Origin of the sequence: Streptomyces sp. NPDC018031, from assembly GCF_044327625.1 — a bacterium.
GTDB lineage: Bacteria > Actinomycetota > Actinomycetes > Streptomycetales > Streptomycetaceae > Streptomyces.
This window is the reverse complement of the sequence record NZ_JBIRFT010000017.1, coordinates 55,195-104,877: the sequence shown is the minus strand read 5'-3', so window position 1 is coordinate 104,877 and position 49,683 is coordinate 55,195. Positions and strand designations below refer to the sequence as shown.

Here is a 49,683-nt window from a genome sequence, read left to right as displayed (position 1 = left end):
TGGCCCGGGGTGGGGCCCGGTACTGTATTGGGGTGGGGCCCCGTTTTGGGGGGGGGTTGGGGCCGGTCATTGCCCGGGGGGGGGCCCCCCCCGGGCGGGGGGGGGGGCCCACACCCCTGTCCATGACCCTTTCGGTTCCGGTGCCGGTACGGGCCCGGAACCGGTCCCCGCGCCGGCCGTCCCGGGGCACCGCCCGGGTGTCCCGGCGCTCGCGCACCGCCGGACCGGGGCCCGGCGGTGGGCCGGGCCGCGGGTGCCCGGCGGGCGCCGGGCACCGTGTCACCGGCCGGCGAGCGCCCGGTCCTGGGCCCCGGCCGCGGCGCTCGCCGCAGCGGACGCCTCCGGGACCTCCGCGGCGGGTCCGCCGGGCTCGTCGGGGGCGGCGGCGGCCGGCTCCCGGCCCCGCTCGCGCTGCGCCAGGAAGACCCGCAGGACCGCGATCCACACCAGGCACGAGCCGAACATGTGGGCGCCGACGACCACCTCGGGCAGGTGCGTGAAGTACTGCACGTAGCCGATCACGCCCTGGCCGAGCAGCACCACGAACAGCTCCACCACGGTGCGGCGGGTGGCCGCGGGGGCGCCGACCGCCCGCAGGGTGAACCACAGCGCGACGGTGAGCCCCACCACGATGTAGACGAAGTCCACGTGCAGCTGGGTGATCTCCTGCCAGTCCAGCGGGATGCGGTGCACCTTCTCCGCGTCACCGGCGTGCGGTCCGGAGCCGGTCACCACGGTGCCGATCACGATCAGCGCCGCGGTGGCCGCCAGCAGCACCCAGGTCAGCTGCCGGACCGGCCGGGCCACCAGGTCGCGCGGCGGCGCGTCGCCCTCCCGCACCCGCTGCCAGGTCAGCACGGCCACCGTGAGCAGCGCGGTGGAGAGCAGGAAGTGCGAGCTGACGATGTACGGGTTGAGGCCGGTGAGCACCGTGATGCCGCCGACCACCGCGTTGCCCATGACGATCCAGAACTGGATCCAGCCCAGCCTGGTGAGCGAGTGGCGCCAGGGCCGGTGGCACCGGGCGGCGAGGATCACCACGCCGACGACCGCGGACAGCACGTAGGTCAGCAGGCGGTTGCCGAACTCGATGACGCCGTTGATGCCCATCGCATGTGTCGGGGCCAGGCTCTCCTCGGTGCACGTCGGCCAGGTCGGGCAGCCGAGCCCGGACTGGGTGAGCCGGACGGCACCACCGGTCACGACGATGACCACGGCCATCACCACGGCGGTCATGGCCGCCCGGCGCACGAAGCGTTCGGAGGGCTGCCAGCGGCGGGCGAGCAACTCGAAGGGGTTCAGCGAATTCGGCACGGACCCATCGTAGGCGGGAGCTTGTGCAGCTTTTCACGAGGGGTGGGCCGACGCGGTCCGCGCGCTCCGGGAAGGGGCACGGGCGGGGTGCCGGGAGGCGCCGGCGGGGGGCGCGGCGGCCGGGCCCGCGGCGGTGCCGCGGGCCCGGCGGAGGGTACCGCGCCCGGCGGCGGGCGGCCTCACTCCCAGCGGAAGAAGCGGGCCGCCGCCGCCAGGCCCAGCACCGCCCACCCGGCGAGCACGCCCAGCTCGGCCCACGGCATCCCGGCGCCGTCGCGGAGCACGTCCCGCAGCCCGTCCGACAGGGCCGCGATCGGCAGCAGCCGGAGCACCGGCTCCACCGCGTCCGGGAACTTCTCCAGCGGCACCATCACCCCGCCGCCGACCAGCAGCAGCAGGAAGACCAGGTTGGCCGCGGCCAGCGTCGCCTCGGCCTTCAGGGTGCCGGCCATCAGCAGGCCCAGCCCGGAGAAGGCCGCGGTGCCCAGCAGCAGCAGCGCGAGGACCGCGAGCGGACTGCCGTGCGGCGACCAGCCGAGCGAGTACGCGATGGCCACCAGCAGCGCCACCTGCAGCGCCTCGGTGACCAGGACCGAGCAGGTCTTGGCGGTCATCAGCGCCCAGCGCGGCAGCGGTGAGGCGCCCAGCCGCTTCAGTACCCCGTACCGCCGCTCGAAGCCGGTCGCGATGGCCTGGCCGGTGAAGGCGGTGGACAGCACGGCCAGCGCCAGCACGCCGGGGGTGAGGAAGTCGACGGCCTCGCCCTCGCCGGTGTCCACGATGTCGACGGTGCCGAACAGCAGCAGCACCAGGGCCGGGATGATCACGGTGAGCAGCAGCTGCTCGCCGTTGCGCAGCAGCATCCGGGTCTCCAGCGCGGCCTGCGCGCGGATCATCCGCGGCAGCGGGGCGGCGCCGGGCCGGGGGGTGAAGGTGCCGGTGGTGGTCATCCGCGCAGCTCCTTGCCGGTCAGTTCGAGGAAGACGTCCTCCAGGGTGTGCCGCTCGACGGAGATCCGGTCGGGCAGTACGCCGTGCTGTGCGCACCAGGAGGTGACGGTGGCCAGCAGCTGCGGGTCGACCTTCCCGGTGATCCGGTAGCTGCCGGGGGCGGACTCGGCGGCGGCGGTGTCCGCGGGCAGCGCCTTGAGGAGGGAGGCCAGGTCCAGGGCGGGCCGGCCGGTGAAGCGCAGGGTGTTCTCCGCGCCGCCCCGGCACAGCTGCTCCGGGCTGCCCTGGGCGATCACCTTGCCGGCGTCGATGATCGCGACGTCGTCGGCGAGCTGCTCGGCCTCGTCCATGTGGTGGGTGGTGAGCACGACGGTGACGCCGTCCCGCCGCAGGTCGCGGACGAGGTCCCAGGTGGCGCGGCGGGCCTGCGGGTCGAGGCCGGCGGTGGGTTCGTCGAGGAAGACCAGCTCCGGGCGGCCGACGACGGCCATCGCGAGGGCGAGGCGCTGCTGCTGGCCGCCGGAGAGCCGCCGGTAGGTGGTGCGGCCGCAGGAGCCCAGCCCCAGCCGGTCGATCAGCATGTCCACGTCCAGGGGGTGGGCGTGCAGCCGGGCGGTGTGCCGCAGCATCTCCTCCGCGCGGGCCCCCGAGTACACGCCGCCGGACTGGAGCATCACCCCGATCCGGGGCCGCAGCGCGGCGGCGTCGGCGACCGGGTCGAGCCCGAGCACGCGGACGGTGCCCGAGTCGGGTCCGCGGTAGCCCTCGCAGATCTCCACGGTGGTGGTCTTGCCCGCCCCGTTGGGGCCGAGTACGGCGGTGACGGCGGAACGGGCGACGGACAGGTCCAGCCCGTTCACCGCGGTCTTGGTTCCGTACCGTTTGACCAGGCCGACGACCTCGACGGCGGGCACCTCCCGGTCGCGGCCGGGGGAGGGCTCTTCTCGCATGCCGGGCAGTCTACGAAGCGGGCGCGCCGGGCGGGGCGGCAGGTCGAGGAGGCGTCCGCGGAGTGATCGTTTCCGCAGGTCAGGTTAGGTGTACCTAAGTGATGCACCCCACCGTGGTCCTCCCATCGGCGGCTTGTGTCCCTCCGGAGAATTACGCAACAATGGCGTTGTGAAATACGCGAGCGAGGACCGGAAGGGACGCGCGGCCAAGCCGGTCGCGGGCCCCCGCGCGTCCACGCCGGGCGGCACCGCCGCCGCCGCGTCCGCGGACGAGCAGCAGGGCACCCGCAACCGGGTGGCCCGCTCCATCCTCGACCACGGCCCCTCCACCGCCGCCGAGCTCGCGCTCCGGCTGGAGCTCACCCAGGCGGCCGTCCGCCGTCACCTGGACGCACTGGTGGCCGAGGGCGTGGTGGAGCCGCGGGAGAAGCGGGTCTACGGAGCCCGCAGCCGGGGCAGGCCCGCCAAGAGCTTCGCGCTCACCGACTGCGGCCGGGACGCCTTCGAGCAGGCCTACGACCAGCTGGCGGTGGACGCGCTGGGCTGGATCGCGCAGAGCGCGGGCGGCGGGGCGCGGGGCGAGGCCGCGGTGGCCGCGTTCGCCCGGGCCCGGCTCGCCGCCCAGGCGGAGGGGTACCGGCAGGCGGTCGAAGCGGCGGACCCCGCCCGACGGGCCGAGGCTCTCGCCGGCGCCCTCACCGCGGACGGGTACGCTGCCACGGCGCGCAGCGCGCCCAACTCGTCCCAGGGTGAGCAGCTCTGCCAGCACCACTGCCCGGTCGCCCACGTCGCCGAGCAGTACCCGCAGCTGTGCGAGGCGGAGACCGAGGTCTTCTCCCGCCTGCTGGGGACCCATGTGCAGCGTCTCGCCACCATCGCCCACGGCGACGGTGTGTGCACGACGTTCATTCCGCGCGGCGGAGCACAGTCCGCGAACACCAGTCAGACCACCACAGCACCATCTACCAGCACGGCCGGGAGGAACCCCGAATGACTCTCCCCACGGAGACTGCTCACCCCGAGCTCGAGGGTCTGGGCAACTACGAGTACGGCTGGGCCGACTCCGACATCGCTGGCGCAGCGGCGAAGCGGGGCCTGTCGGAGGAGGTCGTCCGCGACATCTCGGCGAAGAAGTCCGAGCCGGAGTGGATGCTGAAGCTGCGGCTGAAGGGTCTGAAGCTCTTCGGTAAGAAGCCCATGCCGACCTGGGGCTCCGACCTCACCGGTATCGACTTCGACAACATCAAGTACTTCGTCCGCTCCACCGAGCAGCAGGCGGCCTCCTGGGAGGACCTGCCCGAGGACATCAAGAACACCTACGACAAGCTGGGCATCCCGGAGGCGGAGAAGCAGCGCCTGGTCGCCGGTGTCGCCGCGCAGTACGAGTCGGAGGTCGTCTACCACCAGATCCGCGAGGACCTGGAGGAGCAGGGCGTCATCTTCCTGGACACCGACACCGCGCTCAAGGAGCACCCGGAGCTCTTCAAGGAGTACTTCGGCACCGTGATCCCGGCGGGCGACAACAAGTTCGCCTCGCTGAACACGGCCGTGTGGTCCGGCGGCTCCTTCATCTACGTGCCGAAGGGCGTGCACGTGGAGATCCCGCTCCAGGCCTACTTCCGGATCAACACCGAGAACATGGGCCAGTTCGAGCGGACGCTGATCATCGTCGACGAGGACGCCTACGTCCACTACGTCGAGGGTTGTACCGCGCCGATCTACAAGTCGGACTCGCTGCACTCCGCGGTCGTCGAGATCATCGTGAAGAAGGGCGGCCGCTGCCGCTACACGACCATCCAGAACTGGTCGAACAACGTCTACAACCTGGTCACCAAGCGCGCCGTTGCGTACGAGGGCGCGACCATGGAGTGGGTCGACGGCAACATCGGCTCCAAGGTCACCATGAAGTACCCGGCCGTCTACCTGATGGGCGAGCACGCCAAGGGCGAGACCCTGTCCATCGCCTTCGCGGGCGAGGGCCAGCACCAGGACGCGGGCGCCAAGATGGTCCACATGGCCCCGAACACCTCCTCCAACATCGTCTCCAAGTCGGTGGCGCGAGGCGGCGGCCGCACCTCCTACCGCGGTCTGATCGAGATCGGCGAGGGCGCCGAGGGCTCCAAGTCCAACGTGCTCTGCGACGCGCTGCTGGTGGACACCATCTCCCGCTCCGACACCTACCCCTACGTGGACGTCCGTGAGGACGACGTGTCGATGGGCCACGAGGCGACGGTGTCCAAGGTCAGCGACGACCAGCTCTTCTACCTGATGAGCCGCGGACTCTCCGAGGACGAGGCCATGGCGATGATCGTGCGGGGCTTCGTGGAGCCGATCGCGCGTGAGCTGCCCATGGAGTACGCGCTGGAGCTCAACCGGCTGATCGAGCTGCAGATGGAAGGCGCGGTCGGCTGACGCCGACGGTCCCTTCCCTGCCCCGCAGTCCGGGGCGACAGACGCGAACGCAACACGAGGCAGAGAGAGAGCAGTACGACAGCCATGGCTGAAATCATTCCGGCCGGCAGCACCACCGACGGTGCGATCCAGGTGGGCGGCCAGCCCGCCGACGCGCGGGTCAGCGCCCCCGCCTCGTACGACGTGGCGGACTTCCCGGTGCCGCACGGCCGTGAGGAGGAATGGCGCTTCACTCCGCTGGAGCGCCTGCGGGGCCTGCACGACGGCTCCGCCGTCGCCGACGGCGGCGTCAAGGTCGAGGTGACCGCGCCCGAGGGCGTCACCGTGGAGACCGTCGGCCGCGACGACGCGCGCCTGGGCAAGGCCGGGAAGCCGGTGGACCGGGTCGCCGCGCAGGCGTACAGCTCCTTCGAGAAGGCCTCCGTGGTCACCGTCGCCAAGGACGCCGTGCTGACCGAGCCGGTCCGCATCGCCGTGCACGGTGAGGGCGGCACCGCCTACGGCCACCAGCTGGTCGAGGTCGGCGCCTTCGCCGAGGCCGTGGTCGTCATCGACCACACCGGTGACGCCACCCTCGCCGCGAACGTCGAGTTCGTGGTGGGGGACGGGGCCAAGCTCACCGTGGTCTCGGTCCAGGACTGGGCGGACACCGCCGTGCACGCCGCCCAGCACACCGCGCTGGTCGGCCGCGACGCGTCCTTCAAGTCGGTGGTGGTGACCTTCGGCGGCGACCTGGTCCGGCTGCACCCGCGGGTCGTCTACGGCGCCCCCGGCGGTGAGGCCGAGCTGTACGGCCTGTACTTCACCGACAACGGGCAGCACCAGGAGCACCGCCTCTTCATCGACCACGACACCCCGCACTGCCGCAGCAACGTCGCCTACAAGGGCGCGCTGCAGGGGCAGGACGCGCACGCGGTGTGGATCGGCGACGTGCTCATCCGGGCGGCCGCCGAGGGCACCGAGACCTACGAGCTCAACCGCAACCTGGTCCTCACCGACGGCGCGCGGGTGGACTCGGTCCCGAACCTGGAGATCGAGACCGGCGAGATCGTCGGCGCCGGCCACGCCTCGGCCACCGGCCGGTTCGAGGACGAGCAGCTGTTCTACCTGATGGCGCGCGGCATCCCGGCCGAGGAGGCCCGACGCCTGGTGGTCCGCGGCTTCTTCGCCGAACTCGTCCAGCAGATCGGTCTGCCGGACGTGGAGGAGCGGCTGATCGCCAAGATCGAGGCAGAGCTGGAGGCGTCCGTAGCATGACCGCCGCCTTCGTTCGCGCCTGTGCGCTGAGCGAGCTCGAGGAGGACACCCCGAAACGGGTCGAGCTCGACGGCACCCCGGTGTCCCTCGTCCTGACCGAGGGCGAGGTGTTCGCGATCAACGACATCTGCTCGCACGCGAACGTCTCCCTCTCCGAGGGTGAGGTGGAGGACTGCTCCATCGAGTGCTGGCTGCACGGCTCCAGCTTCGACCTCCGCACCGGCAAGCCCTCCGGCCTGCCCGCGACGCGCCCTGTCCCCGTATACCCCGTAAAGATCGAAGGAGACGGCCCAGACGCTTCTGTGCTCGTCTCCGTCACCCAGGAGTCCTGAGGCACCCATGGCAACGCTTGAGATCCACGACCTGCACGTCTCCGTCGAGGCCGAGAGCGGCCCCCGCGAGATCCTGCGCGGCGTCGACCTGACCGTGAAGCAGGGTGAGACCCACGCCATCATGGGCCCCAACGGCTCCGGCAAGTCCACCCTGGCGTACTCCCTGGCCGGGCACCCGAAGTACACCATCACCGGCGGCACCGTGACCCTCGACGGCGAGGACGTCCTGGAGATGTCCGTCGACGAGCGCGCCCGGGCCGGCGTCTTCCTCGCCATGCAGTACCCGGTCGAGGTCCCCGGTGTCTCCGTCTCCAACTTCCTGCGCACCTCCGCCACCGCGATCCGCGGCGAGGCGCCGAAGCTGCGCACCTGGGTGAAGGAGGTCAAGGAGGCCATGGAGCGTCTCCAGATGGACCCCGCCTTCGCCGAGCGGAACGTCAACGAGGGCTTCTCCGGCGGTGAGAAGAAGCGCCACGAGATCCTCCAGCTGGAGCTCCTCAAGCCGAAGATCGCGATCCTCGACGAGACCGACTCCGGCCTGGACGTCGACGCGCTGCGGGTGGTCTCCGAGGGCGTCAACCGGGTCCGCGAGTCCGGCGAGGTCGGCACCCTGCTGATCACCCACTACACGCGCATCCTGCGCTACATCAAGCCCGACCAGGTCCACGTCTTCGCCGCGGGCCGGATCGCCGAGTCCGGTGGCCCGGAGCTCGCCGACAAGCTGGAGGCCGAGGGCTACGAGGCATATGTGAAGGGTGGCGCCACCGCATGACACAGCTGCCGGGCCTCCTCGACACCGAGGCGATTCGCAAGGACTTCCCGATCCTGGACCGCGTGGTCCACGACGGGAAGAAGCTCGTGTACCTGGACAACGCGGCGACCTCGCAGAAGCCGCGCCAGGTGCTCGACGTGCTGAACGAGCATTACGAGCGGCACAACGCCAACGTTCACCGCGGCGTGCACGTGCTCGCCGAGGAGGCCACGGCGCTGTACGAGGGCGCCCGCGACAAGATCGCCGCCTTCGTCAACGCTCCGAGCCGCGACGAGGTGATCTTCACCAAGAACGCGTCGGAGTCGCTGAACCTCGTGGCCAACATGCTCGGCTGGGCCGACGAGCCCTATCGGGTGGACAGCGAGACCGAGATCGTCATCACCGAGATGGAGCACCACTCCAACATCGTGCCGTGGCAGCTGCTGGCGCAGCGCACCGGCGCGAAGCTGAAGTGGTTCGGTCTCACCGACGACGGCCGGCTCGACCTGTCGAACATCGACCAGATCATCACGGAGCGGACCAAGGTCGTCTCCTTCGTGCTGGTCTCCAACATCCTCGGCACGTTCAACCCGGTCGAGGCGATCGTGCGCCGCGCCCAGGAGGTCGGCGCCCTCGTGGTGATCGACGCCTCCCAGGCCGCCCCGCACATGCCGCTGGACGTCCAGTCCCTCCAGGCCGACTTCGTGGCGTTCACCGGCCACAAGATGTGCGGCCCGGACGGCATCGGCGTCCTGTGGGGCCGCCAGGAGCTGCTGGAGGACCTGCCGCCGTTCCTCGGCGGCGGCGAGATGATCGAGACCGTCTCGATGCACTCCTCCACCTACGCTCCCGCGCCGCACAAGTTCGAGGCCGGTACGCCCCCGATCGCGCAGGCCGTGGGCCTGGGCGCGGCGGTCGACTACCTCACCTCGATCGGTATGGACCGGATCGCCCAGCACGAGCACGCGATAACGGGGTACGCCCTGGAGCGCCTGCGCGAGGTCCCGGACCTGCGGATCATCGGCCCCACCACGGCCGAGGACCGCGGCGCGGCGGTCTCCTTCACGCTCGGCGACATCCACCCGCACGACGTGGGCCAGGTCCTCGACGAGCTGGGCATCGCGGTCCGGGTCGGTCACCACTGTGCCCGCCCGGTCTGCCTCCGCTACGGAATTCCGGCGACCACGCGAGCGTCGTTCTATCTGTACTCCACGCCGGCCGAGGTGGACGCCCTGGTCGACGGCCTGGAGCACGTTCGCAACTTCTTCCGGTAGGGGCTGCCTCGTGAAGCTGGATTCGATGTACCAGGACGTCATCCTGGACCACTACAAGCACCCGCACGGCCGCGGGCTGCGGGACGGTGACGCCGAGGTCCACCATGTCAACCCGACCTGCGGTGACGAGATCACGCTGCGGGTGCGGTACGACGGTGAGAGGATCGAGGACGTCTCCTACGAGGGCCAGGGGTGCTCGATCAGCCAGGCCAGTGCCTCGGTACTCAACGAGCTGCTGGTCGGCAAGGACCTGACCGAGGCGCGCACCATCCAGGAGACCTTCCTGGAGCTGATGCAGTCCAAGGGCCGCATCGAGCCCGACGAGGCGATGGAGGAGGTGCTGGAGGACGCGGTCGCGTTCGCCGGCGTCTCCAAGTACCCGGCGCGGGTGAAGTGCGCGCTGCTGAGCTGGATGGCCTGGAAGGACGCCACCGCCCAGGCACTGGGCGAGAACGCTGCGAGGAAGACCGCATGAGCGACAGCACCGACACCACCGCCGAGACCCCCGCGGCCACCGCCGCCCCGGGCCTCACGCCCGCGACGGAGGAGGAGATCCGCGAGGCGCTGTACGACGTCGTCGACCCCGAGCTGGGCATCGACGTGGTCAACCTCGGTCTGATCTACGGCGTCCACATCGACGACGCCAACATCGCCACCATCGACATGACGCTGACCTCGGCGGCCTGCCCGCTGACCGACGTCATCGAGGACCAGGCGAAGTCGGCCACCGAGGGCCTCGTCAACGAGCTGCGGATCAACTGGGTCTGGATGCCCCCGTGGGGCCCGGACAAGATCACCGACGAGGGGCGCGAGCAACTCCGCGCACTCGGGTTCAACGTCTGAGAGACGGACGGCGGACCCGGCCCCCGGCAGCCCGGGGCCACCGGACGCGCCGCCTCCCCGGGCCCGGCGGAACGATTCGCCGGGGGTCGGGAGACCTCCAGCGTGACGACGGCCCCGCCACCCCATCGGGGGTGGTGGGGCCGCCGTTCGGGCTGTGCTGGGCACCTCACCGCCGGTGATCCGTAACCACCGCCGGTGAACGGCGTTGGGTCCGGCGTGGGAGACAGTGGCCGCCCGCCGCAGGGCAAGACCTTTCTGGAGAAGGCCGCGATCGTGGTCGCGCCCGGCTCGGTCATCTTCGCGATGCTGTACTACCTGGGCCGCACCCGGGTGAACGCCTACTACTCGGTGTTCGGGATCTCCGTGACCGAGCTGGGACTGTCCACCGAGGAGTTCCTGCTCGCCAGCCCCAACGCCACCTTCTTCCCGCTGTGGATCCTGCTGCTGGCCGGACTGCTCGGGCTGATGGGCTTCGCCGTGCTCGACCGGCGGCTGGCCCGCACCGAGGCGTCCCGGTCCCGGCGGCGGATCTACCGGGCGGCCGCGGTGACGGGCGCGGTGCTCCTGCTGTTCTCCTTCGTCGCCGTCTACGTCCGGCCCGGCTGGTACGTGGCACCGCTGCTCGGGGGGCTGGGGGCGGCGGCGGCCATCTTCGGGCTGGCGCTCCGGCGGGGCGGCTCGCGGGCCGCCGCCGAGGGGCCGGCCCCCGGCGGGCCGGGCGCCGGCCGGGAGCGGCTGCGCACCCTCGTCGGCGCGGTGCTGGTGGCCATGCTGACCCTGTGCGTGTTCTCCGGGGTGGCCTGGTACGTGCACCGGGAGGGCCGGGCGGTGGCGCTGCGCGAGCTCAGGGAAGGGCTGGACGACCGGCCCAGCGTGCGGGTGTACGCCGCCAGGCCGGTGTTCGGCATCCCCGAGCGGCTGCTGGAGAAGTACCAGCCCTACCGCTACGTGTACGACCGGTTCGCCGTGCTGACCACCTCGAGCACCCGCTACTACCTGGTGCCCCGGACCCCGCCGGTGCGGCGGCTGGTGACCGTCCGGCGGGACGACCCGGCGCTGCGGGTGGAGGTCGAACAGGCGGTCATGAAGCGGGGCCGGTGACCTCCGGTTCCGGCGCGGACGGCTCCGGCGGCGACGGCGGGGTGTCCGGTTGCGGTTCGACGGGGGGCTCGGTGGTGGGACCGGTGGGCCCGTCGGTGACGCCGCCGGTGGGGCCGGTCGGCCCGGTGGGCCCGGTGGGCCCGGTGGGCCCGGTGGGCCCAGGCGGTGTGGTGCCCCCCGGGGACCGGGTGGTGGTGTCGCCGTTCCCGGGCAGCGCCACCGCGGTGACCGCGGCCCGGATGTCCGGGGCCGTCCCGTCGAACTCCACCACCAGCTCCGCGGTACTGCTGCCCGCGGTGGCCGGGACGAAGCGGAACAGCACCTGGCAGGACTTGCCGGGCTCCAGCGTCTTCCCCGAGCACCCGTCGTACGGTTTGCTGATCTCCCCCTGCCTGACCGCCCTGGCCGGCGCGCCGGCCGAGGACCGCTCGCGCATGGCGGTGTCCTCCACCTTCTGCGACCGTTCCGTCTCGTTGCGGATCTCGGCCGCCAGCTCCGCCTTGTCGCCCGCCTTCACCTCGGGGAACTCGGGTTCGCCCTTCGTCGGCTCCCGGCTGTCGGTGGAGAACTCCACCTCGGACCGCTTGGCACCGCTCTCCACCTCGGGCAGCGCCGAGCCACCGGAGGGGGAGCAGCCGGGCAGCGCCAGCACCACCCCGGCCAGCAGCGGCACCGCGAACCGGCGGCCGGCGGTCCGGTGGCGCCCAGGCCGGCCGCCGGCGCGGGAGTGTGCCCTGGCACCGGACATGAGATTCCTCCGCTTCCGTCTCTCGCGCACCGCGGTGGCCCGGTCGTCGGTCCCGATGTGCCGATCGAGCCTCGCACGCCGGTACGCACCGGACGGGCAGCCGCCACGCCGGGCAGCCGCCGATCACCCGGCCAGGCGCACCCGTACCGGGCACCGGAACCGCTCCCCGGCCGGGGGCGCCGGGCGAGCCGGGCACCTCGGTGCCCGCTCAACGAGACCGGTTCGCCTCGGGCGGCCCGGTCCGGTTAGCGTTCGGACATGACCGACGCAGCAACCACCACCCCGAACCCCCGCACCACCGGTGCCGTCGCCGCCGGCCTGGCCACCGTGGCCGCCGACGGCACCGTCCTGGACACCTGGTACCCCGCCCCCGAGCTGGTCGCCGAGCCCGGCCCGTCGGGGACCGAGCGGCTGTCCGCCGAGCGCGCCGCCGAACTCCTGGGCGAGGCCGCCCCGCGTGCCCTGGGCACCGACCCGCGCCGCGGGGTCGAGGTCGTGGCCGTGCGTACCGTCATCGCCGCCCTGGACGACAAGCCGCTCGACGCGCACGACGCCTACCTGCGCCTGCACCTGCTCTCGCACCGGCTGGTGCGCCCGCACGGCCAGAGCCTCGACGGCATCTTCGGCCTGCTGGCCAACGTCGCCTGGACCAGCCTCGGGCCGGTCGCCGTGGACCAGGTGGAGCGGGTCCGGCTCGCCGCCCGTGCCGAGGGGCTGCAGCTCAATGTGACCAGCATCGACAAGTTCCCGCGGATGACCGACTACGTCACCCCGACCGGGGTGCGGATCGGCGACGCGGACCGGGTGCGGCTCGGTGCCCACCTGGCGGCCGGCACCACGGTGATGCACGAGGGCTTCGTCAACTTCAACGCCGGGACGCTGGGCACCTCCATGGTGGAGGGACGGATCAGCGCCGGGGTCGTGGTCGGTGACGGCTCCGACATCGGTGGCGGGGCGTCGATCATGGGCACCCTCTCCGGCGGCGGCAAGCAGACCATCTCCATCGGCGAGCGCTGCCTGCTCGGCGCCGAGGCCGGTATCGGCATCTCGCTCGGCGACGAGTGCATCGTGGAGGCCGGCCTGTACGTCACCGCCGGCACCCGGGTGTCGCTGCCGGACGGTGAGGTCGTCAAGGCGGTGGAGCTCTCCGGGGCGAACAACCTCCTCTTCCGCCGGAACTCCACCAGCGGTGCGGTCGAGGCGCTGCCGCGCACCGGCTCCTGGGGCGGCCTCAACGCGGTGCTGCACAGCAACGACTGAGCCCCGCCCGCCGGCTGCCCCGACGGCCCGCGCCGGATCACCGGCGCGGGCCGTCGGGGAATGCGCGCGGTCCGGCGAGCCGGGCCGGGCCGGAGGGATGCCGCCGGCTTCCCGTGCCGTGTCCCGGCCGGGCCGGCCGGGGCGGGGATCGGGCGGGGCCGGCCGGGGACGGGCGTCAGTCGCCGTCGGCCAGCTCCCGGTAGGCGCGGAGCAGCCGGTCGGTCTCCGCGCTGTCGGCGCACCTCAGCGGCGCCCGGACCGGCCCGGAGGGGAGGCCGAGGGCGCCCAGCAGCGCCTTGGCGGTGACCGTGCCCGGCAGGCCGGAGCACATCATCAGCTCGCAGAGCGGCAGGGCGCGCCCCTGGAGCCGGGCCGCCTCCGCGGTGCCGCCCGCGTCGTAGGCGTCCCACACCGCGCGCAGCCGGGCACCGGCCACGTTGGCGACCGTGCTGACGTATCCCACCCCGCCCACCGCGCGCAGCGGCAGGTGCAGCTCCTCGGCGCCCGCGTAGAAGGCGAGCGGGGTGCGGGAGATCACCTTGGCGCTGTGCAGCAGGTCGTACCCGCAGTCCTTCACCCCGGCGATCCGCGGGTGCTCGGCCAGGGCCAGCATGGTCTCGGTCTCGATGCGGGTGCCGGTGCGGGCCGGGATGTCGTAGAGCATGACGGGGATGCCGACGGCGTCGGCGACGGTCCGGAAGTGGTCCGCCACGGCGTCCTGCGGCGGGCGGCTGTAGTAGGGGGTGACCACCAGCAGGCCGTGCGCGCCCGCCCGTTCGGCGGCCCGGGACAGCTCGACCGTGTGCCGGGTGTCGCTGGTGCCGACCCCCGCGGTGATCCGCGCCCGGTCGCCGACCGCCTCCACCACGGCCCGGACCAGCGCCTCCTTCTCGGCGTCGGTGGTGGTGGGCGACTCGCCGGTGGTGCCGTTGAGCACCAGGCCGTCGCACCCGCCGTGGTCCACCAGACGCACCGCGAGCTCCTGGGCCGCGGCCGGGTCGAGCCGGCCGTCGGCGGTGAAGGGGGTGACCATGGCGGCGTTGGTACGGCCGAACGGGCCCAGGGACATGGTTGTCACACTCCGTGCGTCGAGGGGTTCTCCGCCGGATTCTGGGCCCGTACCGCCGTGCAGGTCTATTTAAATGTGCTGGTCGGACAGTTGAGACTTGCTACGGCTTGATCCGCACCACCTGCGGGTCGTGGTCGCTGGCCTGGTCGGCGAACTCCGCGTTGACGTGCACGATGTCGTAGTCGACCTTGCGCAGGTGACGGCTGGTCAGCATGTGGTCGAGCACCTGCGAGTTGCCGTTGTAGACATAGCCGTAGCGCTCGTCGCGCGGCAGCCGGTTCACCAGGTCGGTGAGCACCCCGCCGTCGGTCAGTGTCCTCAGGGCGGGGGAGAACTGGTAGTCGTTGAGGTCACCGGCGACCACCACGTCGGCCCGCGGGTCGATCGCCAGCAGCTCCTTGACGAAGGTGTTGACCGCCTTCGCCTGCTCCCCGCGCTGCTTCTCCGAGCCGCGGGCGGGCGGCTGGAAGCGGCTGTCCAGACCCTGGTCGCCGCCCTTGGAGTTGAAGTGGTTGGCGATCACGAACACCGGGCGGCCGCGGAAGGAGAACTCGCCGACCAGCGGCTTGCGGCTGTCGGTCCAGGCGCTGTCGGCCGGGGCGATCCGGCCGGGCGAGACGGACAGGCCGGCCGTGCCGCCGTTGTCGACCGCCCGCACCGCGGTGGTCGCGTCGCCGCCCGGGACGTCGGTGAAGGACACCCGCTCGGGGTTGTACAGGAAGGCCACCCGGATGTTGCCGCCGGGCTGGCCGCCGTCCTGGTCGTCGACCGGGTCGATCTGCCGCCACCGGTAGGCGGGGCCGCCGGCCGCGGCGATGGCGTCGGTCAGCTTCTTCAGCGTGGCGTCGGCGCCGGTGACCGCGTCGTTGGTGGCGCCGTTGTCGTCCTGGACCTCCTCCAGCGCGACGATGTCGGGGGAGGCCAGGTTGGTCACCAGGGCCTGGGCGAGCCGGTCGAACTTGGCCTGCGCGGTCCGGGCCGAGAGGTTCTCGACGTTGTAGGTGGCCACCGCCAGTTCGTCCGCGGACTGCCGGCGGGTGGTCTCCCGCTCCCGGCCGCCGTCGGTCACCTCGCCCAGCCGGGTCGCCTGGATCTCGTAGCCGCCGAAGTTGTCGTAGTCCAGCGGCCCCTCGGTGGCGCCGGTCAGCTCGTCGCCGACGTCCGCCACCGGGAACGGGGTCTGCGCGTAGGGGATGAGGGAGGCGACCTTCACCCGGCCCGGGTTGGGGTCGCGGTAGGAGTCGTACAGCACGCCGCCGCCGGCGGTGCGGTGGTGCCGCGGTTCGGCGGTGACCCACAGCTCCTTGTGCTCGCTCGTGGCGCCGGTCACCGGGACGTCGCGGACGGCGACCGCCATGCCCTCCAGGGACTCGTAGCGGTCCAGGGCGTAGGAGCGCGGGCGCAGTTCCAGCCCCTCGATGCTGCCGCCGTCCGCCTCCGGGGCGTACCGGTCGGGCACCGTCGACGGCCTGAGCACGAAGGCGGCCGGCAGCGCGTTGCCCGAGGAGGTCACCGTCCAGCTCGCCTTGGTGAGCTCGGTGACCGACTGCAGCCCGGCGTCCGCACCGCCGGGGTAGTACTCGGTGACCGTGCCGGAGACCTCCACCGCGTCGCCGACCGCGACCGAGGGCGTGCCGGAGCCGGTGAAGACGAAGATGCCCTCGCTGGTCGCGGCGGACCGGTCGGGGCGCGTGTCCTGGATCCAGAAGCCACGCGCGGAGCCGAAGGCGCGCACGGCGGTGACCGTGCCGGGCACCCCGGTGACCTGCCGGCCGACGAGCGGGGATATCCGGGTGTCGCCCTGGATGTCGTGGATGCGGATCTCGTCGGCGGAGGCGGGCTGCGGGGCGGCCAGCAGGCCGGCCGCGAGGGCCGAGGCGACGACGGCGGTGAGGGCGGCGGGTCTGCGCAGGGCGCGAGCGGACATGGGTGGAAGCCTCCGAGGGGGGTGGGAAAGGGGGGAATTGACCTCTACGCGCGTCAATCTCTTGCGTGAGCATGGCAATTGTCAAGGCTCGGCGGGCATACGGCGGACGGCCGCCCGGTGAACCCCGGCCTCGCGCACGGGCGGGCACCGGCCGGCCGCGCCCCCGGCGTGAGCGCCGAGCGGTCCGCGCCCCCGTGGCCGAATACGTCCGTTGCCCTGGGGGGCCGCCCCCGCCGGACGCGAACACGGTGGCACTCCGTCTACGCTTGGGTGCTGTCCGTTCCCGTCCGCGAGGAGACCTCCGCACCCATGTCCGCAGACCGCCCCACCATGCCGCCGGTGCGGCTGCACACCGACGCGGAACTCGCGCGGGACGCGCTGGCCGCCCCGCTTCTCGCCCGAGCGGCCCGGCTGGCCCGCTGGGCCGGAGCCGGCCGGAGCGTCGACGCGGACGGTCAGCTGCCGGCGGACGGCCTCACCGAGGCCACCGCGCACCTGGGGCTCGCCGACGACGAGGAAGGCCCGCTGCACACCGCGGACGCCTGGCAGCTCGCCCTGGACACCGGACTGGTCGAGTTCACCGAGTTCACCGAGGACACCGACGCGGCGGCGGACGCCCGGGAGACCGGCGCGCCCGGCGGCACCGCCGCGGCCGGCGACGCGCTGGCGACGCTCACCCAGGGCAGCCCGCGCGAGGTGCTCGACCTCTGGCTCGCCGGACTGGAGACCGTGCTGGCCGACGCCGCCTTCCCCGACCTCGCCGACCTCGCCGACGCCTCCGCCGCGGACAGCGCGGACGGCGAACCGGACCTGGACGCCCTGGACTGGAACCCGGAGGAGGAGGCCGACTTCCTCGACGGCGTGCTGGGCAACCTCTACCTGATCACCGCGCTCGACGAGGAGGCCGCCCGGCGGCCGGTACCGCTCCCCGCGCTGGCCGCCTCCATGATCGTCCCCGACGACATGGACGAGCCGACCGACGACGTCCTCGAAGAGGTCTCCGACGCGATGATGCGCCTGGACGACCAGTTCCGGCTGCTGGAGCCGACCGGCATCGTGGCCTACCGCCCGGTGGACGAGGAACTGCTGACGGAGGACGACGGCGAGGGACGCATCCCGGAGACCGACCCGGGGGCGGGAGAACTCGACGCCGAGGACGTGGCCCGCTACGGCATGGTCCGGCTCACCCCGCTCGGCGTCTTCGCGGTGCGCGCCCGGATGCTCGACGCCGGGATCGACGCCCCGGTCGTGGGCGACCTGGCCGGCAAGGGCCCGGAGGTGCTGCTCGACGCGCTGCCCGGCCACCCCGAGACGGCCGCCCGCGCGGAGGCCGAGGCATGGCTCGCCCACCGCGCCCCCGAGACGGCCGCCCGCGAACTGCTCGCGGCCGCCCGGGGCGACGACGGCACGGCCCCGCTGCGCAGGCTCGCCTGCCAGCAGACCCTCGCCCTGGTCGGGGCCGAGGCCGAGCCCGCGCTGCGCGAGGTGCTCGACGACCCCCAGCTGGGCGGACTGGCCCGGGTCTGGCTCGCCGAGCGCGGCGTCCCGGACGTACCGGAACCCCCGCAGGACATGGTGTTCTGGCTGACCGTCGACACCATCGCCGCGCAACTGGCCGCCGACGGCGACACCCAGGAACTGCGCGACCTGGTCGCCGGGCTCGCGGGCACCTCGGAGGGGTTCTTCGACACCGTCTGGCGGGTCGACCACCCGGCGACCGAAGCGGTCCTGGAGGCGATGGGACGGCTGCACCCGGACAAGAAGGCGGCCAAGGCCGCCCGCAAGGCGGCGTTCAAGGCACGATCCCGCCGCGCCTGAACACCCGTCGGCACGACCGGCACCGCCGATGTCGTGCCGAGTTCAACTCCTGTTCGGCCGGGGGCGGGACCGTATGGCCGCAGCCGTCAGTACGGATCCGGCCATCCAGGAGATGACAATGCCGCTCAGCCGCAGAGACTTCGCCAAGCGTTCCGCGTACACCGGAGCGGGGGTCGCCCTCGTCGGCAGTGCCGGGGTGCTCGCCACCGCCCCCGGCGCGATCGCCGCCGAGGTCGACGACGACGGGGCGCACGGCCAGGACGCGGCGCGCGGCGGCCACCGCTTCGGCTACGGCGAGCTGATCCCGGACCCGGACGGCATCCTCGCTCTGCCCGCCGGGTTCAGCTACCGGATCCTCACCCACGCCGGTGTCACCACGCTGGAATCCGGCGAGCCCACCCCCTCCAACCACGACGGCACCGCCGCCTTCGCGGGCCCCCGCGGCACCACCCTGCTGGTCAACAACCACGAGCTCAAGGGCGCGCGGGCGAAGTGGCCGCACCCGGTGCCGCTCACCGAGGGCCTGGTCTACGACCCCGCGGCGGCCGGCGGCTGCACCGTCGTGGAGATCTCCAAGCACGGCGACCACGTCACCGAGTGGGTCGGCATCGCCGGCACCTCCACCAACTGCGCCGGCGGCGCGACCCCCTGGGGCACCTGGCTGACCTGCGAGGAGAACAGCGACCGGGCCGGCCAGAACGGCATGACCAAGGACCACGGCTACGTCTTCGAGGTCGACCCGCGCGACCGCCGCGCCAACCTCGACCCGCGGCCCGTCAAGGCGCTCGGCCGCTACGACCACGAAGCCGTCGTCGTCGACCCCCGCCGCGGTCACCTGTATCTGACCGAGGACGCCGCCGGCCCGAACGGGCTGCTCTACCGCTGGACCCCGCCGCGCGGCTTCGAGCACGGCCGCGGCAAGCTGCGCGGCCTCGCCGACGACGCGGGCGTGCTCCAGGCCGCCCGGTGCTTCGACTCCGGCGGCAACTTCGTCGACGACCTGTCCCGGGCCACCAGGACCGGCACCGTCTACGGCGTGGACTGGATCGACGTACCGGACCGGGACGCCCGGACGGTGCCGGTGCGCAAGCAGTTCGGCGACGGCGAGATCACCCGGGCGCGCAAGCTGGAAGGCATGTGGTGGGCGGACGGCGGCGCCTACGTCGTCTCCAGCTACGCCCGCACCGAGAGCCCCGGGGCGCAGCACGACGGCCAGGTGTGGTTCTACGACCCCAAGCGCCGCACCCTCACCCTCAAGGTGCTGCTGGGCGTCAACCCCGACCCCGGCGCGGACGGCGCCCTGGACGGCCCGGACAACATCACCGTCTCGCCCTACGGGGGGCTGGTCCTCGCCGAGGACGGCGAGGGGGTCCAGCACCTGTTCGGGGCCACCGACGACGGCCGGACCTACCCGATCGCGCGGAACGAGCTGAACATCGGCACCGCGGAGGAGCCGGAGTACAGCGAGTTCGCCGGCGTCGTCTTCTCGCCCGACGGCCGGACCCTGTACGCCGGCATCCAGACGCCCGGCATCCTGGTGGCCATCACCGGCCCGTGGCGCCGGCACCGCGCCCGCGGCTGAGCCGTCCGCCGGGCCCGGGAATCCCCGGCGTCCGGCTCCGCGTTGGAACGGGCGTGACCGCAACGCTACGGAGCACCCCGTTCTCGGTCCTGGACCGCTCCCGCACCCGGCAGGGCCGGGAGCCGGCCCAGGCACTGCGCGACACCGTCCGGTTCGCCCAGCGGGCGGAGGCGCTCGGCTACCACCGCTTCTGGGTCTCCGAGCACCACGGGGTGCCCGGCGTCGCCGGTTCCGCGCCCACCGTGCTGGCCGCCGCGGTCGCGGCGGCCACCTCCCGGATCAGGGTCGGCACCGGAGGGGTGATGCTCCCCAACCACCAGCCGCTGGTGGTCGCCGAGCAGTTCGGGGTGCTGGAGTCGCTCTTCCCGGGCCGTATCGACATGGGGCTGGGCCGTTCGGTCGGCTTCACCGACGGCATCCGGCGGGCCCTGGGGCGGGACAAGGACGCGGCCGAGGGCTTCGGCGGCCAGCTGACCGAACTGCTGGGCTACTTCACCGGCGACCGGGCGGAGCACCCGCGGGTGCGCGCCCGCCCCGCCGAAGGCCTCCGGCTTCCGGCGTTCGTCCTGGCCACCGGCTCGGGAGCGGAGATCGCCGCGGCGCACGGGCTGCCCCTGGTGATCGGCGCGGTCCGGGGCGAGGAGACGATGCTGCGCGCCATCGACGGCTACCGTGCGCGGTTCCGCCCCTCGGTGTGGGGCGAGCACCCCCATGTGGTGGTGGCCGCCAACGTGGCGGTGGCGGCGACCCGGGAGGAGGCCCGGGAACTGCTGGTCCCGGAGGCGTGGGCGAGCGCGTACTCCCGTACGCACGGCGAGTTCCCGCCGCTCGCGCCGGTCTCGGAGATCGCCGCGCGGACGATGAGCGACCGGGAGCGCACCCTGTTCGAGGAAGCGATGCGCGGCCATGTGCAGGGGACAGAGGAGGAGGTCGAGGCGGCGCTGACCGGCCTGATCGGCCGCACCGGCGCGGACGAGGTCCTGGTCACCACCAGCAGCCACGACCGGGCGGCGCTGCTGGACTCCTACCGCAGGCTGGCCAGGCTGGCCGGGCTCTCGGCCGGCGCCGGACCGGCCCCCGGGGCGCCGGAGCCCCCGGGGGCCGGCCGGGACGGAACCCCGCCGCCCCGGCCGGCGGCCGTGGCCTAGAGGGCCTTGCCGCCGGGCTTGACCATGCCCCGCACGGTGCGCGAGTCGACGTACTCGCCCAGCGCGGTCATCTCCCACTCGCCGGAGAACTGCTTGATCATCTTCGCCATCAGCACCCCGGTGCGCGGCTCGGCGTGGGTCAGGTCGAAGCGCACCAGTTCCTCGTTGGTGCCGGCGTCCAGCAGCCGGCAGTAGGCCTTGGCGACGTCGGTGAACTTCTGCCCGGAGAAGGAGTTGACCGTGAAGACCAGGCCGGTGACCTCCGGGGGCAGCCCGCCGAGGTGGACGGTGATCACCTCGTCGTCCCCGCCGCCCTCACCGGTGAGGTTGTCGCCGGAGTGCTGGATGGTGCCGCCGAGGACGCTCAGCTTGCCGAAGAAGCAGTTGTCGATCTTCTTGCGGTCCACCCCGTAGGCGATCACCGAGGCGTCCAGGTCGATGTCCTTGCCGCGGAACGCCGGCTCCCAGCCCAGCCCCATCTTCACCGAGGTGAGCAGCGGCTTGCCGCCCTTCACCAGGGAGACCGTCTGGTTCTTCTGCAGGCTCACCCGGCCCTTGTCCAGGTTGATCTTCCCGGTGCCGGGCGCGGCGGCGGGGGCCGCGGCGGGCGGGGCGGGCGGGGCGGCCGGAGGCGGCGGGACCGCGGCCGCGGCCGGCTGCGGGGCGGGCGGGGCGGTCTGCGGGGCGGCGGGGGCGGCCGGCTCCTCGACGCTCACACCGAAGTCGGTGGCGATCCCGGCGAGGCCGTCGGCGTATCCCTGACCGACCGCGCGCACCTTCCAGGCGCCGTTGCGCCGGTACACCTCGACGACCACCAGCGCGGTCTCGGAGCCCAGCCGCGGCGGGGTGAAGGTCGCGATGACGGTGCCGTCGTCGGCGCCGCGCACCGTGGCGGTCGGCTCCGTCCCGGCGAAGGTGGCGCCGGGCGCGTCCAGGCTGGCGGTCACCACGATCTTGTCGATGCCGGCGGGGACCGCCGTGGTGTCGACGGTGATGGTGTCACCGCCGCCGGGAGCCGAGGCCGAGTGGGTGACGCCGGGGCCGGCCGGCTGGTTGTAGAAGACGAAGTCGTCGTCGGAGCGCACTTTGCCGTTGGCGGCGAGGAGCAGGCCCGACACGTCGAGCCGCACCGGGGCGGTGACGTCCACTGCCACGCGCGCGACGGGGAGCGGGAGGTTCGAGCCGGGAGTCATAGCGGTCATGTCCCGGCTAACGAACGACCCGGGTTTACGGTTCCTTGACCTGGGGGGTCCGGCCGGGTGGCACCCTCGCCGTCCCGTTCGGCGGCCGCTTCGTCCGACCGCTTCGATCGCGCCTGAGTGGCCGGATCGCGGTGCCCGATGTCATCCGAAGGAGTGCGTCCTCCGCGCGACCCCTCCCACCGCCGCCGGCGCCGCCTAGCGTCGGACCGTGACCGACTCGCTACCCGCTGTTCATTCCCGTGCCGTGCTCCTCGCGGGCCCCGCCGCCGCCGTACCGGTCCGGGGATGGAGTGCGGCCGGGCGGAGAACAATAACGGTACGGGCCGCGCGCCCGTCGTCCAGCGGGCCGCCCCCAGAGCGGGAGGCCGGGCGCTACCTGGCCCCGCCCGGCCTCCCTTTCCGCGGCCTTCGGTCAATGAGTGGGAATCGGCCACTTGATCGACGCGCATGCGTAACATGTCGATCCATGGAGACCGCGAGCGCACGACGGTCCTCGCCGCACCGACGGGAGCAGCAACAGCCATGAGACGCCGTCGTCGTTACCGTGGCCGCCACCGCAAGGACCGTACGCTGCCGCTCGGTTCGGTGGTCATCGCGGCGTCGGCCGCGGCCGGTGTCTACCTGACCGCCGCTCCCGGGGGCGCGAGCGCCGCGGACGTCACCGTGTACGTCTCCACCACCGGCAGCGACTCCGCCTCCGGCGGTCGCGGTGCTCCGTACCGCACCCTGGAGAAGGCGCTGGAGGTGGCCGAGGAGGGCACCACCATCGAGGTGCGCGGCGGCACGTACCGCCCCGCCGCGACGCTGCGGACCGGTGCGGACGGCACCCCCGGGAACCGCATCGTGCTGAAGGCGTACGGCTCCGAGAAGGTCGTCGTGGACGGTGGCCGGCTCGCCGCCGATTCCTCACTGCTGGAGCTGCGCGGTGATTACTGGACGGTGTCCGGGATCGAGTTCCGCAACTCCCCGGCAAACGCGGTCGTCTGCACCTCGTGTACCGGTGACGTCTTCGAGCAACTGTCCGCGTATTCCAACGGAGGTACCGGACTCGTGTTGCGCGGAGCCGGGACGCGCTACAACGTCGTCCGCGATGTGGACGCGTACGGAAACCGTGATCCGGCGTCCGGAGGACGCTTCGCCGACGGTATCGCGTTCGGTTCCGGATCCGGCGAAGGCAATGTGGTCACCGGCGCCCGGCTGTACGGCAACGCCGACGACGGACTCGATCTGCGGAGCTGGCCCGACCCGGTGACGGTCGAGCACTCCTGGGCCTCCCGGAACGGGGATGTCGGTGCCGACCTCGGGACCTTTGCGGTCTCCCGTGGCAATATCTGGGACGCGGGCGTGAACGTACCGTCCGCCGTCGCGACGGACGGGGCGGGCGCGACCCGGGCCCCGATGCGTTGACCGTCGGGACATCCGCCACTCCCTCCGCAACCGCTGGTGTACAGCCGGGTCGAACGCTGCTGTCCATCTCCCGGCGGCTGTTGGAGTGATCTCGTAATACACCGTAAACCTGAACGATGCGTCCAGCGAGCACAATCCAGCACATTCACTTGCCGTCAGTTGAGAAATCGAGGAGCAGCGCGTGGCCAGACAGGTCATCGACAAGGCGGATACCCCGCCGGTAACCGGGCAGAGCGGCATAGACCGATTCTTCCGCATATCTGAGCGAGGGTCGAATTTCGCCCGGGAGATACGTGGCGGTCTCGCCACCTTCTTCACCATGGCATACATCCTCGTGCTGAACCCGATCATTCTGGGCAGTGCGAAGGACAAGTACGGAGAGCAGCTCTCCAACGTCCAACTGGCCACCGCCACCGCACTGGTGGCCGCCGTCATGACGGTCATCATGGGTGTCGTCGGAAACCTGCCGCTCGCCCTCGCGGCAGGTCTCGGACTGAACGCCGTGGTCGCCTTCCAGATCGCCCCGCAGATGGCCTGGGACGACGCGATGGGCCTGGTGGTCCTGGAAGGCCTCATCATCTGCGTCCTGGTGGTGACCGGTCTGCGCGAGGCGGTGATGCACGCCATCCCGCAGCCGCTGAAGCAGGCGATCAGCGTCGGCATCGGCCTGTTCATCGCCTTCATCGGCTTCATCGACGCCGGGTTCGTCACCCGCATCCCCGGCGACACCGGTTCGGTGCCGGTCCAGCTCGGCTCGAGCGGCGAACTCCAGGGCTGGCCGATCCTGGTGTTCTGCGTCGGCGTGCTGCTGACCATCGCGCTGATGGCGCGCGGGTTCCGGGGCGCCATCCTGATCAGCATCGCGGTCAGCACCGTGCTGGCGATCGTGATCAACGAGGTGGCCGACATCGCCCCGACCTCCTGGGGCCTGACCGTCCCCGAGCTGCCGGACGAGGTGGTGGCCTCGCCGGACTTCGGCCTCATCGGTGAGTTCGACATCCTCGGCGCCTGGGACGAGGTGGGCGCGCTCACCCTGGTCCTGATCATCTTCACGCTCATCCTGTCGGACTTCTTCGACACCATGGGCACCGTCGTCGGCGTGAGCAACGAGGCCGGACTCCTGGACGAGCAGGGCAAGGTGCCCAACCTGGGCCGGGTGCTCTTCGTCGACAGCGTCGCCGCCGTCGCCGGCGGCGCCTCGTCCGCGTCCTCCAGCACCACCTACATCGAGTCGGCGGCGGGTGTGGGTGAAGGCGCCCGCACCGGCTTCGCGAACATCGTCACCGGCGGCCTCTTCGCCGCGGCGCTGTTCATGACGCCGCTGCTGACGGTGGTGCCGATGCAGGCCGCCGCGCCCGCCCTGATCGCGGTCGGCTTCCTGCTGATGAGCCAGGTGCGGCACATCGAGTGGGAGAAGTACGAGATCGCCATCCCGGCGTTCCTGACCATCGCCGTGATGCCGTTCACCTACTCGATCACCAACGGCATCGGCGCCGGGTTCGTCTCCTACGTGGTCCTCAAGACCGTGCTCGGCAAGGCCCGTGAGGTGCACTGGCTGCTGTGGGGCAGCGCGGCGCTGTTCGCGGCCTACTTCGCGATCCACCCGATCCGCGACCTGCTCACCTGATCCGGCGGGCTCCCGGTCCGCAGCGGGGGTACCGGCCCCGGGCGCTCGCGATCACTCCGGCGTGACGAAACCACTCCGGAACGCCGCGATCACCGCCTGGGTCCGGTCCCGGACCCCGAGCTTGGCGAGCACCGCGGCCACGTGGGACTTCACCGTGGCCGGCCCGAGCGACAGCCGCTCGGCGATCTCGGTGTTCGACAGACCCGACGCCATGTGCCGCAACACCTCGGCCTCCCGGGCCGAGAGCCGGCCGCCCAGCGCCCGCGCCGTACCGTCATCGGCGCGGGCGCACTGCTGCCCGCTGATCATCCGGCGCACCGCGTCCGGGAAGAGCAGCGAGTCGCTGTGCGCCACCAGCCGGACCGCCCGTACCAGGTCCTCGGCGCCGGCCCGCTTCAGCAGGAAGCCGGCCGCGCCCGCGCGCAGCGCGTCCGCCACGTAGGAGTCGCACCCGAAGGTGGTCAGCACGATCACCCGTACCGCGCTCGCCCCGGTGTCGCCGGCCGGCGGCCCGGGGGCCGTCTCCGCCCCGGCGGGTACGGCCGGGCCGGCGGGCCCGGAAAGGTGCCGGGTGATCTGCTCGGTCGCCCGGATGCCGTCGATGTCGGGCATCCGCACATCCATCAGCACCACGTCCGGCCGCAGCTCCCGCACCAGCGGCAGCACCTCCGCGCCGGTCCGCGCCTCGCCCACCACCTCCAGGTCCGGCTCGCTGGAGAGGATCGCGCGCAGCGCCGTGCGCACCATCTGCTCGTCGTCGGCGAGCACGATCCGCACCTTCACCGGTCCTCCTCCCGGGCGCCGGCGCCCGCCGGCGGCAGCCGCACCGACAGCCGCCACACCCCGCCCCCGGCCCCCCACTCGCACCTGCCGCGCAGCAGCGCGGTCCGCTCGGCGACGCCCCGCAGCCCGCGGCCGCCACCGGTCCGCCGCCACCGCGCCGTCCCGCGCACCGGGTTCTCCATCTCGATCTCCAACTCCTCCCCCGGCGCACCGCCGCCGGGCACCGCGATCCGCAGCCGGACCGGGACCCGGCCGGCATGGCGCAACGCGTTGCCGAGCCCTTCCTGGACGATGCGGTACGCCTCCCGGGAGACCACCGGCGGCAACCGGTGGAACGGATCCACCAGGTCCGCCGGTTCCACCGCCAGCGTCACCCGGCAACCCGCCGCCCGGGTCCGGGCCAGCAGCGCCGGGAGGTCGGCGAGGGTCGGGGCGGGGCCGGCCGCCGCGGTCCCCGCCCGGTCCTCGCGCAGCAGCCCCAGCACGCCGTCCAGTTCGCCCACCGCGCTCCGGGTGGTCTCCTCGATGGCCGCCAGCGCCTGCCGGGCGAACCCCGGGTCGTCGTCCAGGAGTTTGCGGGCGGCGGCCGCCTGCAGGGTCACCGCGCTGAGCGCGTGCCCCACCGAGTCGTGGAGCTCCCGGGCCAGCCGGTCGCGGGCGGCGAGCGCGGCGGCCCGTGCCTCGGCGGCGGCCAGCCGGTCGGCCGGCACCGGGCCCAGCAGCGGGGGTGCGCAGCGTGCCAGCAGGGCCCCGGCGCCCGCCGCCAGCGCCACCACCGAGGCGAGCGCCACCAGGCCGGTGACCGGCGCGAGCGCCGTGTACCGCTGCCCGGGCCAGGTGAGCCAGTCCAGCCCGCCGGGCGCCCCGACCGCGGGCAGCGCGACGAGGCAGAGCGCGGCCGGCGGCACCGCCAGGGTCACCGCGCTCACCAGCCCGCCGAGCGCCAGGTGCAGCGTGTACCACAGTGACGTCCGGCTGCGCGCGTCCCAGGAGGTGGCGGCCCCGTCGGCCAGCGCGTCCGGTCCGGGCGGCCGGCACAGCGCGCGGACGGCCGTCACCGACAGCGGGCGGACCAGCGGGAAGAACCCGGTGAGGGCCGCGAGCGGCAGTGCGGTGGCGTACGCGGCGAGTTGCGCGGCGAGGGAGTCGAGCGGCCGGTCGTGAGGGATCAGCATGTCGCAGAGCACCGAGGTGAGCAGGTAGTACGGCATCAGCAGGGCGCCGCCCAGGATCAGATGGACCCAGCGGAGCCGGGCCCGCGCCCCCGGCACCGCGCGCAGCCGGCCGCGGAACCCGGTCGCCGCCGTACCGGTCGCCGTCACCCGGGGTGCCGTCCGGTGCGCACCGGGACCAGCAGGGCGCGTCCGCCCCGTCCGCCGCCGGCACCGGGAGCGGCGGAGCGCTCGGCGAAGAAGTACGCCCCGATGGTGAGGACCAGCACGCCGACGATCATCTGCACGGCGTAGGTCAGCGACATCACCCGGGTCGGTGCGTCCGCGTCGCCCCGGCCGCCGAGGAGCGAGGCCAGCGTCATCCAGCCGCCCCAGCAGGCCAGCGCGCCGGACCCGGTCCACGCCAGCGCCAGCGGCAGCCGCAGCGGTAGCCCGCGACCCAGCCGGAAGGCGAGCATCAGCACACCCGAGGCGGCGGCCAGCGAGAAGGCCGCGTACACCGCTTCGAGCACGAAGAAGTCGCCGTCCCGGTCGTCGGCCCGGTCCCGGCCGAGCCCGGCCGTGCCGCCGCACGCCCACACCAGGTGCGCGGCGAGGGGGAGCAGCGCGAACAGCGCCGCGCCCACGGCGGCCACCCGCTGCGCCGGGTCGCCGGGCCCGGGGCGCAGATCGCCGAGCCGCCCGCCGAGCAGGTGCCCCCAGCGGTCGCGCGTGTACAGCACGGCGAGGGCGCCGAGGGCGAGGCCCTGGACGATGAAGCCGCCGTAGACCACCCCGAAGACCCATTCGTCGAGGAACGGTTCGTCGTCCGCGCGGTGGCCGGAGCCCCCGCCGCCGAAGGCGCGGCCCACCAGCTGAAGCGGGAATCCGGCCATGATCGGCGCCAGCAGTCCGGACGCGCACCACAGGGGGACCACCAGCAGCCAGGCCGGCACCCGCAGCCCCCACGGCCGGGTGAGCAGCAGCGCGAGCACGATCACCGCGCCGTCCATCGCGATGGTCGCCGCGTTCACCAGGGCCAGCGCGGTGCCCGCGTCCCGCAGCCGGCTGCCCTCGGGGATGCCGGCCCGGCTGCCCGCGATCCAGGCGACCTTCAGGGCGAGGTAGGGGAGGCAGGAGACGATCGCCAGGGTGCGCAGCCGGCGGCGGAGCGGGTTCTCGGTCATCTCCCCAGCGTCCCGCCGGCCCTCCGGTCACCGCGTCGCCCAGGGGGACGATCCGGCTCCGCCGGACGGCGGAGCCGCCACCCGCCCCGAGGAGGAGGGAACCACCGCACCCCGGCCCGGACACCTACCGGCGGGCCGAGCGGCGCGCCATCAGCTGGAGCCGGGTGACGGTGCGGCCGTCGAGCGTGGGCACCGGGCCGGTCAGCTCCTCGGCCGTCTCGAAGCCGTATCCGGACAGCCGCTCCCGCAGCCGCGCCGGATCCTGGTGCCGGAACACCCCGCCGTCCTCGATGCGGAACGTCCCGTACGCCTCCGCCCAGGGCTCGGCCGCCCGGTAGCGGGCCCGGTGGTGCGCGTCGGACTGGAGCGGGACGTCGCTGACGTAGAGCATGCCGCCCGGCCGGACCAGCCGGGCCAGCTCGGCCAGGGTGTCCCGCTGGGCGTTCTCCCCGGGCAGGCAGGTGAGCACGGCGAACAGCAGCGCCGCGTCGAACTCCCCGTCCGGGTACGGCAGCGGCGGCCCTTCGACCCGCTCCAGCCGGAGCCCGGGATGCTCCGCCCGGCCGCGTGCCACGAGTGCCGCGGAGGGGTCCACCCCGATCACCCGGTGGTAGCCGAGGGCGTCGAGTTCGGCGGTCAGCCTGCCGTAACCGCAGCCGAAGTCCAGGATCCGCGCTCCGGGGGAGATGTGGCGGGCCAGCAGCCCGCGGTCGAGCGGATGGGTGAAGGTGTGTGCGGCGCCGGTGGTCTCCCAGTAGCCCCGCAGCTGATCCGAGTCCGTCATGGCGGGACGCTACCCGCCGCGGTCGGCTGCCCATCCTCCTTCCCCCCGGCCGCTCGGCCGGGCGGCCCCCCGGATCACCGGCGCCCGCGGGTGAGGCGCAGGTCGGCGAGGGATACAAGGGCTGCTTGGCGGAGCCATGCGGCCGACGGCAATGGACGCGGACGGAGTCCCGTCCGATAGTTGACGGATGGAGAGCCTTTCAGGAGCCGAGTTCGCACCCCGCACGACGTATCTCAACACCGCATCCACCGGGCTGGTCCCGGCCCGTTCCGTAGCCGTCCTGAAATCCGCCCTCGACGACGCCGCCACCGGGGACGGGCACCACCTCGACGAGGCCTTCGCGGCGGTCGAGGAGTGCCGTACCCGGTACGGCCGGCTGGTCGGCGTGCCCGCGCACCGGGTGGCGGCCGGCGGTTCGGTCGCCGTGTTCGCCGGTCTGATCGCCACCTCGCTGCCGCCGGGCTCGGAAGTCCTGGTGGCCGACGGGGACTTCAGCTCCCTGGTCAACCCGTTCGTGGTGCGGGACGACCTCACCGTGCGCATCGTGCCGCTGGAGGACCTGGCGGAGGCGGTGCGGCCGGGGACCGCGCTGGTCGCGGTCAGCGCCGTCCAGTCGGCAGACGGCCGGATCGCCGATCTGGACGCGGTCGCGGCCGCCGCCCGCGCGCACGGGGCCCGCACCCTCGTCGATCTCAGCCAGTCCGCCGGCTGGCTGCCGCTGAGCGCCGACGCCTTCGACTTCACCGTGGCGGTGGGTTTCAAGTGGCTGCTGGCGCCCCGCGGCGTCGCCTACCTCACCGTCCCGGAGGACCTGGGCGGACTCCGCCCGGTCTTCGCCGGGTGGGTCGCCGGGGAGGAGCCGTGGGACAGCTGCTACGGCCCGGTCCGCGAACTCGCGCACTCGGCCCGCCGTTTCGACGAGAGCCCGGCGGTCCTGTCCTACCTGGCCGCCCGGCACTCGCTGGCGCTCATCGAGGAGACCGGCGTGGCGGCCATCGCGGCGCACGACCGCGCGCTGGCCGACCGGTTCCGGACCGGAGCCGCCGATCTGGGTCACACCGGTGTGCCCGCCCCCGGGTCGGCGATCGTCTCGGTGCCGGGGCTGGGCGGGGCGGCGGCCCGGCTCGCGGAGGCGGGGATCCTGGTGTCGAACCGGGCGGGCAACCTGCGGGTCGCCTTCCACCTGTACAACTCCGCGGACGACGTCGACCGGCTGCTGAAGGCGCTGGCCGGGCTCCCCGGCGCGGGCTGACCGGACGGCCCCCGCCCGGAGCGGGGCGGGGGCCGTGGAGGGGACGAGGGGAGGAGCCGGCGACGCGTCCGGCTCCTCCCCTCGCGTCGGTGGGCGGCTCGGCGCCCGGCTCAGCTCACCGGGGTGAAGTCCCGCGCCCCGATGAAGTCCGGCCGCCGGGTGGGCGCCGCGAACGGCTCCACCGCGGTGTTCTCCACGCTGTTGAACACGATGAAGACGTTGCTGCGCGGGAAGGGCGTGATGTTGTCCCCGGAACCGTGCATGCAGTTGCAGTCGAACCAGGTCGCCGAACCGGCCTTGCCGGTGAACAGCCGGATGCCGTGCCGGTCGGCGAGGTCGGTGAGGGCCTTGTCCGACGGGGTGCCGGCCTCCTGCATCTTCAGCGACCGCTTGTAGTTGTCCCGCGGGGTCTCACCGGCGCACCCGAGGAACGAGCGGTGCGACCCCGGCATGATCATCAGGCCGCCGTTGGTGTCGTGGTTCTCCGTCAGGGCGACGGAGACGGACACCGTGCGCATCCGCGGCAGCCCGTCCTCGGCGTGCCAGGTCTCGAAGTCGGAGTGCCAGTAGAAGCCGCTCGCCCCGAATCCCGGCTTGACGTTGATCCGCGACTGGTGCACGTACACCTCGGAGCCGAGGATCTGCCGGGCCCGGTCCAGCAGCCTGGGGTCGCGCACCAGTCCGGCGAAGACCTCGCTGATCCGGTGCACCTCGAACACCGAGCGGACGTCCTGCGACTTCGGTTCGACGATCGAGCGCTCGTCGGCCCGGACGGCCGGGTCGGAGACCAACCGGTCCAACTCGGCGCGGTAGACCGCGACCTCGTCCGGGGTGAGCAGCTGGTCGACGGTGAGGAAGCCGTCCCGGTCGAAGCCGGCCAGCTCGGCGGGGTCGATGGGCCCGGGGGTGCCGGGGGCCGACCAGACCACCGGGTCCTGCCGCGGGGTGATGACCTCGGCGGCCCCGCGGGTGGGGTACAGGTCAGTGATCGTGGACATCGCTCAGACCTCCTCCGTCAGCAGCGGGTAGACACCGTTCTCGTCGTGGTCCTCCCGTCCGGTGACCGGCGGGTTGAACACGCACACGCACCGGAAGTCGGTCTTCGGGCGCAGGGTGTGCCGCTCGTGCCCGTCCAGGAGGTACATGGTGCCGGGGCTGATCCAGTGCTTCTCGCCGGTCTCGTCGTTGGTCAGCTCCGCCTCGCCCTCCACGCAGAGCACCGCCTCGATGTGGTTGGCGTACCACATGGAGGTCTCGGTGCCCGCGTACAGGACGGTCTCGTGGAGCGAGAAGCCGACGCGCTCCTTGGCGAGCACGATGCGCTTGCTCTCCCAGGTGCCGGACTTGGCCCTGACATGCCGGTCGGTGCCCTCGATGTCCTTGAACGATCTGACGATCACGGTGCGTCGCTGCCTTTCTGCTGGTGCGGGTGGTGCGTGCGGAAGGTGGGGTCAGGCGGTCTCGCGGACGGCCCGGGCGAGGGTCCGCAGGCCCTCGTCCAGCTCGTCGGGGGAGATGGTCAGCGCGGGGAGCAGTTTGACGACCTCGCCCACCGGTCCCGAGGTCTCGACCAAGAGCCCGAGTTCGAAGGCGCGGGCGCAGACCGCCGAGGCGCGGGTGCGGTCGGGGAACTCCAGCCCCCACACCAGACCCCGGCCCCGGTAGCCGGCGCCGCGGGCGGCGGGCTCGGCGCAGATGGCGGCGAGCGCCTGCTCCACCTGCTCGCCGCGGGCGAGGGTCTGCTTCTCCATCTGGCCGTCCGCCCAGTAGGTGTCCAGGGCCGCGGCGGCGGTGACGAAGGCCGGGTTGTTGCCGCGGAAGGTGCCGTTGTGCTCGCCCGGCTCCCAGACGTCCAGCTCGGGACGGAACAGGGTGAGCGACATGGGCAGCCCGTAGCCGCCGATGGACTTGGACAGGGTGACGATGTCCGGGGTGATGCCGGCTTCCTCGAAGGAGAAGAAGGGGCCGGTGCGGCCGCAGCCCATCTGGATGTCGTCGACGATCAGCAGCATGTCGCGGCGCTTGCACAGTTCGGCGAGGCCACGCAGCCACTCCAGGCGCGCCACGTTGATCCCGCCCTCGCCCTGGACCGTCTCGACGATGACCGCGGCGGGCTGGTTGAGCCCGGAGCCCTGGTCCTCCAGCAGCCGTTCGAACCACAGGAAGTCCGGGACCTGGCCGTCGAGGTAGTTGTCGAACGGCATCGGGGTGCCGTGCACCAGCGGGATGCCGGCGCCGGCCCGCTTGAAGGCGTTGCCGGTGACCGCCAGCGCGCCCAGCGACATGCCGTGGAAGGCGTTGGTGAAGGAGACGATCGCCTCCCGGCCCTTGACCTTGCGGGCCAGCTTGAGCGCGGCCTCGACCGCGTTGGTGCCGGTGGGCCCGGGGAACATGACCTTGTACGGCAGGTCCCGCGGGTTCAGCACGATCTCCTGGAAGGACTCCAGGAACGCGCGCTTGGCGGTGGTGCTCATGTCCAGGCCGTGGGTGACGCCGTCGCGCTCGATGTAGTCGATCAGGGCGCGTTTGAGGACCGGGTTGTTGTGGCCGTAGTTGAGGGCTCCGGCACCGGCGAAGAAGTCGAGGTAGGCGTGGCCGTCCTCGTCGTACATGTAGCTGCCCTGCGCGCGGTCGAAGACGACCGGCCAGCCGCGGCAGTAGCTGCGCACCTCCGACTCCAGGCTCTCGAAGACGCTCAGCGGGGAGGCGGCGCGGCCGTAGGACGCCGGATCGAGGGTGGGGAGGGGAGACGCGGGCGGGGTGATGGTCACAGCATTCTCCAGGGAGACGAGTGGCGAGGGGGGTGGGGAGAGGTTCGGATCCGGAGCGGTGGCCGGGTGGCCGTTCAGTGGGTGAAGGGGCCGATGCGGTACAGCACTTCGGGCTCGTGCCCGCCGTCCGGGAACAGGTTGCCGTGGAACAGCACCTCGCGTTCGACATCCGCGCCATGCCGTTCTGCAAACGAGGTGAACAGCCGGTGGGAGGCGGTGTTGTCGGGCGTGATGGTGGTCTCGACCCCGCGGACGTCCGACGCCTCGGCGACGCGTGCGATCAGTCCGTCCAGCAGCGCGGCCGCCAGGCCCCGGCCGCGGTGGGCGTGGTCGACCGCGACCTGCCACACCACCAGGGTTCCGGGCTGCTCGGGGCGGATGTAGCCGGTGACGAAGCCGACGGCCTCGCCGTCGGCGTCGCGGGCCACGACCGAGGTGGCGGCGAAGTCACGGCACCACAGCAGGTAGCTGTAGGAAGAGTTGAGGTCGAGTACGCGTGAGTCGCGGGCGATCCGCCAGATCGCGGCTCCGTCCTCGACGAGCGGGCTGTCGAGCCGCAGTCCTTCCGGCATTCCTGTGAATTCGTCACGAGCACGTGCAAGCTCTGCTTGTGCGGGGGTCATGGAAATTGAATTTACCCAGGAGAATCGCAAAATGCATCGAGGGGAGGGGTTACGTGGCAGGGGGGTGGCGTGTTATCGCGCGAGCACACGCAGGCGCGCGAAGGTCCGGAGAAAACGGGCGATTTGCACCGCAAATATCGGGCAAACTGGGCTTCGTGTGGAGTGTGTCACATGTATGTAACGGCAGCGGGATGCGCGTGAATTGGCGGCCGAAAAAGCAGCGGAAGTCGTGCGTTTAGGGAGCGGAAAACAGGGCAGACGAATATGGGAAGCTGCGCTCGGATAAGAATATGGATAAGGGCTTGGAATTCGATCGGGAAAGAGGTGTGCGGTGGGACGCCCGCGGCACCGGCCGGCCGCGGCCGGAGTGCCCGGCCGGGTGACCGGACCCGCGGGGTGCACCCGTGGTGGCCGCTCCTCGTACAGTGCCGACATGAGTGAGAGCGCGGTGCTGCACATCAAGGGACGGGTGCTGGTCGGGCCGGGGACCGGCGCGGGCGCCGGGGACGCCGGAGAGGACGTCCGGGACGAACTGTGGGTGATCGACGGGAAGATCTCCTACGACCGGCCGACGGGCGCGGTGGCCCGGGACGTCACCGTCGTCGAGGGCTGGGCGCTGCCCGGGCTCGTCGACGCCCACTGCCATGTGGGGCTCGACGCCCACGGCCCGGTCGAGGACGCCGTCAGCGAGAGCCAGGCGCTCCGCGAGCGGGAGATCGGCGCGCTGCTGCTGCGTGACGCCGGATCGCCCTCCGACACCCGCTGGATCGACGACCGGGAGGACCTCCCGCGCATCATCCGCGCGGGCCGGCACATCGCCCGCACCAAGCGGTACATCCGCAACTACGCGCACGAGGTGGAGCCCGAGGACCTGGTGGCCTACGTGGCCCGGGAGGCCCGCCGCGGCGACGGCTGGGTCAAGCTGGTCGGCGACTGGATCGACCGGGAGTCCGGGGACCTCGCCGCCTGCTGGCCGACCGGGGCGGTGGCCGCCGCCATCGCCGAGGCGCACCGGCTCGGCGCCCGGGTCACCGCGCACTGCTTCGCCGAGGAGACGCTGCGGCCCCTGGTCGAAGCCGGGATCGACTGCGTGGAACACGCCACCGGGCTCACCGAGGAGACCATCCCGCTCTTCGCCGAGCGCAAGGTGGCGATCGTCCCGACCCTGGTCAACATCGCCACCTTCCCGAAGCTGGCCGAGGGCGGGGAGGGGAAGTTCCCGCGCTGGGCGGACCACATGCGGCGGCTGCACGCCCGCCGCTACGACACGGTGCGCGCGGCCTACGACGCCGGGGTGCCGGTCTTCGCGGGGACCGACGCCGGCGGCTCCCTCGCGCACGGGCTGATCGCCGAGGAGGTGGCCGAGCTGACCCGCGCCGGCATACCGGCCGTCGACGCGCTGTCCGCCACCACCTGGGGGGCCCGGGCCTGGCTCGGCCGCCCGGGGCTGGAGGAGGGGGCCCCGGCCGACCTGGTGGTCTACGCGTCCGATCCGCGTGCCGACGTACGGGTGCTCGCGGCCCCCCGCCGGGTGGTGCTGCGCGGCCGGGTGGTGCGCTGACGGCACCGCGAAATCGAATGGAACGGCGACGGCCACCCGATGGAGTGAACTCACCCCGGGTGGCTGTTTGTTCACCGTCGGTACGCAAATATGGCCGGAGTCGAGGCCGCCGACGCCCGTGATGTCCCCCGTGGTGACGCGTCGGCGGCACCACTTCTCTTGTGGGGGTTCCACACACAGTGTCCCGTTCCACCAACTCCGTCCTCGGCGTGCCCGCACGCCGCATCGCCGCCGCGGCGGCCGTCACCGCGACCACCGTGCTGCTCGGCGCGGCACCGGTGCAGGCCACCGGCGGTGAGGACGCCGGCACCGGCTCGGCTTCCGCCGGCAAGGCCGACGCGGTCGTACTCCGCACCTCGCTCGACGTCTCGCTGCTCGACAAGACGGCGCACGTCCCGGTGAACCTCGCCCTCAACGAGGTCGCCGCGCCCGCCTCCGCGCACAAGACCACGCTCACCACCACCCTGAACGGCGTCGAGGGCGGCAAGCCCGTCCAGCTGCTCCGGGCCGACGTGGCCGACGCGAGTGCCACCGCGGACCGCGGGAAGTCCCAGGGGTACGCCAACCTGGTGCGCGCCAAGGTGCACGTGCCCGGACTGCCGCTGCGCCCCCTGCTGGAGGCCGAGCAGGTCACCGCCAAGGCGGTGTGCGAGGCGGGCAAGCGCCCGCGCGCCGAGGCCAACCTGCTGGGCACCGTGCTCGTGCTCGGCCAGAAGGTCGACCTGCGCGCGTCCGGGACCACCACGGTCACCGTGCCCGCCGTCGGCGAGGTCCGGCTCGACCTGTCCCGCAGCTCCACCACCTCGCGCACCGCGGCGGCCACCGCCCTGGACCTGAAGGTCACCCTGGACCCGCTCAAGCTCGGGGTGGCCAAGGTCAAGGGACGGGTGACGCTCGCCGCGGCCAACTGCGAGTCGCCGACCGCCGCCAAGCCGGGCCAGGAGGAGCCGGGCAAGGAGCAGCCGGGCAAGGAGCAGCCCGGTGAGGAGAAGCCGGGCAAGGAGGAGCCCGGCGCGAAGCCGGCCGGCGGCACCGGAGTGCGGGCCGAACCCGGCACCAAGCCGGAGAACCTCGCCGAGACCGGCGGCAGCTCCAGCACGCCGTACGTCGCCGGGGGCGCCGCCGCGCTGGTCGTGGCGGGTGCCGGGGCCCTGCTGTGGACCCGCAGGCGACGGGCCGCGGCCGGCGACCAGGCCTGAGCGACCCGGTAGGGCGGTGGCCGGGCGCGCCGTGCGGCGCGCCCGGCCACCGCCGGTTCACAGGTCGCCGAGCACCTTCGCCAGGGCCTCGACGAACCGGTCGGTGGTGGCCCGGTCCCGGACCGCCAGACGCAGCCACTCGGGTCCCAGCCCGGGGAAGGTGTCCCCCCGGCGCAGCGCGAAGCCCCGGTCACGCATCCGGGCGCGGACCGTCACCGCGTCCGGTATCCGGACCAGCAGGAACGGGCCGGCCGCCGGCCCGCAGACCCGGATCCGTCCGAACTCCGCCAGCCGGGCCTCCAGATGGGCCCGGTCGGCCACCGTCCGGGCCGCGGCGTCCGCCGCCTGGGCGAGCGCGGCCGGCTCGCAGCAGCCCTCCGCGGCCACCAGCGCGGGGGTGGACACCGGCCACAGCGGCTGGGCGCGCTCCAGCGCCCGGACGGTGTCCGGTCCGGCCAGTACGTAACCGATGCGCAGCCCCGCCAGGCCCCAGGTCTTGGTGAGACTGCGCAGTACCACCAGGCCCGGCAGGTCGGTCCGGGCGGCCAGCGACTCCCGCTCCCCGGGCACCGCGTCCATGAACGCCTCGTCCACCACCAGGGTCCGGCCCGGGCGGGCCAGCGCGGCGATGCCGGTGGCCGGGTGGAGCACCGAGGTGGGGTTGGTCGGGTTGCCGATCACCACCAGGTCCGCGTCCTCGGGCACCTGCCCGGCCCGCAGCCGGAAGCCGTCCCGCTCGTCGAGCAGCACCCGCCGCACCCGGTGCCCGGCGTCCCGCAGCGCGGCCTCCGGTTCGGTGAACTGCGGGTGCACCACCACCGGGCGCCGGGCCGGCAGGGCCCGCGCCAGCAGGACGAACGCCTCCGCGGCGCCCGCGGTGAGCAGCACCCGCTCGGGGGGCAGGCCGTGCCGGCCGGCCACCGCACGGCGAGCGGCCCGCCCGTCCGGGTACTGGGCGAGGCCGTCCAGGCAGGCGGCCAGCCGGGCCTTGAGCCAGGCGGGCGGCGTACCGTCGCGGACGTTGACCGCCAGGTCGGTCAGCCCGGCGTCGGGGCCGCGCACCTCCGCGTCACCGTGGTGCCGGAGGTCGAAGTCAGCGCACACGGGCGGTACCGCTTCCGGCGCCGGGGGCGGTGTCCGGTACACCGGGGCGCGGGGCGGGGCCGCCGGCGGCCGCCGCGTACCGCTCCAGCACCGCCGCCATCAGCTCCTCCACCGGCCCGACCGGCTCCGCCCGCACCACCTGCACCTCGGGCCGGGCCAGCGCCCAGCCCTCGGCCTGCGCCCAGGCGCGTTCGGTCGGTCCGCCCGCGAACAGCGCCACCGGCAGCAGCACCACCCGGCGCGCGCCGAGCCGGGCGCAGCGGTCCAGTCCGGAGACCACGTCCGGAGCCGCGAGCGAGACGAACGCGCACTCCACGCCCGCGTAGCCGCGTCCCTCCCACAACAGCCGGGCGATGCGGTGCACTTCGGCGTTGCCGGCCGGGTCCACCGAACCGGCGCCGACCAGCAGCACGGTCGTGGCGGCCCGGTCCGACGGGGTGCGCGCGCCGCCGCCCAGCGCCTCGTCCAGGCGGCGCTCCAGCACCCCGAGCAGCGCGGGGTGCGCGCCGACCGCCTCCGCGGTGACGCACCGGACCTCGCCGTGCCCGGCCCGGCCGGTGGCGAGCGCGCCCGCGATCTGCTGGTGCAGCCGGGCATCCGGCGCCAGGCTCAGCGGGACGGCGACGATCCGGGTCGCGCCGTCCCCGGCGAGCGCGGCCACGGCCGCCGCCGCGTCCGCCGCCGGGCCGGGGCCGGTTCCGGCGGCGCCGCCCGCCACCCGGATCCCGGGATGCCGGGCGCCGAACTCCCGGGTGAACGCGCGGAGGGCCGCGGCGGCCGACTCGTCTCGGATGCCGTGGCCTGCGAGGAGCAGCGCGGGCGGGGTGGTCACGGGATCTCCTTGTACCTGGTGGACGTGCGGGCCGGGCGTGCGCCGGGGCGGGTCGCCCGGGCCCGGGGACACGGATCGTCCCCGGGGCGGCGTGCGGGACGGCGGGCGCGGGAGGACCGCGGTCACGCGGCGCGCCGGCCAGGCCCCGTCGCCCCGCCCTCCGAGACGTTACTGACGGGCCGGCGGCACCGCTCACGCGGGGTGACCGGTCCGGAGTCAGGCGGCGGCCGGCGGCCGCGCCGGGCCCGCGGCACGGTGCCGCCGGCCCGGTCCGGCGCTCACCCCGGGACGACCGGACCGGCCGGGCCGGCCGGGCCCGTCCGGTGCCGCGCGCCCCGGGCGCGGCGGGCCACCGCGCAGGTGGCCATCGCCGAGCCGCCGTCCCGGGGCACCGACTTCCGCTTGCCGACGACGAGTTCGGCGCCGCCGGGCCCGGCCGCGAGCAGCGCCGCGGCCTCGGCCACAGCGGGCGTCCCGACGGCCGCGCGGACCACGGCGGACGGGCCGGGCACCGCCACCGCCGCCAGCTCCGCGGCCCCGAACACCAGCAGCGGGACACCGAGACCGGCCGCCGCGGCGACCACCCCCGGCTCCCCGGCCTTGGCCGCCGCGGTGGCCAGCGCCAGCACCGCGTCCGGGCCCGCGCCGGCTTCCGCGAGCGTGCGGCGCACCAGCGCGGTCACCTCCGCCTCCGTGACCCCCCGGCGGGCCCCCACGCCCACCAGCAGGTCGCGCCCCCCGGCCGGAACCGGCGCGGCCGGCGCGGCCGGTTCCGGCGGCGGCCCGGTCACACCGCGCAGCCCGCGACGAAACGCGCCGCGGTGGCCGGTGCGGCGGCCCAGTGCACATGGAGGTAGGACGCGTGCACCGCCCCCTCGGCGAACCCCTCGACCCGCCGTTCCGGGTGCACCATGCCCCACGCCGGGCTGGCACCGGCGCCCGGCTCGACCGTCGTGCGGTGGAACTCGTGGCCGCGCATCCGGGTGCCGGCCACCGCCAGCGCGTTGTCCCGGACGGCGACCGCCTCCCGGTAGCCCAGGGTCAGCCGCTCGGTCATCCGCGCCGTCGCCGGCAGCACGCCGCACATCGGCAGCGCGGTCCCGCCGCCGGCGTCCGGCGCGGGGTCCAGCGAGCGGGCCAGGTAGAGCAGGCCGGCGCACTCGGCGGCGACCGGCGCCCCCGAGGCGGCCAGCGCGGCCACCGCCGCGCGCAGCGGCTCGTTCGCGGACAGTTCGGGCGCGTACATCTCCGGGAAACCGCCGCCCACCACCAGCCCGCCGGTGCCGGCGGGCAGCTTCTCGTCCCGCAACGGGTCGAAGGTCACCACCTCCGCGCCCGCCGCGGTGAGCAGCTCGGTGTGCTCGGCGTACCCGAAGGTGAACGCCGCGCCGCCCGCCACCGCGACCACCGGGCGCGGGCCGCCGGGCCGGTCGCCGGCCGGCCCGGGCCGCGCCCCCGCGGCCGGGCCGGACAGCGCGGCGGCCGCCGCCGGGTCCCAGGCGTCGCCGGTCAGCGGGGGAGCGGTGCGGGCGAGCGCCAGCAGCCCCTCCAGATCGCACCCGGCGCGGATCTGCCCGGCCAGCGCGGCCACCGACGCCACGGCGTCCGCCCGGCGTTCGGCCACCGGCACCAGCCCCAGGTGGCGGCTGGGGGTGCGCACCGAGCCCACCCGGCGCAGCGCCCCGAGGACCGGGACCCCCGAGCCCTCCAGCGCCTCGCGCAGCAGCGCCTCGTGGCGGTCCGAGCCGACCTTGTTGAGGATCACCCCGGCGAGCCGGACCTCCGGGTCCCAGGACGCGAAGCCGTGCACCAGCGCGGCCACCGAGCGGGACTGCGAGGAGGCGTCGACGACCAGCACCACCGGTGCCCGCAGCAGCTTCGCCACATGCGCGGTGGACGCCAGGTCGCCCTGGTTGCTGACGCCGTCGAACAGCCCCATCACGCCCTCGACCAGGGCGAGGTCGCAGCCGGCCGCACCGTGCAGGAACAGCGGGGCGATCCGCTCCGGGCCGCACAGGTAGGCGTCCAGGTTGCGGCCGGGCCGCCCGGTGGCCAGGGCGTGGTAGCCGGGGTCGATGTAGTCCGGGCCCACCTTGTGCGGGGACACCGCGAGCCCGGCCTCGGTGAACGCGGCCATCAGACCGGTGGCGACGGTGGTCTTGCCGCTGCCCGAGGCCGGCGCCGCGATCACCAGCCGGGGGACGTGCCGGGCGGAACTCACCACTCGATGCCCCGCTGGCCCTTCTGACCCGCGTCCATCGGGTGCTTGACCTTGGACATGTCGGTCACCAGGTCGGCGAAGTCCAGCAGCGGCTGCGGGGCGTTCCGCCCGGTGATCACCACGTGCTGGGTACCCGGCCGGTCCCGCAGCACCGACACCACCTCGTCGGTGTCCACCCAGCCCCAGTGCATCGGGTACGCGAACTCGTCCAGCACGTACAGCCGGTAGGTCTCGGCCGCCAGGTCCCGCTTGACCTGCTCCCAGCCCTCGCGCGCCGCCTCCTCGCTGGACGCCAGGTCGCGCTGGACCCAGGACCAGCCCTCGCCCATCTTGTGCCAGGCGACCGTGCCGCCCTCACCGGAGTCGCCGAGCACCCGCAGCGCCCGCTCCTCGCCGACCCGCCACTTGGCGGACTTCACGAACTGGAACACCCCCACCGGCCAGCCCTGGTTCCAGGCCCGCAGCGCGAGCCCGAACGCGGCGGTGGACTTCCCCTTGCCGACGCCGGTGTGCACCAGCACCAGGGGGCGGTTGCGGCGCTGCTTGGTGGTGAGACCGTCCTCGGGAACGGTGGTCGGCTGTCCTTGTGGCATTACGCGGCCCTCCGGGTCTGTTGAGCGGTCCGTACGTCGCGGACCAGCGCGGTCACGCTGTCCGCGCGCAGTTCGTCGAGAGTGATCGGGGTCGCCCGCAACTCGTGGGCGAGCCGTGCCGCCAGGCCCAGCCGGACCGGGCCCTCCTCGCAGTCCACGACCACCGAGGCGACCCGGTCGTCGGCCAGCAGCGCGGCGGCGCGGGACGCCCGGTCCACCGGGGCGGGGCCTCCGGTGGCGCGCCCGTCGGTCACCACCACCAGCAGCGGGCGGCGGGAGGGGTCCCGCAGCCGTTCGACGCGCAGCGTCTCACGGGCCTTCAGCAGCCCGGCGGCGAGGGGGGTGCGGCCCCCGGTGGGCAGCCGCTCCAGCCGGGCGGCGGCGGCGTCCACCGAGGAGGTGGGCGGCAGCGCCAGCTCCGCGTCCGCGCCCCGGAAGGACACCATGCCGACCTTGTCGCGCCGCTGGTAGGCGTCGAGGAGCAGGGAGAGCACCGCGCCCTTGACCGCGCCCATCCGGCGCCGGGCGGCCATCGAGCCGGAGGCGTCCACCACGAACAGCACCAGGTTGCCCTCGCGGCCCTCGCGCACCGCCTCCCGCAGGTCCTGGCGGCGGACCAGCAGGCCCGGCCCGCTGCGCCCGCGCGCCCGCTGATGCGGCGCGGCGGCCTGCACGGTGGCGTTCAGGTGCAGTGCGGAGAGGGTGCCGTGCGGCAGCCGCGCCCCGGTGGTGCGGCCCTGCGCGGTGCGCGCCCGGGACCGGCGGCCGGCCGCGCCCTCGCCCAGCCCCGGCACGTCGAGCCGGCGGATCCGGAACGGCTCGGCCGCCCCCACCGCGGGCCGCTCCGCCCCGTCGCCCGCGCCGGCCGGGGCGCCGGCCGGCGCGTCGCCCTCCTCGGCCCGGGGCTCGGCCTCCGGGGCGGTGTCCGCCCCGGTCCGCGGGCCCGGGACGGACGGGCCGGGGTGGTCCGCGGCGGCCTGCCCGTCGGCCGGCGCCGGCGGCTGGTCCGGCGTTCCGTCGCCGGGCCCGCGCCCGCCGCCGGGGCCGTCGGGGCCCTCCGGCCCGTCGTCCGGTCCGTCCGGTTCCGGCTCCGGGTCGGGGTCCTCCTCGGCGAACCGGCGCAGCGTCTCGTCGAGCAGTTCCTCGTCCAGCCCCGGCGCGTCGAACGGATTGCGCCGCCGCCGGTGCGGCAGCGCGAGCAGCGCCGCCTGGCGGACGTCCTCGGTGGTCACCTCGGTACGCCCGGCCCAGGCGGCCAGCGCGGTCGCGGTCCGGGCGGTGACGATGTCCGCGCGCATGCCGTCCACCTCGAAGGCGGCGCACACCGCCGCGATCTGCCGCAGCGTGCCGTCACCCAGCCGCACACCGGGCAGCAGGTCCCGGGCGGCGGCGATCCGCTGCCGCAGCGCGTCCTCCTCCGCCGCCCACCGGGCCCGGAAGCCGGCCGGGTCCTCGTCGTACGCCAGCCGGCGGCGCACCACGTCGACCCGCTCGTCCGGGTCCCGCGAGGCGGCCACCTCCACGGTGAGGCCGAACCGGTCCAGCAACTGCGGCCGCAGCTCGCCCTCCTCGGGGTTCATGGTGCCCACGAGCAGGAAGCGCGCCGCGTGCCGCACCGAGACGCCCTCGCGTTCGACGTGCGAGGCGCCCATCGCGGCGGCGTCCAGCAGCAGGTCGACCAGGTGGTCGTGGAGGAGGTTGACCTCGTCGACGTAGAGCACGCCGCGGTGCGCGTCCGCCAGCAACCCCGGCTGGTACGCCTTCACGCCCTCCGCCAGCGCCCGCTCCAGGTCCAGCGCGCCGACCAGCCGGTCCTCGGAGGCGCCGACCGGCAGCTCCACCAGCCGGGCCGGCCGCGAGGCGCCGCCGCCGGACTCGTGCGGCCCGTCCGGGCAGCCCGGGTCGGGGGCGGCCGGGTCGCAGGAGAACCGGCAGCCGGGGACGGTCCGGATGCCCGGCAGCAGCGCCGACAGGGCGCGCACCATGGTGCTCTTCGCGGTGCCCTTCTCCCCGCGGATCAGCACCCCGCCGATCGCCGGGGACACCGCATTGAGCAGCAGGCCGAGCCGCATGTCGGCCATGCCGACGATGGCGGTGAAGGGGTAGCTGGCGGAGCTCATGCGGTTGTACCTCCTGGGGTGACGGTGCGGCGGCGGACATGGCGGGCCGGCTGGGGGCCGGCGGCTTCCCCCGGCGGGTGCGGTGCGGCCCCGGCCGGCGGGCCCGCCGGGCACGGGCGGGGCCCCGGGCCGGACCGGGCCCGGCGCCCGGTCACGGCGCCCCCGGGGGGATGAACGGCAGCCCGGACGGCACCCCGTCCTCGATCAGGCGCAGCAGCGCGTCGGTGTCGGCGTGCTCCTCGATCAGGTCGCCGAGCCGGTCCAGCTGCTCCTCGCGCAGCGCGCCGAACGAGGTGTCCGGGGCGGGGACGAAGGCCCGCCCGGCGTCCGCCGCGACCCGGCGCAGGAACGCCCGCCGGAACCCGTCGCTCTCCAGCGAGCCGTGCCAGTGCGTGCCCCACACCGAGCCCACCCGGCAGCCGTCCAGGAACGGGGTGTACGAGCCGTACAGTTCGGCGACGCCGTGGTGGATCTCGTACCCGGCGACCGGCTCGCCCAGCGCCTCGCCGACCGGCCGGGCCAGGGTCTTCCCGGCCGCGAACCGGACCCGCACCGGCAGCAGGCCCAGCCCGTCGACCAGCCCGGCCCGGGACTCCACGTCGTCCTCGATGGAGGCCGCGAGCATCTGGAACCCGCCGCAGATGCCGAGCACCGGACGGCCCTGCGCGGCGCGTTCGGCGACCGCGTCGGCCAGCCCCCGCTCCCGCAGCCAGGCCAGCGCCCGCACGGTGCCCCGGGTCCCCGGCAGCACCACCAGGTCGGCGTCGGCCAGTTCCTCCGGCCGGTCCACGAACCGGACGACCACGCCGGGTTCGGCGGCCAGCGCGTCCACGTCGGTGAAGTTCGACATCAGCGGTACCGCGGCCACCGCCACCCGGAGCAGGTCCCGGCCGTGCGGCGGGGCCACCACGCTCTCCCGCACCGCGCCGCGCATCGACACCCGCAGCCCGTCCTCCTCGTCGATGCCGAGGCCGTGCGCGTACGGCAGCACCCCGAGCGCCGGCCTGCCGGTGAGGCCGCGGAGCATGTCCAGGCCCGGCTCCAGCAGCGTCACATCGCCCCGGAACTTGTTCACCAGATAGCCCGCCACATGGCGCTGGTCCTCGGCGGAGAGCAGGGCGGTGGTGCCGAAGAAGGACGCGAACACCCCGCCCCGGTCGATGTCGCCGACCACCACCACCGGCAGCGAGGCGGCGCGCGCGATGCCCATGTTGACGATGTCGGTACGGCGCAGGTTGATCTCGGCGGGGCTGCCGGCGCCCTCGCAGATCACCGCGTCATGGGTGCGCCGCAGCTCCTCCAGGCATTCGGTGACGGTGCCCAGCAGCGCCTCCTGACGGCCCCGGTGGTAGCCGCGCGCGCTCAGCTCGCCGACCGGCTTGCCGAGCAGCACCACCTGGCTGGTGCGGTCCGAACCCGGCTTCAGCAGCACCGGGTTCATCAGGGCGGTCGGCTCCACGCGCGCGGCGGCGGCCTGCATCGCCTGCGCGCGTCCGATCTCCGCGCCGTCCCGGGTGACGAAGGAGTTCAGGGACATGTTCTGGGCCTTGAACGGCGCCACCGAGACGCCCTTGCGGGCCAGCCAGCGGCAGATGCCGGCGGTCACCACGCTCTTGCCCGCGTCCGACGTCGTCCCGGCGACCAGCAGACCGCCGCCGAGCGTCCGGCCCGGCGCGCCGGCCGGGCCGGCCGCGGTCGCCCCGGCGGCGGGCGTGGTGGATGTCGCTTCCGACGTCATCGGCCGTCCTTCTCCGCGGCACACGGCCGCACCGTCAGCGGGCTGCCGCCCGGAATGGACCGTGCCCGGCGGCGCGCCGCGGTACGCCCGGCGGCCACCGCCGCCGCGACCGCGGCCACCGTCGCCGCGGGTGCCGCCGCGCGGCCCACGCGTGCGGACCGCAGGCCCGCTCCGGCCAGCCGGCCGGCCACCGAGGCCGCCAGGGCCAGGGCCGCGACCCGCCGCGACAGCCGCGCGGCGCGCGCGATGTCGGCGGCGGCCACCGGGCGGCCGCCGGCGTTGAGTACCGGCCGGTGCTCCACCCGGCCGCCGTAGGCGAGGGTGCCGCCCAGCCGGACGCCCAGCGCGCCCGCGAACGACGCCTCCACCGGGCCCGCGTTGGGGCTCGGGTGGGCGCCGCCGTCGGCGCGCCACGCCCGCCAGGCGCCGCGCGGGTCGGGCCCGCCGAGCGTGGCCAGCGCGGCGGTGAGCCGGGCGCCGGGCCAGCCCGCGACGTCGTCCAGCCGGGCCGACGCCCAGCCGAACCTGCGGTACCGCGGCGACTTGTGGCCCACCATGGCGTCCAGGGTGTTGACGGCCCGGAAGCCGACCAGTCCCGGCACGCCCGCCAGCGCCCCCCACACCAGGGCGCCCACCACGGCGTCGGAGGTGTTCTCGGCCACCGACTCCACCACCGCGCGGGCGATCTGCTGCTCGTCCAGGGCCTGCGGGTCGCGCCCGCACAGATGCGGCAGCCGCTCCCGGGCCACGGCCAGGTCGCCGGCGGTGAGCGCCTGCCCGATGACGGTGGCCTCCCGGCACAGCGAGGTGCCGCCCAGGACGGCCCAGGTGGCCGCGGCGGCCAGCACGGTCTCGGCGGCCCGGGACAGCGCCCGCGGGGCGGCGGGCCGCCGCACGGCGTGGTTCAGCAGGGCGGCGCCGGCGGCGGCACCGCCCGCGCAGACCAGCGTGTGCAGGGCGCCGGGTGCCCGGTGATCGCGCCAGAGGCGGCGTTCGACGGCCGCCGCGGCCCGGCCGAAGGCGGCCACCGGGTGGCCGCGGCGCGGGTCACCCAGGGCCAGGTCGCAGGCGAAGCCGAGGGCGGCGCCGCACGCGAAGCTGACGGCGTGGTCGGCACGCATGGCTCAGGCCGCCGTCACGCCTCGGCGGAACGGGCCCGGCGGTGCGGGCGGGGACGACGACGCGGGGGCGGGCGGCGGCGTGGCGGTGCCGGGCATGGGGTGTGTCCTCACTCAGGGTCCGCGCCCTGGCTCGACGTGACCGGCGGTGAGAGTCTCCTGGCTCCCGGATCGGCGCGTCCACCGGCCTTCCAGCCCGGCGTGGTGACGGGCCGTGACCTCGCTCGAGGTGGCGGAGCGCTCCCCGGTGACAGTGGCGGGACCGCGCCGGATTCGCACCGGCTTCCTCTCCATGCCGCCGTTTGGCTCCGGCAGTCCACCACGGCGCGGGAACGGCCGTCAACTCACCCTTGACCCCGGGATCCCAGCCTTGACCTGCGCGGGGAGGCACACCGGCGCGCGGTGCGGCGCCGGGACGGCGGCGTGCCCCGGGATCACCCCGGGATCACCCCCGGGACACCGGCCCGGGGCCGGGCCCGAGCGCGCGTACGCCCCGCCGCGCCGGGGTGCGGCGGGGCGGGGCGTACGCGGAGGAGGCCGGCGGCCGCACGGGTCCCGGGGGAGCTCCGTGCGGCGCGGGCCGGTACTCAGCCGCTGACGATGAGGTGGATGCCGTAGCCCACCCCGGCCGCGCAGACCGCGAAGCAGAGGTAGGCGCCGAGGCGGGCCGGCAGGGACGGTCCGGCCGCCGTGGCGGCGGTGCCGTCCGTCCCCGGCTTGCGTGCGGTGCCGACGATGCCGAGGGTGAACACCCCCACCATCGCGACGGTCACCGCGAGGCTGACGCCGAAGACCTGGCCCAGAGCTGCCCAGTCGATGTCCATGAAACGCTTCCTTAACGTGGACCGTGGTCCGGGTTCAGACCGTGGCCTGTGCGGGGGCGGGGGCCGGGGTGGCGGCCGGGGTCTCCGGGACCGCGGCGGCACCGGAGACCGGCGGCGGCGCGACCGCCTGGAGGGCGGCGGTGACGACGCCCACCGGCTCGCCGCCGTCCGCGTCCGTGTCGTTGACGTTGGTGTGGTCCACCGGCTTGCGGCGGGAGGCCACCCAGATCGCGGCGCAGGCGGCGATCGCGAGGACGGCCACCGCGGTGACGCCCCAGTCGCCCTGCTCGGCGAGGAGCGCGGCGGCGGCGCCGACCAGCCCGGCGGCCGGCAGCGTGAGCACCCAGGCGGCGGCCATCCGGCCCGCCGTCGACCAGCGCACCACGCCGCCCTTGCGGCCCAGCCCGGCGCCCATCACCGCGCCGGAGCACACCTGGGTGGTGGAGAGCGCGAAGCCGATGTGGGAGGAGGTGAGGATGGTCGCCGCGGCACCGGTCTGGGCGGCGAAGCCCTGCGGCGGCGCGATGTCGGTGATGCCCTTGCCCATGGTGCGGATGATGCGCCAGCCGCCCAGGTAGGTGCCCGCGGCGATGGCCACACCGGCCGAGGCGATGACCCACATCGGCGGGTCGGAGTCGGGCGCCAGCGCACCGCCGGTGATCAGCGCCAGGGTCATCACGCCCATGGTCTTCTGCGCGTCGTTGGTGCCGTGCGCCAGGGAGACCAGCGCGGCCGAGGCGATCTGGCCGGCGCGGTAGCCCTTGGAGCTGGCCTCCGGGTCGGTGTTGCGCGCGGCCCGGTAGGTGAGCCGGGTGGCCAGCACGGTGGCCACACCCGCCACGATCGGGGCGGCGACGGCCGGGATCAGGACCTTCATGACCACCGCGTCCCCGTGTACGGCGTCGAAGCCGACGGAGGCGACGGTGGCGCCGATGAGACCGCCGAAGAGCGCGTGCGAGGAGCTGGACGGCAGGCCCGCGAGCCAGGTCAGCAGGTTCCAGAGGATCGCGCCCACCAGGCCCGCGAAGATCACTTCGGGTTGGATCCCGGATTCGTCGACGATGCCCTTGGAGATGGTCGCGGCGACCTCGACGGACAGGAACGCACCCACCAGGTTGAGGAGCGCGGACATCGCCACCGCCGCCTTGGGCTTCATGGCGCCCGTGGAGATGGTGGTGGCCATCGCGTTGGCCGTGTCGTGGAAGCCGTTCGTAAAGTCGAACACCAAGGCCGTGATGATCACGATCCCGATGAGAAGCGTGATGTGTTCCATTCACCCAGGCAATCGGTCGGGGGGTCAGTGGCACGGTGAACGTAGGGTTACAGGGTGAACGGAAGGTGAACTGGCGCGGGCATCGTGGTGACGCACCTGGACGAACCTCCGTCACACCGGTCCGATAACCCGCTTTACCTGCGATGATCTGCACCGGAGGTGGCGCCTGTGACGGATACGACGGACCACGACGAACCTCATCGGACCCCGGCGGCGACCGACCCGGACGAACTGCTCCGGCTGTGGGGGCCGGCGGACCGGGCCCGGCAGCTCGCCGGACGGCCAGCCGGGGAGCGGGACCGGCTGCTGAGGGCCTGGGCCGAGGTGGTGGCCACCGCCCGCCGGACCGCCGCCGACCGCCTCGTCGTCGGCACCTCGGGGAACGTCTCGGCCCGGGTCGGCGACACCGTCCTGGTCACCCCCAGCGGCGTCCCCTACGACCGGCTCGGCCCGGACCTGATCACCGGGACCGACCTGGACGGCCGCCGGACCCTGGGCACGGCCGTCCCCACCAGCGAGCTGCCGCTGCACCTCGCCGTCTACCGGCACACCGACGCCGCCGCGATCGTGCACACCCACGCCGTGCACGCCACCGCGGTCTCCACGCTCGTCGACGAGCTGCCGCCCGTCCACTACATGGCCGGAGCCCTCGGCGGCCGCGTCCGCGTCGCCGGCTACGCCCTGTACGGCACCGAGGAACTCGCCGCGGAGGTCCGCCACGCGCTGCGCGACCGCACCGGGTGCCTGCTGCGCAACCACGGCACCCTCACCTACGGCGCCACCCTCGCCCAGGCCCTGGACCGGACCGCCCAGCTGGAGTGGATGTGCCAGGTCTGGCTCGCCGCCTCGGCGGTCCCCGGGCGCACCCCCACCCTGCTCACCGACGCCCAGCTCGACGCGGCCGGCGCCAAACTCCGCGGCTACGGCCAGCCGCCCCGGCAGCGGGGGTGACCCCGGTCACCCCGCCGGTCACGCCCACTGGCCACCACCGCCGATCGCGCCCACACTGGCAGGGATGCGCCTGCGTACCGCGGCGGCCGTGGCCGTCACCACCACGCTCAGTGCCGGCGCGGCCGCGGTGGCGGTCGGACGGTACGCCAGTGACGCGGCTCTGCGCCCGGTGCCGGGCCGGCCGCTGCCGGACGAACCACCGGTCACCGTGCACGGGGCCGACGACGGCCGGATCACCCTGACCCGCACCTTCGCCGCGCTGCGCCCCGGCGTCTACGGACTCACCGGCGGAGCCACGCACGCCGTGATCGGGCCGGTCCTCCCGGACGCCCCGCACCCGCCGGACTGCGTGGTGCGGCGGCTGGAACGCGTCACCCACGGTGGGCTCGCCCCCGGCGACCGGATGCGGATCACCCCGCAGGTCCACCTCGGCAACCCCCGGGACGCCCTCGGCATCGACCACGCCGACATCGACATCCCCGGGGAACTCGGGGCGCTGCCCGCCTGGTTCGTGCCCGGTGCCCGCGGCACCTGGGTGATCACCGTCCACGGACTGGGCACCACCCGCGAGCACCCCATGGTGATCATGCCGTTCCTGCACCGCCAGCGGTTCCCGGTGCTCGACG

45 protein-coding genes and 1 riboswitch (1 of these 46 only partly in view) are annotated in these 49,683 nt (G+C 74.2%); of the genes, 20 read left to right on the top strand and 25 right to left on the bottom strand.

The annotated features are described in order from the left end of the window. Window positions 1-279: 279 nt before the first annotated feature. The 3 genes from ACH4B3_RS28475 to ACH4B3_RS28465 all read right to left on the bottom strand — a co-directional run bounded on the left by ACH4B3_RS28475 (window position 280) and on the right by ACH4B3_RS28465 (window position 3,214). Entirely contained in the window at window positions 280-1,314 is a 1,035-nt protein-coding gene (locus ACH4B3_RS28475) for a heme A synthase (protein ID WP_398467544.1), read from the bottom strand. Window positions 1,315-1,493: 179 nt separating this feature from the next. Next, the gene (locus ACH4B3_RS28470; protein ID WP_398467542.1) at window positions 1,494-2,264 is read right to left on the bottom strand and encodes an ABC transporter permease; all 771 of its coding nucleotides are present in this window, start codon (window positions 2,262-2,264) and stop codon (window positions 1,494-1,496) included. Next, window positions 2,261-3,214 carry an ABC transporter ATP-binding protein gene (locus ACH4B3_RS28465; protein WP_398467540.1) on the bottom strand — a complete coding sequence of 318 codons (954 nt, stop codon included), beginning with the start codon at window positions 3,212-3,214 and terminating at the stop codon, window positions 2,261-2,263. Before ACH4B3_RS28465 ends, ACH4B3_RS28470 begins: the two co-directional genes overlap by 4 nt. Window positions 3,215-3,383: 169 nt before the next feature. Here ACH4B3_RS28465 and ACH4B3_RS28460 point away from each other — a divergent pair, with 169 nt between their 5' ends. The 9 genes from ACH4B3_RS28460 to ACH4B3_RS28420 all read left to right on the top strand — a co-directional run bounded on the left by ACH4B3_RS28460 (window position 3,384) and on the right by ACH4B3_RS28420 (window position 11,184). Next, window positions 3,384-4,208, top strand: coding sequence for a helix-turn-helix transcriptional regulator (locus tag ACH4B3_RS28460; RefSeq protein WP_398467538.1), 825 nt, complete (start codon window positions 3,384-3,386; stop codon window positions 4,206-4,208). Continuing rightward, on the top strand, window positions 4,205-5,626 hold the full coding sequence (gene sufB / locus ACH4B3_RS28455; protein ID WP_398467536.1) for a Fe-S cluster assembly protein SufB: 1,422 nt from the start codon (window positions 4,205-4,207) through the stop codon (window positions 5,624-5,626). The genes ACH4B3_RS28460 and sufB overlap by 4 nt, the downstream gene beginning before the upstream one ends. Before the next feature lie 84 nt (window positions 5,627-5,710). After that, entirely contained in the window at window positions 5,711-6,883 is a 1,173-nt protein-coding gene (sufD, locus tag ACH4B3_RS28450; protein WP_398467534.1) for a Fe-S cluster assembly protein SufD, read from the top strand. Continuing rightward, the gene (locus tag ACH4B3_RS28445; RefSeq protein WP_197987984.1) at window positions 6,880-7,215 is read left to right on the top strand and encodes a non-heme iron oxygenase ferredoxin subunit; all 336 of its coding nucleotides are present in this window, start codon (window positions 6,880-6,882) and stop codon (window positions 7,213-7,215) included. The genes sufD and ACH4B3_RS28445 overlap by 4 nt, the downstream gene beginning before the upstream one ends. A gap of 7 nt (window positions 7,216-7,222) precedes the next feature. Next, window positions 7,223-7,987 (top strand): Fe-S cluster assembly ATPase SufC, encoded by a 765-nt coding sequence (gene sufC / locus ACH4B3_RS28440; protein ID WP_398467532.1) that lies wholly within the window; start codon window positions 7,223-7,225, stop codon window positions 7,985-7,987. Continuing rightward, window positions 7,984-9,240 (top strand): cysteine desulfurase, encoded by a 1,257-nt coding sequence (locus ACH4B3_RS28435; RefSeq protein ID WP_398467530.1) that lies wholly within the window; start codon window positions 7,984-7,986, stop codon window positions 9,238-9,240. The genes sufC and ACH4B3_RS28435 overlap by 4 nt, the downstream gene beginning before the upstream one ends. Window positions 9,241-9,250: 10 nt before the next feature. After that, on the top strand, window positions 9,251-9,715 hold the full coding sequence (gene sufU, locus ACH4B3_RS28430) for a Fe-S cluster assembly sulfur transfer protein SufU (RefSeq protein ID WP_398467528.1): 465 nt from the start codon (window positions 9,251-9,253) through the stop codon (window positions 9,713-9,715). Further along, window positions 9,712-10,083 carry a metal-sulfur cluster assembly factor gene (locus ACH4B3_RS28425; RefSeq protein ID WP_398467526.1) on the top strand — a complete coding sequence of 124 codons (372 nt, stop codon included), beginning with the start codon at window positions 9,712-9,714 and terminating at the stop codon, window positions 10,081-10,083. The genes sufU and ACH4B3_RS28425 overlap by 4 nt, the downstream gene beginning before the upstream one ends. 216 nt (window positions 10,084-10,299) lie before the next feature. After that, entirely contained in the window at window positions 10,300-11,184 is an 885-nt protein-coding gene (locus ACH4B3_RS28420) for a hypothetical protein (RefSeq protein WP_398467524.1), read from the top strand. Here ACH4B3_RS28420 and ACH4B3_RS28415 read toward each other — a convergent pair. Then, window positions 11,165-11,932: a hypothetical protein gene (locus ACH4B3_RS28415; RefSeq protein ID WP_398467522.1), complete on the bottom strand. Its 768-nt coding sequence runs from the start codon at window positions 11,930-11,932 to the stop codon at window positions 11,165-11,167. The genes ACH4B3_RS28420 and ACH4B3_RS28415 overlap by 20 nt on opposite strands. Window positions 11,933-12,190: 258 nt before the next feature. Between ACH4B3_RS28415 and dapD the strand changes: the two genes are divergently transcribed. Further along, window positions 12,191-13,192, top strand: coding sequence for a 2,3,4,5-tetrahydropyridine-2,6-dicarboxylate N-succinyltransferase (dapD, locus tag ACH4B3_RS28410; RefSeq protein ID WP_398467520.1), 1,002 nt, complete (start codon window positions 12,191-12,193; stop codon window positions 13,190-13,192). A 175-nt stretch (window positions 13,193-13,367) separates the two neighbouring features. Here dapD and dapA read toward each other — a convergent pair whose 3' ends face one another. Next, on the bottom strand, window positions 13,368-14,261 hold the full coding sequence (dapA, locus tag ACH4B3_RS28405; RefSeq protein ID WP_398467624.1) for a 4-hydroxy-tetrahydrodipicolinate synthase: 894 nt from the start codon (window positions 14,259-14,261) through the stop codon (window positions 13,368-13,370). Between the two features lie 100 nt (window positions 14,262-14,361). Then, complete coding sequence (locus ACH4B3_RS28400; protein WP_398467518.1) at window positions 14,362-16,188, bottom strand: endonuclease/exonuclease/phosphatase family protein; 1,827 nt, start codon at window positions 16,186-16,188, stop codon at window positions 14,362-14,364. 309 nt (window positions 16,189-16,497) lie between these two features. Here ACH4B3_RS28400 and ACH4B3_RS28395 point away from each other — a divergent pair, with 309 nt between their 5' ends. The 3 genes from ACH4B3_RS28395 (at window position 16,498) to ACH4B3_RS28385 (ending at window position 20,736) form a co-directional block, all read left to right on the top strand. Beyond that, window positions 16,498-18,006, top strand: a complete 1,509-nt coding sequence (locus ACH4B3_RS28395; RefSeq protein ID WP_398467517.1) for a hypothetical protein — start codon at window positions 16,498-16,500, stop codon at window positions 18,004-18,006. A gap of 118 nt (window positions 18,007-18,124) precedes the next feature. Further along, a complete protein-coding gene (locus tag ACH4B3_RS28390; protein WP_398467515.1) occupies window positions 18,125-19,588 on the top strand; it encodes an alkaline phosphatase PhoX in 1,464 nt (487 codons plus the stop codon). A gap of 53 nt (window positions 19,589-19,641) precedes the next feature. Further along, window positions 19,642-20,736 (top strand): MsnO8 family LLM class oxidoreductase, encoded by a 1,095-nt coding sequence (locus tag ACH4B3_RS28385; protein ID WP_398467513.1) that lies wholly within the window; start codon window positions 19,642-19,644, stop codon window positions 20,734-20,736. Here the strand turns inward: ACH4B3_RS28385 and ACH4B3_RS28380 are convergent. Beyond that, a complete protein-coding gene (locus ACH4B3_RS28380) occupies window positions 20,733-21,929 on the bottom strand; it encodes a TerD family protein (protein ID WP_398467622.1) in 1,197 nt (398 codons plus the stop codon). The genes ACH4B3_RS28385 and ACH4B3_RS28380 overlap by 4 nt on opposite strands. A 465-nt stretch (window positions 21,930-22,394) precedes the next feature. On the opposite strand from ACH4B3_RS28380, the gene ACH4B3_RS28375 reads away from it, so the two are divergent. Both ACH4B3_RS28375 and ACH4B3_RS28370 read left to right on the top strand, forming a co-directional pair. Then, window positions 22,395-23,345, top strand: a complete 951-nt coding sequence (locus tag ACH4B3_RS28375) for a right-handed parallel beta-helix repeat-containing protein (protein WP_398467511.1) — start codon at window positions 22,395-22,397, stop codon at window positions 23,343-23,345. A 181-nt stretch (window positions 23,346-23,526) separates the two neighbouring features. After that, window positions 23,527-24,972, top strand: a complete 1,446-nt coding sequence (locus ACH4B3_RS28370; protein WP_398467509.1) for an NCS2 family permease — start codon at window positions 23,527-23,529, stop codon at window positions 24,970-24,972. A gap of 51 nt (window positions 24,973-25,023) precedes the next feature. On the opposite strand, the gene ACH4B3_RS28365 is transcribed toward ACH4B3_RS28370, so the two are convergent. The 4 genes from ACH4B3_RS28365 to ACH4B3_RS28350 form a co-directional block, all read right to left on the bottom strand. Then, window positions 25,024-25,749: a response regulator gene (locus ACH4B3_RS28365; protein ID WP_398467620.1), complete on the bottom strand. Its 726-nt coding sequence runs from the start codon at window positions 25,747-25,749 to the stop codon at window positions 25,024-25,026. Window positions 25,750-25,751: 2 nt separating this feature from the next. Next, window positions 25,752-27,077, bottom strand: coding sequence for a sensor histidine kinase (locus tag ACH4B3_RS28360; RefSeq protein ID WP_398467507.1), 1,326 nt, complete (start codon window positions 27,075-27,077; stop codon window positions 25,752-25,754). Beyond that, window positions 27,074-28,093 carry a hypothetical protein gene (locus ACH4B3_RS28355; RefSeq protein WP_398467505.1) on the bottom strand — a complete coding sequence of 340 codons (1,020 nt, stop codon included), beginning with the start codon at window positions 28,091-28,093 and terminating at the stop codon, window positions 27,074-27,076. Before ACH4B3_RS28355 ends, ACH4B3_RS28360 begins: the two co-directional genes overlap by 4 nt. 124 nt (window positions 28,094-28,217) lie before the next feature. Continuing rightward, complete coding sequence (locus ACH4B3_RS28350; RefSeq protein WP_398467503.1) at window positions 28,218-28,877, bottom strand: class I SAM-dependent methyltransferase; 660 nt, start codon at window positions 28,875-28,877, stop codon at window positions 28,218-28,220. A gap of 187 nt (window positions 28,878-29,064) precedes the next feature. On the opposite strand from ACH4B3_RS28350, the gene ACH4B3_RS28345 reads away from it, so the two are divergent. Continuing rightward, complete coding sequence (locus ACH4B3_RS28345; RefSeq protein ID WP_398467501.1) at window positions 29,065-30,129, top strand: aminotransferase class V-fold PLP-dependent enzyme; 1,065 nt, start codon at window positions 29,065-29,067, stop codon at window positions 30,127-30,129. Between the two features lie 110 nt (window positions 30,130-30,239). On the opposite strand, the gene thpD is transcribed toward ACH4B3_RS28345, so the two are convergent. From thpD to ectA, 4 genes are all read right to left on the bottom strand, one after another. After that, window positions 30,240-31,127, bottom strand: a complete 888-nt coding sequence (thpD, locus tag ACH4B3_RS28340) for an ectoine hydroxylase (protein ID WP_398467499.1) — start codon at window positions 31,125-31,127, stop codon at window positions 30,240-30,242. A gap of 3 nt (window positions 31,128-31,130) precedes the next feature. Next, window positions 31,131-31,529, bottom strand: a complete 399-nt coding sequence (locus ACH4B3_RS28335; RefSeq protein WP_398467497.1) for an ectoine synthase — start codon at window positions 31,527-31,529, stop codon at window positions 31,131-31,133. A 51-nt stretch (window positions 31,530-31,580) separates the two neighbouring features. Next, a complete protein-coding gene (ectB, locus tag ACH4B3_RS28330) occupies window positions 31,581-32,900 on the bottom strand; it encodes a diaminobutyrate--2-oxoglutarate transaminase (RefSeq protein WP_398467495.1) in 1,320 nt (439 codons plus the stop codon). Between the two features lie 74 nt (window positions 32,901-32,974). Continuing rightward, complete coding sequence (gene ectA / locus ACH4B3_RS28325) at window positions 32,975-33,523, bottom strand: diaminobutyrate acetyltransferase (protein WP_398467493.1); 549 nt, start codon at window positions 33,521-33,523, stop codon at window positions 32,975-32,977. A gap of 433 nt (window positions 33,524-33,956) precedes the next feature. On the opposite strand from ectA, the gene ACH4B3_RS28320 reads away from it, so the two are divergent. Both ACH4B3_RS28320 and ACH4B3_RS28315 read left to right on the top strand, forming a co-directional pair. Then, window positions 33,957-35,084 carry an amidohydrolase family protein gene (locus ACH4B3_RS28320; RefSeq protein WP_398467491.1) on the top strand — a complete coding sequence of 376 codons (1,128 nt, stop codon included), beginning with the start codon at window positions 33,957-33,959 and terminating at the stop codon, window positions 35,082-35,084. A gap of 179 nt (window positions 35,085-35,263) precedes the next feature. Then, window positions 35,264-36,283, top strand: coding sequence for an SCO1860 family LAETG-anchored protein (locus tag ACH4B3_RS28315; protein ID WP_398467489.1), 1,020 nt, complete (start codon window positions 35,264-35,266; stop codon window positions 36,281-36,283). Between the two features lie 57 nt (window positions 36,284-36,340). Here ACH4B3_RS28315 and cobC read toward each other — a convergent pair whose 3' ends face one another. The 10 genes from cobC to ACH4B3_RS28265 form a co-directional block, all read right to left on the bottom strand. Continuing rightward, window positions 36,341-37,429, bottom strand: coding sequence for an Rv2231c family pyridoxal phosphate-dependent protein CobC (cobC, locus tag ACH4B3_RS28310; protein ID WP_398467487.1), 1,089 nt, complete (start codon window positions 37,427-37,429; stop codon window positions 36,341-36,343). Further along, window positions 37,377-38,219 (bottom strand): sirohydrochlorin chelatase, encoded by an 843-nt coding sequence (locus tag ACH4B3_RS28305; RefSeq protein WP_398467485.1) that lies wholly within the window; start codon window positions 38,217-38,219, stop codon window positions 37,377-37,379. Before ACH4B3_RS28305 ends, cobC begins: the two co-directional genes overlap by 53 nt. Window positions 38,220-38,497: 278 nt before the next feature. After that, window positions 38,498-38,902, bottom strand: a complete 405-nt coding sequence (locus ACH4B3_RS28300) for a cobalamin biosynthesis protein (protein WP_398467483.1) — start codon at window positions 38,900-38,902, stop codon at window positions 38,498-38,500. Between the two features lie 104 nt (window positions 38,903-39,006). Then, window positions 39,007-40,443: a cobyrinate a,c-diamide synthase gene (locus ACH4B3_RS28295; protein ID WP_398467481.1), complete on the bottom strand. Its 1,437-nt coding sequence runs from the start codon at window positions 40,441-40,443 to the stop codon at window positions 39,007-39,009. Further along, the gene (cobO, locus tag ACH4B3_RS28290) at window positions 40,437-41,033 is read right to left on the bottom strand and encodes a cob(I)yrinic acid a,c-diamide adenosyltransferase (protein ID WP_398467479.1); all 597 of its coding nucleotides are present in this window, start codon (window positions 41,031-41,033) and stop codon (window positions 40,437-40,439) included. The genes ACH4B3_RS28295 and cobO overlap by 7 nt, the downstream gene beginning before the upstream one ends. Continuing rightward, window positions 41,033-43,153, bottom strand: a complete 2,121-nt coding sequence (locus tag ACH4B3_RS28285) for a putative cobaltochelatase (protein ID WP_398467477.1) — start codon at window positions 43,151-43,153, stop codon at window positions 41,033-41,035. The genes cobO and ACH4B3_RS28285 overlap by 1 nt, the downstream gene beginning before the upstream one ends. Window positions 43,154-43,304: 151 nt before the next feature. Continuing rightward, on the bottom strand, window positions 43,305-44,891 hold the full coding sequence (locus tag ACH4B3_RS28280; protein WP_398467475.1) for a cobyric acid synthase: 1,587 nt from the start codon (window positions 44,889-44,891) through the stop codon (window positions 43,305-43,307). Further along, window positions 44,888-46,012 (bottom strand): cobalamin biosynthesis protein, encoded by a 1,125-nt coding sequence (locus tag ACH4B3_RS28275; protein ID WP_398467473.1) that lies wholly within the window; start codon window positions 46,010-46,012, stop codon window positions 44,888-44,890. The genes ACH4B3_RS28280 and ACH4B3_RS28275 overlap by 4 nt, the downstream gene beginning before the upstream one ends. 149 nt (window positions 46,013-46,161) lie before the next feature. Next, window positions 46,162-46,299: riboswitch (cobalamin riboswitch) on the bottom strand. Window positions 46,300-46,596: 297 nt separating this feature from the next. Beyond that, a complete protein-coding gene (locus ACH4B3_RS28270) occupies window positions 46,597-46,833 on the bottom strand; it encodes a hypothetical protein (protein ID WP_398467471.1) in 237 nt (78 codons plus the stop codon). A 34-nt stretch (window positions 46,834-46,867) separates the two neighbouring features. Then, complete coding sequence (locus ACH4B3_RS28265) at window positions 46,868-48,106, bottom strand: anion permease (protein ID WP_398467469.1); 1,239 nt, start codon at window positions 48,104-48,106, stop codon at window positions 46,868-46,870. Between the two features lie 303 nt (window positions 48,107-48,409). Here ACH4B3_RS28265 and ACH4B3_RS28260 point away from each other — a divergent pair, with 303 nt between their 5' ends. Then, complete coding sequence (locus tag ACH4B3_RS28260) at window positions 48,410-49,057, top strand: class II aldolase/adducin family protein (RefSeq protein WP_398467618.1); 648 nt, start codon at window positions 48,410-48,412, stop codon at window positions 49,055-49,057. A gap of 64 nt (window positions 49,058-49,121) precedes the next feature. Continuing rightward, window positions 49,122-49,683: the 5' end (the start) of an alpha/beta fold hydrolase gene (locus ACH4B3_RS28255; protein WP_398467467.1), read on the top strand. It continues 575 nt past the right edge of the window; 562 of the gene's 1,137 nt are visible here — the first part of the coding sequence; its start codon is at window positions 49,122-49,124; its stop codon lies beyond the right edge, outside the window.

Excerpts from the sequence above, each read along its gene's own strand:
- ACH4B3_RS28470 (WP_398467542.1), bottom strand. The coding sequence starts at position 2,264 with ATGACCACCACCGGCACCTTCACCCCCCGGCCCGGCGCCGCCCCGCTG.
- ACH4B3_RS28465 (WP_398467540.1), bottom strand. The coding sequence starts at position 3,214 with ATGCGAGAAGAGCCCTCCCCCGGCCGCGACCGGGAGGTGCCCGCCGTC.
- sufB (WP_398467536.1), top strand. The coding sequence starts at position 4,205 with ATGACTCTCCCCACGGAGACTGCTCACCCCGAGCTCGAGGGTCTGGGC.
- sufD (WP_398467534.1), top strand. The coding sequence starts at position 5,711 with ATGGCTGAAATCATTCCGGCCGGCAGCACCACCGACGGTGCGATCCAG.
- ACH4B3_RS28445 (WP_197987984.1), top strand. The coding sequence starts at position 6,880 with ATGACCGCCGCCTTCGTTCGCGCCTGTGCGCTGAGCGAGCTCGAGGAG.
- sufC (WP_398467532.1), top strand. The coding sequence starts at position 7,223 with ATGGCAACGCTTGAGATCCACGACCTGCACGTCTCCGTCGAGGCCGAG.
- ACH4B3_RS28435 (WP_398467530.1), top strand. The coding sequence starts at position 7,984 with ATGACACAGCTGCCGGGCCTCCTCGACACCGAGGCGATTCGCAAGGAC.
- ACH4B3_RS28425 (WP_398467526.1), top strand. The coding sequence starts at position 9,712 with ATGAGCGACAGCACCGACACCACCGCCGAGACCCCCGCGGCCACCGCC.
- ACH4B3_RS28415 (WP_398467522.1), bottom strand. The coding sequence starts at position 11,932 with ATGTCCGGTGCCAGGGCACACTCCCGCGCCGGCGGCCGGCCTGGGCGC.
- dapD (WP_398467520.1), top strand. The coding sequence starts at position 12,191 with ATGACCGACGCAGCAACCACCACCCCGAACCCCCGCACCACCGGTGCC.
- dapA (WP_398467624.1), bottom strand. The coding sequence starts at position 14,261 with ATGTCCCTGGGCCCGTTCGGCCGTACCAACGCCGCCATGGTCACCCCC.
- ACH4B3_RS28400 (WP_398467518.1), bottom strand. The coding sequence starts at position 16,188 with ATGTCCGCTCGCGCCCTGCGCAGACCCGCCGCCCTCACCGCCGTCGTC.
- ACH4B3_RS28395 (WP_398467517.1), top strand. The coding sequence starts at position 16,498 with ATGTCCGCAGACCGCCCCACCATGCCGCCGGTGCGGCTGCACACCGAC.
- ACH4B3_RS28390 (WP_398467515.1), top strand. The coding sequence starts at position 18,125 with ATGCCGCTCAGCCGCAGAGACTTCGCCAAGCGTTCCGCGTACACCGGA.
- ACH4B3_RS28380 (WP_398467622.1), bottom strand. The coding sequence starts at position 21,929 with ATGACTCCCGGCTCGAACCTCCCGCTCCCCGTCGCGCGCGTGGCAGTG.
- ACH4B3_RS28375 (WP_398467511.1), top strand. The coding sequence starts at position 22,395 with ATGTCGATCCATGGAGACCGCGAGCGCACGACGGTCCTCGCCGCACCG.
- ACH4B3_RS28355 (WP_398467505.1), bottom strand. The coding sequence starts at position 28,093 with ATGACCGAGAACCCGCTCCGCCGCCGGCTGCGCACCCTGGCGATCGTC.
- ACH4B3_RS28350 (WP_398467503.1), bottom strand. The coding sequence starts at position 28,877 with ATGACGGACTCGGATCAGCTGCGGGGCTACTGGGAGACCACCGGCGCC.
- ACH4B3_RS28345 (WP_398467501.1), top strand. The coding sequence starts at position 29,065 with ATGGAGAGCCTTTCAGGAGCCGAGTTCGCACCCCGCACGACGTATCTC.
- thpD (WP_398467499.1), bottom strand. The coding sequence starts at position 31,127 with ATGTCCACGATCACTGACCTGTACCCCACCCGCGGGGCCGCCGAGGTC.
- ectA (WP_398467493.1), bottom strand. The coding sequence starts at position 33,523 with ATGACCCCCGCACAAGCAGAGCTTGCACGTGCTCGTGACGAATTCACA.
- ACH4B3_RS28320 (WP_398467491.1), top strand. The coding sequence starts at position 33,957 with ATGAGTGAGAGCGCGGTGCTGCACATCAAGGGACGGGTGCTGGTCGGG.
- cobO (WP_398467479.1), bottom strand. The coding sequence starts at position 41,033 with ATGCCACAAGGACAGCCGACCACCGTTCCCGAGGACGGTCTCACCACC.
- ACH4B3_RS28285 (WP_398467477.1), bottom strand. The coding sequence starts at position 43,153 with ATGAGCTCCGCCAGCTACCCCTTCACCGCCATCGTCGGCATGGCCGAC.
- ACH4B3_RS28280 (WP_398467475.1), bottom strand. The coding sequence starts at position 44,891 with ATGACGTCGGAAGCGACATCCACCACGCCCGCCGCCGGGGCGACCGCG.
- ACH4B3_RS28275 (WP_398467473.1), bottom strand. The coding sequence starts at position 46,012 with ATGCGTGCCGACCACGCCGTCAGCTTCGCGTGCGGCGCCGCCCTCGGC.
- ACH4B3_RS28270 (WP_398467471.1), bottom strand. The coding sequence starts at position 46,833 with ATGGACATCGACTGGGCAGCTCTGGGCCAGGTCTTCGGCGTCAGCCTC.
- ACH4B3_RS28265 (WP_398467469.1), bottom strand. The coding sequence starts at position 48,106 with ATGGAACACATCACGCTTCTCATCGGGATCGTGATCATCACGGCCTTG.